We start from the raw sequence: 57671 nt of genomic DNA, 5'->3' as shown, positions 1-57671 counted from the left end.
GTCCGCATACACCTTGGTGCGGTGGGTGGATGAGAACGCCTTCGCCCCCATAGTGCGGGCTCGACCTTGCCCCACCTTTGGCCGACCGGTTCGTCACTGGGGTTGCCCCCCTTCGACTACGGCCCGGTACTTCTCCGCATGCCCTTCGGCTCCCACCTCGCGGTGGGCACCCTGCCCTCCGGAGTGCTGCGAGCGGTGGCTCCAGGTTCACCTTGGCTGTGTCCGGCTTTCGCCTTCATGCCCATTGAGGCTTCTCCATACCTTCCACTCTCTCCGGCCGACGAGGCGTTACCCCCGCCTTAGGATACGGCGCTCCTCATCCGAGCGCCGGAGGGACTTCAACCCTCCTGACCAGTGCGCTGCCCAGCGCACACTACGGCCTCTGCTGACTGCTCGCTCCGCCTCTCGGCGTCGCCCTTTCAGGCACGAGGCGAGCTCTCCCCGGGTAAGAACATCGACATTCACCGCACGAGCGCCGGCTCTACGTCACCTCGCCTTGGTCACCGGGGCTTCGCGAATCTTTGCCCGCTCGCCCCGCTCGGTGCCGCCTCGCAGCCGGTTCCTGTTCGTCACCCCGCGGTTTCGTTCCCCGCTTCCTTCACGTCGGCCTCGCGGTCCGGCGCTCTGCGGTTCCCTTCGTTCGCGGTGACCTGCTTCCGGGAGGACTTCCACCTCCATGTCGATGCCCATGCCGGGCGCACAAAGTGAAGGGCCTTCGCCTGCTCAGCGAAGGCCCTTCAAAGTATCACCGCGAGGCAACCAGACTACTTCGTCGCAACCTGTTGATCGTCGCGGTATTGAGCTTGGCGAACGAGTTTGCCGTCCGCGGAGAACTCCTGCACGAGTCCGTTGCGCTTGCCCTTCGCGTACTCCTCCACCAAGCGAGGCTTGCCGTTCGCGAAGTAGAGAACCCGGTTGCCATGGTAATTCTCGCGCTGGAACTCAGTACGGCCAGACACCTGGCCGGCCTCGTTGTAGAAGGTCCACTGACCCGAACGGAAACCATCGACATACTGCCCCTCGGAGCGCTTCTGGCCGTTAGGGTAGTACGAAACGTAAGGGCCATGAGGAGTGTGCATGCCCTTCGAGGCCTCTACCTTACGGCAGAAGAGTCCGTCATCCGCATTGCCGAACTGCTTGGTGCCAACAGGGCAGTTCAGATTGTACTGCGTCCCTCCCTTGGCCGACTGCCCCTCCGCAAAGGCGGTCGGTGCAGCAAATACCAGCCCAAGAGCGAGGGTCTGCATCATCTTCGAAGGCAACATGAACTCTCCTATTTGAAAACGCCGGCCTCACCGTGCGTGCGCTCTACAAGACGCTCCCAGTGGGAGAAAATTCAGAGCACTTCCTGCCGCAATTCCAGGTCAAATGCTCTTAGCAAACAAGCTGCTTAATGAGGGTGCTCTTAAATTACAGAACCCTACCCAGCCGAGAGCTGGGTAGGGTTCTGATTGCAGGCCAATACGCAGCCTACTCCAAAATCAGACGTTAATAGTTCGCCTGATGACAGAAAAAGTTACCATTCATGAAATAGACGCCCAGCGACAGAGTCCTGCTGCTCTCGGCGACGCAGAAGCTCAATACGATGTCAGCCCGCTCGCGGTTGGTGCCACTCACAACGTAGTTGCTACCGCCAGCGGCAACTACCGCTGCACCCGAGTGCTTGTCACCGTCAACATCAACCCAGAACAGACCATTCAGCTCATCCTTCGTCGCAGGAAAAGGATTGCTGGAGTAAGCTGAAATAGTCACTTTTACGCGCTTAGGCGCAGAGGGACTGCAGTAAGTCTCGACAGCAGCAGTCTCGGTCGCCTTGAAGATGATAGGTCCAGTCGTGCCCAGATCTCCGCGCTGATCGAATCTCTCGTAATTCTGGCACGTGGGGGCAGGCACCACAGTGCACGTGCCGGTGCTGCAGAACTGACCATAGGCGCAGGTGCTCTGGCCTTCACCCGAGCAGGTGGTCGGGGTCGGACCCGGCCCGGTGGTCCCGCTCGGCACGCAGACGCTGTACTGACCCGAGCACGTCAGGTTCGAAGCATCGCTCACACGCTCGTCCTGCTGGCAGAGTTCCGGCGTGGTGCACTTGCAGATCTGCCGGGTGTCCGAGCTGCTCAGAGCCTCGCACTTCTTCGCCGAATCGGGGCAATCTGCAGCCGCAGTACAGGTCTGCACGCACACCTTGGCGTCCGGATGACAGATCTCGGACGCGTCGCAGTCCGCGTCCGTCGTGCACTCCAGGCTCTCACGGCCACCATCGGGGCAACCCGCCAGCACCATGCTCATCGCTCCCAGCGCGGCGAGCATCAACCTCATCTTGCGAATCTGCATTTCTCGGCTTCCTCCTGAATGGATACGTCTCACGAGGTGGACCTCCGGCCTCTCAGGCCCCCTCCGTCCTTCAGCGCGCGGCTTTAGTCCCGCCGCTCCAGACGTGTCAACGAATGTCGACACACCCTTCGACGCATCCTCCAGGAGCAAATTCATCCTCCATGGAAGCGGACAGTCGTACGAGTCATTTGACTCAAAAGTAACTGTCTGCATCCTGGACGATTAGAAGGTGAACGGGAAGTCGATGGGCTCGCCCTGCACCCGGTGCTTCGGGAAATTCCAACCCTTGATGAGCCCGGAAATGCAGCTCGCCATGTAGGTCGAACGGAACTCCGACGTCTGGCAGGACACGTTCTTCGTCTTGCCGTTCGTCTGGATCGTCCAGCGCATCACCAGCTTGCCACTCAGGCCTGGATCCTTCTTCTTCTGCTCGTTCACGCACTTGATGATCGCCGGCTTGTTGGCCAGCACCACCTGCATGATGTCCGACTGCCCGAGCTTGTCGAGCGCCGCCCCACCACCAGGCTCCGGCGGGATGTAGGCCGTACGCCCATTCGCCGACGCGGTGCCGTTCTTGGCACTCGGCTTCTTCGTCCCGAAGAGCTCGTCGAACTCGTCATCCGCGTTCCCGCCGCTCCTCGCCTGCGACCTGGTGTTACGCGCGACCGGTTCTTCCTCGTTGTTGCTGCGGCTCGCCGAAGGACGGCTGACCGACGTGGGGCGCTTGGTACCGTTACGCTCCGGCACCTCGGCACGAGCGACCTGCTGCGGCTCCGTCTTCGCCGGCTCGGCGGGCTTCACCGGCTCGGCAGGCGGAGGCGTCGCCGGGTTCGCCGCTGGCGCGGTTCCCGGAGTCCCCGCGGCCGCAACCGCCGGTGCCGTCGAAGGCGCAGTGGTCGGCTGGCCCGTGGTCCCCGCAGCGGGCGTGCCCTGGGTGTTCTGCGCCACCCCCGCCGGAGGCGGAGGCATGGGCGGCAGCTCCGCTGGCTTCGACGGAGCCGTCGCCTGGGCCACCTGCTGTGTCGCCGCGGGTGGCGTCACAGCCGCCTGCTCGGAAGGCCGGGTCGCGAAGTAGACCCCCACTCCACCGACGAGCAACACCACGCCCGCCGCCACTCCGATGATCATCCCCATCTTGCCGCCCTGCTTCGGCGCGGGGGCCGCAGGCGGGTAGCCAGGGTACGCCTGAGGCGGCGCATACTGCTGGGGAGGCGGATACGGCTGGGCCATCGGCTGCGCGTACGCCTGAGCGGGCGGCTGCGCATACGCAGGCCCTGGAGCGGGCTGCATGTACGGCGCGGGCGCGGGAGGCTCGGCCATCAGCGGGCTCGGAGCCGCCACCGGCGCGGACTCCGGCGGAGGCACGTCGAGCAGCCCCGACGCCGCGGGCTTCGCCCTCTCCTCCACCGGCGAGGCCTTCGGCGCCGGCTTCGATAGCGCCTCGTTCTCCTCTTTCACCAGCGAGGCGAGCACGCTCGCGGCCGAAGGCTTCCAGCCAGAGTCCTGCGCGGACGGAGCCACGGGCGCTGGCGTGTTGGCCTTCGCCGACTTCGACGCGCCACCTCCGGCGCTGAAGGCGGACTCCACCGGCCCGGACGCAACCGGCGAGGACGACGCCACCGGCGCGGGCTCCACGATGACAGGCTTGGTCGGGCGCGGCGCCAGCACCGACGCCAGCTCCGAGGCCTCCGAGAGCGGAATCCAGTCGCTGAAGCCCGCACGCCAGCACAGACTGTCCGGACCGACCTCTCCCCGCTCCCAGTAGTCCTTCACCTTCTCGAGCGACAGGGGACCCACCTGCTTCTCGTCGATGGCGACGAACCACTCGTGTGAGGCCGCGGGCTTCGCGCTCCCCTCCTCGGCCTCCGCGAGCTTGCGCACCGTCTCGCCAGTGTCCGACAGGGCCGACGCATCCAGCTGCGCCGGACCGTCACCCGCCGACTCGCCCGCCGGAATCCTGTGCGACCCCGAGTTGAGCACCTGGTCGAATACGGCGCCGAGCTCGTCATCCTCCACACCACTGAAGATGCCGCCCTCGGGGGGCGTGCCCAGTGACGCGGGCAGCCCGAAGCCGTCGTTGTTGGATTGACTCTGGGACGCGGCCGCACCGCCAGCGGCCTCACTGCCCGTCCCATCCTCCTTCGCCGGCGTGGAGCCGGCGGGGCGGACCACGATGTTGTAGCCGCACTTCTTGCAACGAACCTTGACGCCCTTCGCGCCCACCTTGTCGTCGCTAATCATGTACTGCGCGCGGCAGCTATCGCAGACGAAACGCATCGTTCCCCGCAACTGTCAGAAATGACGGGAGAAAACCCGCCGGAATCGTAGAGGTGGCACCCGGGGGGGTCAAGGATGCCGACCTCGCCCGCCCGGTTGCCGGTTCAACGGGTGAGCCCCTCGTTTGGGTCTCACGCACACTCGAGCTGCTCATCTACTTCCTCACCTGCACCTCCACGTCCGTACCCACCGCGACACGCAGCTCGCGGAGCTCGTCGGACGTGGCGAACAGCAGCAGCTCCTTCAGCTTCACCTTCGTGGAGACCCGGAAGGCCGACCCGGTCTCCTCCAGCACCATGCGCTTGACGGGCTCGCATTCACCCGCCGCGAGGAGGCCGGCACGCGCCGCCGTCAGCTCCACCCCCTCGAGGTACTGGCGGACATCCGCGGGCGTAGCCGTGGGCATGTAGACGCGCGCCACCTTGGCCAGTGCCGCACGAGCCTGGTCGCTGAAGCTCTTCTCCAGCACACGGCGCTCGGCATCCACCAGCCGCGGATCCACCGTGAAGCGCAGGTTGGGAACCACCAGACCGAGCGCGGCCTGAACCACGGCCTCGAGCCGCTCCGGGGCCAGACGCTGGCTGAAGGCCAGCTCCGGGCGCACCAGCGCGAACGTCCGTCCCAGCAGGTAGTACGCCTCCTTCTGTCCCTGCTCCGCGAAGAAACGCCCACCCGCGCGCACGCAGGGCGGGTGCGTTTGCAGCACCTCCACGTTGAGGCGCGGATCCGGCGTCGGCTCGTTGGAGCGCTTCGCCATGTTCTCGCGGCGGACCACCAGGTGCGGCGAATACAGCTCCACCGCGTCCATCCCGAAGAGGCGCGCCACGTACCGGTAGTGCTGCGCGTGGTACTCCTGCGCGCTCGCCAGGTCGATGCGGTGCTTCTTCGGGACGATCTGGTAGTTCTGGAAGGGGACCGCGTACAGGTGCCCCACCTGCTCGAAGAGCAGCCCCATCAGCTCGGTGAACGGCCCGCGCAGCTTCGGGTGCAGCAGGTGCGTCTGCCACATCCGGTCCGGCAGCGGCCGCTGGGCCACCTCCTTGCGCTTCGCGTAGGGCCCCAGCTTGGAGAGGATCTCCTTCTCGTCATCCCCCGCCTCGCCCAGCAGCCCCGACACGGCTTGAGCGGCCATCCACGCGCCGTCGTAGTCCTTGCGCAGCGCGGACAAACGCACCAGCTGAGAGACCACCTTGCGCGGCTCGCCCGTGTTCGGCAGGGCACGGCGGAGCGCGGCGATGGCCTCGTCCTCCTTGCCCGGAGAAGCCGCGGCCAGCTCGGCGTAGATCTCCTGCACCTGGGCGTCATCTGGCAGGCCCTTGGCGACGACGCCGTAGGCCGCCAGCGCCCCCTCCTGGCTCTTCAGCACCTGGCGGTAGAGGTCTCCCAGAGCCCGCCACAGCGTCATGCGCGCCACGTGCGTGTCGGGCGTCTTCGGCATGCGCCCGATCATCTTCGCGTAGTTCTCCTCCAGCGCCTTCCACTGGCCCGCGCCACCCAACATGGCCTCGAGCGCGCTGAATGCTTCGACGAAGCGATGGTCCAGATCCAACGCCGTGTTGAACGCCACGGCCGCGCCCTCCACGTCGCGCAGCTCGTCCCGGCGCAGCTCGCCGAGCGCGAACCACACCCGCTTCGCCTTGTTCGGCTCGGCGGCCAGCGCGGGCAGCCGGAGCATCCGCTCCAACGTGTCCGCGGCCTTCTGGCCCTGGCGCGTCTCACGCAACAGCACGTACAGCGAGTCCATCACCTCGAGCGACTCGGGCAGCAGCTTGAGCGCACCGGTGTACGCGTCGATGGCCTGGTACGGGTCCTTCAGCTTCTCCCGTGCGAGCTGGCCCAGCTCCAGGAAGACGCTCGCCTTCGCCTCCCCTTCCAGCACGTTGGCGAGCTGCTGGCGGAGATCGGCGGCCCGCTCCCAACGGCCCGATTGATCCATGAGCGCCACCAGGGCCCGCAGGGACGCCTCATGGCTGGGGTCGACGGCCAGTGCCTTCTCGAAGTGGTTCTGCGCGCGATCCAGCTGGTTCAGCTTCGCGTGGATGTCGCCGAGCTGCCAGTAGACCTCCACCACCTCCATGTCCGTGAGCTCCTCACGGTGGTGGATGAGGATGGTCTGGAAGATGCGCAGCGCGTCCTCGTACCGCTTCGCGTGCTGCACGAGCAGGTGACCGTAGCCCTCGAGCACCGGCAGGTAGGTCGCATCGAGGTCGTAGGCCTTCTTGTACGAGTCGAGCGCCTTGTCACGATTGCCCAACTTGTCCGCCACGTAGCCCAGCCGGTACAGCTGCCGGCAGAGCTCCGCGGTGAGCGCGGTGTCCTTCTCCGCGATGGCCCGCTCCGCCATCTTGCGCACGACGATGTCGAGCATCCGCTCGGCGGACACCCAGTCCTCACGCGCGCTGTAGACGTCCGAGAGCGGACGCGCCGCCTCCAGGCTGTCCGGAGCGTACTTGAGGGTCTCCTCGTAGTAGGCGGTGGCCGTGTCCGGATCGCCCTTCGTCTCGGCGTTGTAGCGTGCCACCTCCAACAACGCGCGCGCCTTGGCCTCGGGCTCCTCGGTCTGATGCGCCTCCTGGAGCAGCGTCTGCTCGTAACCGCCCCAGTCCTTCTCCTGCTCCTGGATGCCCTTGAGGGCGCGGATGCTGGGCAGGTGGCCCGGATCGATGGAGAGGGCATTCTGATAGGCGACACGGGCGCTGCCCGTGTCCATCAGCATGTCCTCCTGCATCTTGCCCATGCGGTAGTACAGCTCCACCGCCTCGGGCACCGGCCCCGCCAGCTGCGCCTCCTGCTGCAGCATCTCCAGGGCGTAGGGCCAGTTGCCGCTTCGCTCGTACAGCTTGCCGAGCGCGTGCAGCGCCGGCCGGCTCATCGGATCCACCGCCTGCGCCTGGTGGTACGTGTTCACCGCCCGGTCCACCTGCTTGAGCTGCTGGTGGTAGACGTTGCCGATCTCCACGTACAGCTCGGCCTGCTCCTGCGGCGTCGTGGCCAGCTGGAGCTGCCGCTCGTACGCGACGATCAGATCCTCCCACCGGCCCTGCATGCGCCGCAGGCGGATCAGCGTCTTGATGGCCTGCAGGTTCTGCGGATCGATGGCCAGCACGCCCTCGATGAAGGCATCCGCGTTGGCCGGGTTCTGGAACTTGTCCTCCCAGATGCTCGCGCAGCGGAACATCACCCGCACGCGCTCGCGGTAGTCCGAGACCACCTCGAGCATGCGCTCGTAGATGGCGAGCAGATCCGCCGGCTGATCCAGCTTGGTGTACAGCCGCTCCATCGACTCCAGCGCCTGGAGGTTGTACGGCTCGAACTCGAGCGCCTGGCGGAACGCGACCACCGCGGCCTCGTCGTCACCGATGTCGCGCTCATAGACGTTCGCCACCTCCACCTGGATGCGTGCCCGCTCCTCCACGGTGGCCGCCAGGTCTCGAGCCCGGAGCAGCGTGGACGCCACGTCCTTCCAGGCATTCTGACGGCGGTACAGATCGGTGAGCACGCCCAACGTCTCGGCGTCCGGCTCCAGGTCCAACGCACGCAGCAGCGCGCTCGCGGCCTCGTCCGGGTCCCCCTGCTCCTCGAAGACGCGGGAGATCTCCCGGAGGATGCCCTTGCGCGCCTCGATGGAGCCGGCGGCCTCGAGCTTCTGCTCCAGCGCCACCACGTACTCACGCTCGCGGCCACGCCGCTGGAACATCCCCGCCAGCCCATCGAGCGCCGTGGCGTTCGTCGGGTCGAACTCGAGGATCTTCCGCAGCGCCCCTTCCGCGGCCTGCGGATCGTCCAGCTTCAGGTCGTGGACGCGCGCCAGTGTGGCGTACATGCGCTCGGCGAGCGGACCCCGAGGCAGCGAGTCCGCCACCTCCTCGTACACGGCGGCGAGCTCCTCGTGCGAGCCCGTCTCGTCGGCGAGCCGCTCCACCTCCTCGCGCAGGTGATCGTCCGCCGCGTCGATCTGCATCGCGCGGCAGAGCGCCAGGAACGCCACGTCCTTCTGGCCGAGCCGCTCCTCCTGGACCCGTGCCAGCTCCTTGAGGGTGGCCAGCTTCTCCTCTTCGGTGACGAGGTGCGGCAGGTAGCGATCCACCACCTGCGCGTACGCACGCCAGTCGTTGTGCGCGCGGTAGAGCTCGCAGGCGCGCTCGTAGGCCGTACGGTTGGCCGGGTCGAGCTCCAGCACCTTCTCCAGCGCCCCGGCGGCCAGTTCGGGCTTGCCACCCTCACCGGCCCACAGGTCCGCCACCGCGAACCACGTGGCCACCGCCTGCTCACGCTCCTCGGTCTGCAGGTGCACCTGCACCTTCAGCTCGAGCGCACGCACCGCGTCGTTGTAGGCCCGCAGCGAGACGAAGAGCGCGTGGACTCGCTCCAGGTCCGCCACCACGTGCGGCTCCACCTCCAGCGCGCGGCGGGCCGCGTCCAGCGCCTCCTCGCGCCGGCCCATCCCCGTGAGCACCTCGGCCAGCCGCAGGCGCAGCACCTTCACGCCCTCGGCCGACTCCTGCAGCGGGACGAGCCGCCGCAGGATGCCCACCAGTTCCTCCGCCGGCCCCGTCTCCTCATACAGCTCGCGCAGCGTGTCCAGCACGCCCCGGTGCCGCGGGTCGCGATCCAACGCGGCCTTGAGGTGGCTCACCGCCAGCGCCGGCTGCTTCAACAGCCGGTACAGCACCCGGCCCAGCCGCTCGTTGAGCCGCACCACCTCGCGCGGATCCAACGTCTGCGCCAGTCGGTCCGACAGCAACGTGCGCAGCTCCTCGTGGCGACCCGCCCTCTCGTAGAGGGCTTCCAGCGAGGTGAAGGCCTGCTCGTTGCGCGCGTTCTTCGCCAGCAGCTCGCGGTACAGCGCGATGGCCTGGTCCAGATCCCCCAGGCCCTCGGCCGACACCTGCGCCATGCGCGTGAGGACGCGCTCGCGCTCGGGACCGGTGACGCGCTCGGACTGCAGCTTCAGGATGTTGTACAGCTTGTCGTGCGCGCCGGCCGCGTCATAGATGTTCTCCAGCAGCCGCGCCGAGGCGAGGTGCCCGGGCTCCAGCGCCAGCACCTGCTCGAACGCGGAGGCCGCGCGGTCCATGCCGTCCAGCTTCTCCTGGACGAGCTGTCCCAGGCGGAAGAGGAAGCCCACCTTGTCCGCCGTCTCCTCCGCCGAGGACGCGAGCGACTCCAGCACGTTGGCCAGCTCCGGCCACGCCTCCAGGGACACGTACAGCCGATCCAGCGCGGCGAGCGACTTCTGCTGCTCCGACGGGTTCAGCGTGCGCGCGCGCTCGTAGTAGATGACGGCGCGCTCGGGCTCCTGCAGGCGCGACTCGAAGAGCTGGCCCAGCTTGATGCACATCTCCGCCGCGTCGCGGGCCTCGGCCACGCGCGGCAGCGCATCCTCGTAGGCCACCACCAGCTCGTCGTACGAGCCCGCCGCGTCCGTGGCGTTCTCCAGCCGCTTGCGAAGCTCGGCGTCGTTCGGGTCCTCCTTGAAGGACCGGAAGAGCGCCAGGAAGGTGAGCTCCGGCTCGCCCTGGGCCTCGCGCAACGTGGCCAGCTCGCCCAGCAGCGTCTTGCGCTCGTGCGAGTCCGGGGACACGCCCACCCGCGTCTCGATGAGCGAGGCGAGCCGACCCACATCCCCGCTCGCGCGGAAGGCATTCAGCAGCGTCTCCACCGCGAGCAGGTTCTGCGGCTCGCGGGCCACCAGCGCTTCCAGGCGGCCCACCGCGCCCGCGTGGTTGGGCTGCAGCGAGAGCACCTCACCGTAGAGCAACAGCGCACCCGCCTTGTCCAACAGCTTCGTCTCGCGCAGCACCGCGAGGCGGAACTTCAGCTCCAGTCCCTCCTCGGGCGACACGAGCGCGATGCGGCGCGCCAGCACGTCCGCCATCTCCGGCCAGCGCTCCAGCTTCTGGCACAGACCATCCATCCGCGTGAGCGCGGCGGCGTCGTCCGGCTTCACGTCCAGCAAGCGCCGCAGGGTGGCCAGTGCGCCCAGCCCGTCCTGCAGCTTCTCCTCCTGGAGCACGGCGATCTGCAGCAGCACCGATGCCCGGCGGGCCGGCTCCTCGGCGCTCGCGAGCTGGCGGCGCAACACCTCCAGCAACTCCTGCGGCGTGCCGGAGTCGGCCACCAGCCGCGCCACGCTGTCGAGCGCGTCGGTGTCCGTGGGCCGCAGCGTCAGCACCTTGCGCCACGAGGCCAGCGCCTCGTCGTCCTCGCCCAGGCGCGCCTGCAGCCGGGCCAGTGCACGGTACAGCTCGGCCCGGGAGACATCCCCCGCCCTCGGAGCGATCTCGGAGAGGACGGCCGCGAACTCCTCGGCGGCCCCCGCCTTGTCCACCAGCGAGAGGCACAGCTCGAGCGTGCGCTGGTCATCCGGCATGTCGCGCAGCGCGCGCGTGGCGGAGAGGAAGGCCATCTCCGCGTTCTCCAGCGGGCCCGCGTACGTCTCCGCGATGCGCCGTAGCAGCGCCGAGCGCTCCTGGGGCACCGGCTCGGCGGAGACGCGCGACTCCAGCATCTGAACCTGCTTGAGGTGATCGCCCACCGCCGCGAACACCGGCTCCAGCGCCAGCGCGGCCTGGCCACGCAGCGGGCTGTCCGAGCGCGCCATCTCCTCCAGCGCGCCCACCGCACCGGCGTGCCCGGCCCGGCGGCGGAGCACCTCCTGGTAGAGCTCCAGCGCCCCGCGCGGATCATCCAGGCGGCTGAACCGCAAGCGGCCCAGGCGCACGCGCAGCTCACTGCCCTCCTCCTGGGCGTTGCGCGTGTCGGCGAGCTGGATCTCCCGCTCGATGTGCTGCGCCAGCTCCGGCCAGCGCTCCATCTGTGTCAGCACACGGCCCAGCAGCTTGAGGGCGTTGGCGTCCTCCGGCCGGCGCTCGAGGATCTCACGGTACGTCTGCGCCGCGAGCGCCTTGTCGGCGAGCGTCTCCTCGGCGAGGTGGGCCAGCTCGAAGAGCAGGTTCACCTGCGCGGCGACGGACGCCTCGGCCGCTACCTGCCGGCGCATCACCAGCCCCAGCTCGCGGTGCGCACCGGTGCGGCGATGCACGCGCGAGATGGACTCCAGTACCTGCTTGTTCTGCGGATCGCGCCGGCTGACCTCCTCCAACGCGCGCACCGCCAGATCGTAGCGCTTGAGGCGCCCGTCGTAGATGCCCGCGAGCCGTCGCCACAGGTCGCCCGCCAGGGGCTCGGTGGCGCCGCGCTCGAGCTGATCCTCGTACGCCGCCGCCACTTCCTCGAAGGAGCCGGAGTCGGCCGCGAGCCGCTCCAGGTCATCGCGGACGTCGTCGTCCTGCGGGGCCTCGTTGAAGGCGCGCAGGCGCGCGGCGAAGGCGAGCGACGTCTGGCCGAGCGCCTCGCGCAGGGTGGCGATCTCCTGGATCCGCTCCAGCCGCTGCGCGGGCAGGGACCCGGGCAGGAGGATCTCCAGCGCCTCCACCAGCTTCCGGGTGTCGTTGAGGCCGCGGTAGACGGGCTCGAGCAGCCGCGCCGCCTCGCCCCGCTGCGCCTCGAGCTGGAGCATGCGCTCCAGACCGGCCACGGCCTGTGGATCCGCCGGGGCCAGCGCCATCAAATCGCGGTACGCGCTCAGCGCCTCGGCGTGGCTGCCTTCCTTCTCCAGCAGCTGCGCCCGGCGCAGGATGAAGCCGCGGCGGGACTCGTTGTCCGTGGCCAGCTCGGCGAGCTGATCCAATACGTCCGCCTGCTCCACGAAGCGCCGCGTCTTGGCGAACAGCTTGTCCAACGCGAGCAGACCGTCCGCCGCCTTGCGGATGGCCAGTGCCGAACGCCACGTCTCGATGGCCTTGGCATCATCGCCCGCGGCGGCATGGGCCTCGCCGGCCTTCACCAGCAGGGCGCGCCGGGCCTCGGGATCCGTGGCCAGCGCCGACTGGGCGGCATAGACCTCGGAGAGGCTCTTGGCGTTCTGCCCCCGCTCGTACAGGCGCGAGAGGGCCTCGAGCGCCTGACGGTCCTGCGGCGCGTCCTCGAGGATCTTCTTCCAGACGCTGGCGGCCTCCTCCGTCTGGCCGAGCTGCTCACGCAGCTCCGCGGACCGACGCAGCAGCCCGAGGCCCGACGGGTCACCCGAGGGCAGATCCGAGGCGGCCTCCTCGTACAGCTCCGCCAGCATCTCGTGCGAGCCCGTCTCACGCGCGAGCCGCTCCAGTTCCACCTGAAGGCCCTCGCGATCCACTCCTTGCGAGAAGGCCTTCACCGCCGCCATGAAGGCGAGCGAGGGCTGGTGCATGTCCTGCTCGTAGATGCGGCGGATATCCGCGGCGAGCTGCGACTTCTCCACGCTGAGCGCGGAGTCCATGCGCGCCTCACGCAGTGCCACGCGACGCGCGTGGTCTCCCAACCGGGCCAGCACCGGGTCGAGCACTTCCAGGGCGCCCGCGCTCATCGGCACGGCCGCCTTCACCCACTCCTCGAGCGCCGCGCGGGCGCCGGGGTGACCGGGATCCTCGGCGAGGATGCCCTGATAGAGCTGGAGCGCGGCGTTGGGATCGTCCAGCCGGGTGCGCAGCAGCTCGGCGAGGCGGAAGGAAACCTCGCGGCCCTGCGGGCTCTGCCCCTCCTGCGTGCGCCGCAGGCCGAGTGCCCATGCCAGATCCTTCGGGCGGTTCAGCTCCGCGTAGAGCCGGTCCAGGGCGACGGCGGCCTCGCGCTGGAGCGGATCCCGCTCGGCGATGGCACGCCACGCGGCGGCGGCGCTCTCCAGATCGGCCAGCTTGGACTCGTGCAGCAGGGCGGCCTCGCGCAGGTACGCGAGCTGCTCGGCCACCTCGGGCGCGGCGGCGGCGAGCTTCTCCAGCACCTCGGCGAGCGCGGCCCACTCCTCGCCCGCGCGGTGCAGGCGCTGCAGCGCGCGCAGGCAGTCGAGGTTGCCGGGCTCCAGCGCCAGCAGGGACCGGAGCGCCTTCACCGCGGCATCCCGATCGTCGAGCTTCTTCTCCTGGACCTCGGCCAGATCTCGCAGCAGCCCCGCCCGGAAGGGGCCCGTGCTCCCCTCCTCCGTCAACTCGATGAGGATCTCCGCGTAGGCGTCCAGCGAGTCCGCGTCCTCGGCGGCCTGGCGCGCGGCGACGCGAAGGACGGCATCACCCGGAGCCAGGCGCAGGGCCCGGGCGAGCGAAGCGAAGGCCAGCTCCGGCTGACGCAGCTGCGTCAGGTGAACCGTCGCGGCCTGACGCAGCGCCAGTACCCGGGCCGCGTCGTCACGCGCCACTTCGGAAAGCACGTCCAGCGCGGCCACCAGCTTGCGGTGGTCCTTGGTGGCCTCATAGGCCGGAATGAGGGCCCGCGCGGCCTCCTCGCGCGCGGTGCCGGAGCCGAGCATGCCCTCGAGCGCGGCACGGGCGTCCACGTCGGAAGGACGCTGACGGAGGATGTCCGCGAAGCTGCGCACCACGTCGGTGCGGTCCCCCGACGAATCCTGCAGGACCTGCGAGCGCTTGAGCGTCAGGCGCGCCACGCGATCCAGGTCGCCCGCGTCCTCGGCGAGCGCGATCTGCCGGGCGAGCACCTCGCCCAGCTCCCGGTTGCGACCGGCCTTCTCGTACAGCTCGGCCAGACGCGGCAGGTGCCGCACCTCGTCCGCGCCGGAGTGGATGGCGGCCTGCAGCGCCTCGGCGGCCTCCAGCGGCCGGCCCAGCCCGGCGTTGAGCTCCACGAGCTGCATCTGCAGCTCCACCTTCTCCGCCTTCGTGGCCGTCAGGATGCGCTTGCGCAGCAGCGCGTCCGCATCCGCCGCGCGCCCCGACTTGCCATACAGCTGGATGAGCCGGCCGAGCACCTCGGGCGACTCGGGCACCCGCTGCAGCGCCGCCTCCATCGTGCCGATGGCCTCCGGCAGCGCCGCGGACTCCTCGGCCAGCCTCGACGCATCGGAGAGCAGCTGCACCGCGAGCTCCGGGGCCTCCGCCTCGGTGGCCAGCGCCCGCAGCACGCGCACCAGTTCGGCATGGACGGACAGATCGTGAGCCAGACGCGCCAGCTCGGCGCGGTTCGCCTCGTCCGTGGGCGCCTCGCGCAGGGCTCGCACGCGGTAGTCGAAAGCACCACGGCCATCGGCCAGATGCTTCTCGTGGATGTCGGCGATCTGTCCGAACAATCGCTGGCGCCCCGCCGCGTCCTTCGTGGCCTCGAGCTGCTGCACCATCGCCGAGACCTGGCGCTGGTGGTCACCGCCGCGGCCATAGTGGTTGGCGAGCGCCTCGGCGATCTCCGCCGTGCGCACGCCGGCCGCCGCGAGCCGCTCGAGCCCGCCCAGCACCACGCCGGTGGCGACGTTCTCCGCGAGCAGCTGGAGGAAGAGTCCCGCCGCCTCCTGCGGGCGATTCAGGCGCTCGGCGAACAGACGGGCCTGACGCCCTGCCCAGTCGCTGCGCTCCACCTGCGTCTCGGCCAGCTTCGCCAGCTTCCCCGCCAGCGCCGCGGCCTCCTCGAACTTCGACAGCGCCACGCACAGCGCCTGCAGGCGACGCACGGGAGCCGGATCGTCGGGAGCCAGCTTCACCAGCTCGCGCACCATCGGCTCCAGCTCGGCCGGAGCCGCGCCCGTGGCCTCGCGCCGGGCGATCTCCCCCTCCAGGCGCACCTTCGGGTCATCCGTGAGCGCGGCGGCGGCTCGGAGCGACTTCACCGCCTCCTGCGCGGCGCCATCACCCGGCGCGCGCGCGAGCACTTCCTTCCAGGCCGCCTCGGCACCCGCGGGGTCCGCCAGCGTCCCCTGGAGCAGCTGCGCGAGGTGCCGCCAGAGCGGAAGGGCCGCCTCGGGAGGCGCGACCGTGGCCGCACGACGAAGCGCCATCGCGAGCGCGGGCTCCGCGTGGGCCCTGCTCGCATGCTCCATCACCGAGTCCAACAGCATGGGCCGGGTGGGCTCCAGCGCCAGGGCGCGCGCGAGCACCTCGAAGGCCCCCCGCGCGTTGTCCGCCTCCTCGTAGAGGAGCGCGAGTCCCTCGCAGAAGGCCACGCGCTCGGCGCGCGGGCGCGGGGCGAGCAGCGCCAGGTCCAGCAGCGGCTCCAGCGCCTCGAAGTTCTCCTCCTCCGCCAGGAGACGGGCGAGCTGGAAGGCCGCGAGCGCGTTGGCCGGATCCAGCTTGAGCGCGGCATCGAGGTGCACGCGCGCCGCGTCTCCGTCGTTCTGGTGCAGGCACAGGTCCGCCAACCGCAGCCGCAGGGCCACCTGCGTCACGCGATCCTTCACCGTGCCCAGGTAGCGCTCCAGCATCGCGAGGGCCTCGGCCGCGCGGCCCTGCTCCAGCAGCAGCTCGGCGCCGAGTGTCGCCACATCCGCGCGCGCCGGGTCCACGGTCGTGGCCTTCTCGAAGGCGGCGAGCGCCCCGGCCGCGTCATTGAGCCGGGTGAGTCGCAGGGTGCCCAGCCGCAGCCACAGGTCCACCTGGGCGTTGCGCTCGCGAGCCTCGCCCGCCAGCGTCTCGAGCCAGGCCTGCGCCGGCGTGAAATCACCGTTGCGCTCGGCGACGCGCTCGATGAGGTTGAGCGCCTCGGGCATGCCGGGCCACAGCAGGAAGCAGCGGTCCAGCGCTTCCTTCACCTTGTCCGTGGCGGCGGGCTCGTACCAGGCGTGCAGCTTGGCCACCAGGAGGGACAGCCGCGCCGCGCTCTTGCGATCGCGCTCCTCCAGGGACATGCCACGCAGCATGCGCGCGCGCTCACGCCACGACTGCTCGAAGCGCTCCAGCGTCTGCGTGGCCTTCTCCACCCGGACGTTCTTCGGATCCAGCTCCCGCGCCACGGCTAACGCCTGCTGGGCGAGCACGTGCTCGGTGGGATCCTCCACCAGCCGCTCGGCGAAGCTGGCGTACTCCTCCGCCATGCCCTCGCCGCCGAGCGCGGCGCGCTCGCGCTCCAGCGACTCGAAGATGGGCTGGAAGCGCTCCTCGGCCAGGAGGAGCTGGCGCACGCGCTTGAAGGTCGCGCGCTCCGGCTTGATGCGAGCGGCCCGCTGCAGGCACAGCACCGCGCGATCGCGCCGGAACAGCTTCTGCTCATGGAAGTTCGCGGCCTTCATGAAGCAGGACACGGCCTCGTCACCCTTGCTCAGGGCTCCGAGTCGCTCCAGCACATCCACGAGCGCGGCCATGTCCTGGCGCGCCTCGTAGACGATCTTCAATCCACGCAGAACGGGCCGCGGGTCCTCGGCGATCAGCAGCGCGCGCCGCAGGAGCTCTTCCGAACGAGCCGGGTTGCGCAGTCGCTCGTAGGCGAGCTGCCCCGCGCGCACCAGCACCCGCACCGCCTCGGTGGTGGGCGTCTCGCGCGCGCGTCCCTCGTAGAGACGGATGAGTTCCTCGACGCGGCCTGCCTTCTCGAGCGCGGCCTCGACCTCGGCGAAAGGCCGGTCGGAAACGACTCGCTCGGCGGGTCGACGGAGGTTCGGCTGGTCCATGTAAGGCGGGCCTCGCGAAAAAAAGAAAGGGGAGGGAGCGGCACTCTATCGCCCGCTCACCTTCCCCAGCAATCCCGCAAATCCCGCCAACTGTCGAGATTTATTGGCTTTCTCGCTCGTTTGCAGCGGGAGCGGACGAGCTCCCCTCGGGGGCCTTCTCGCCCTCACCCCCAGTCTCTTCGGCCTCTTCCGCGGCCGCGGCGGCATCCGCGGGCCTCTTGGGAGGGGGGATAGCGGGCAGGGCTTCGGCGCGCTGTACGCCCGCGCTGTCGCCGAGCTTCGTGTACAGGGCGAGGGCCCGGTCACGCAGCTGAAGCTCCTCCGCCAGGGCCGCGGCCTTCGGCAGGTGGCCGATCTGCTCGTACAGCCCCATGGCCTTCTCCTTGCGGCCGATCTCCTCGTAGAGCGCCGCCGCGGTGGCTGCCTCTCCGAGCAGCTCCAGCCACCGGGCGCGGCCGGCCGGCTTGTTCTCCGCCTCGGCGCGAGCGAGCTCCTTCTGCGCAAGTGCCTTGGCCTCCTCCTCCAGCTTCAGCCGCTGGAGGAAGTGGAAGGCCTTGGGCGGCGGGAGGGTTCCCAGCACGTCCACCGCCTCCTGGCGGCGGCCGGCGTTCACCAGCAGGGTGGCCGCACCGAGCCGATCCCCGCGCTCCACCAGGACCTTCACCTCCAGGTCCCGGATGCGGTTGGCCGCCGCGAAGTCGCGGGTGCGCTCGTACGCCTTGCGCGCGAGGGCCAGCTTCCCGGCGCGCTCGTAGGCGAGCGCCGCCTGATCGAACTGACGGGCACGCTCGTACAGCCGGGCGACATTCTCGAAGTCACCCTTGCCGATGTAGAGCTCCATCAGCAGTTCGTACGCCCCGGCCTTCTCGAGCACCTGGGTGAGCTGCTCGGCGGGCACCGTCGCCATGAGACGGCGGGCGGTGTCGTTCTCCTTGCCCGCCAGGGCGGCGCGCAGCGCGCTCCGCACATCCCCACCGGCCTCGAAGAGCCGGGCGGCCTCGGCGAAGGAGTTGTTGCGCTCGTGCATGCGCGCCGCATCACGCGTACGGCCCATGCTCTCGAGCTGCTTCACCTGCTCCGTCCAGTCACCCGTCAACTCGGGCAGGGGCTGCCGACGCTCGCGCTCACCCCGCTCACCCCGGCGCTCGCCCTCGGGACCACGCTCCCGGCGCTCGCCGCGCTCACGCCGCTCGCCTTCACGGCCCTCGCGACGCTCACGGCCCTCGCGACGATCACCGCGCTCACGGCCCTCGCGGCGCTCACCCTCTCGACGCTCTCCCGTGGGACGGGCAGCGGGGGCGGGCTCCTCACGCTCGGGCTGCGGCTCGCGCCCGCTCAGCGCGAAGGCCGCCGCGGCACGCTCCTGATCCCCAGCGGCGCGCCAGGCGCGGCCCACCAGGTACATGACATCCACGTAGGCGTTGAACTTCTCCTTCACCGGATCCGCCGCCGGGGCCTGCGCGGCACCCTCGGCCGGAGCGGCGGTGGAAGCCTCCGCGCCCTCCGCGGGGGTCGCCTGCTGTGCTTCCTCGGTGGCCGGAGTCTCCGGAGGCGTCGGCGCGGCCTCGGCGCCCGCCTCACCCGTGGAGGCGGGCGCCGCCTCGGGCGCGGGAGGCCGCGTCTGGCGCTGCACGCGCAGCAACGTGGTGATGAGCCGACCACGCACGTTGAGCTCCAACTCGTCGAGCGACTTCACCCGCATGGACCGCAGCGAGCGCACGATCGTCTCGAGCGGCGACTTCTGGGCGGCGAAATCAGCCTTGCCCAGCGCCTTCTCCAGAGTGCTCAGCTCGGCGATGACACGCTGGCCCGGACCGACGGGCCCTTCCGCACGATCACGACCCCGGCCCCGCCCGGGTCCATCACCCCGGCCGCGACCTCCGTCGCGACCACCAAAACCACCCGGACCGTCACGACGCGGACCCTGGCCGGGCGCACCGCCCTCCCGGCCCCGCCCACCGCGCGGCCCACCGCTTCCATTCTCCTGAGGCACGTGTTTCTCCCGCTAGAACGCGTAGCGAAGGTTCGGCGTCACCGCGAACCCGAATGACTGAGACTGGACGAAGAAGCTCCCCGTCACCTCGATACCCACCGAGAAGTGGCGAAGGCGTGTGTAGTACTCCAGTCCCGGTCCGGCGAAAACCAGAATGTCGGGGTCTGGCAGGAGCTGCTTCGGCCTGAACAAGGCGTAACCGGCGCCACCGCGGACGTAGATCCACGTGCGCTTGACCTCCTGGGCATCGGCGAATCCCACGAGGTGGAAGCGCGCCACGGCGCCGGGCACCAGCATGGAGAAGTCACCGGAGGCCGCGCCGCCCGAGTTGCCCACGTACTCCGAGCCTGCTCGGTTGGAGGCACCCATCACGAAGACACCCAGCGACAGGCGATCTCCGATGTCCACGCCCACTTCCACCTGGGCCATCTGCCCGGGCGAGAAGGGCCGAGGACCCTCGGACGCGGGAGGATTCACGATGAACAAGGGGCCACCAAGCACCGAGAAGTAGAGACCGCGCTCGATCTCCTCGATGGTCTCGGCCGGCCTGTCACCAGCGGCCTGCGCGTTCGCGAGCGAAGGGAGCGCCAGTGCGGCACAAACGACAAAGGGGCGAAGGGCTTTCATGCGAGCTCGGACGTTAGCCCAGCAGCACGGAGACGCCAGCGCCAAAAAGCAAGATGGGCGGCTCCGTCGTGACGGAACCGCCCACCTGAACGTTTTCACTCAGCGGAAGCGACTACTCGCCGGCCGCCTTGAAGATGAACGGGTAGGTGACGACCACCGAGCCGCCGCCCTTGGGCTTGGGGAACGACCAGGTGCGGACGCGGCCGGCCACGCACTGCTCCAGCTCGGAGTTGCCCGCGGTGGACTGGGCCACCGATGAGGTCACCACGTTGCCCTCGGAGGCGATGGTGAAGCGGATGGACACCTTGCCGCCCAGCTTCGGGTAGCGGTTGAGCAGGCTCTCGTAGCAGAAGCGGATCTGCCCCTTGTTGCGCTGGATGACCTGGCGGATGAGCTCCTTGTCGAGCGAGCCGGTCACCGTGGCGTCCTCGGCCGCGATGCCCACCTCCACGCTCTGCTTGCCGCCCAGGCCACCCACGCCGGAGCCGTAGCCGCCCATGCCGCCGCCGCGGCCCTTGGTACCGACGGCACCGATGCCGATGGTCTGACCACCGCCACCGCCACCGCCGCCACCGCCGCGCAGACCGAGGCCACCGAAGCCACCGGCCGCGTTGCCCTTGGCGCCGAACATGTTGCCCATGGCGCTCTTCAGGTCACCACCCAGGCCGCCACCGCCGAAGAGGCTCGCGGCGCCACCCTTCCCGCCGAAGATCTTCGCGGCCATGTTCTTGGCCGCCGCCCGCTTGTCCGGCTTGGCCTGGGACGAGGCCTGCTGCTTGGGGACGTCCTTCTTGACCGTCTGCGCCTCGTCCTTCTTCGCCTTGGCGGCCTTCTCTGCCTGCTTCTCCGCCTTCTGCTGATTGAGCTTCTCGAGGAACTTGTTCTTCTGCGTCTCGGGCGGCTTGACGATCAGCTTGGCGATACGCGAGTTGCTGCCCGCCAGCTCGTCCGCGTACTCGTCACCCGCCGCGGCGAGGTTCGACGCGCTGATGACGAACATCGACGCGAGGAAGAACATCACCAGGAAGATGTTGACGACGGCGTAGTCCACCGACTCCGAGAGGGGCGCGAAGGCCCGCTTGGGCACGGACTCGAAGAGGGCCTCCAGCGTCACACCGCCCAGGTCCACCGAGAGGAAGTCCTCCTCCTTGAGGGTGAGCGCGTAGGCCTCGCCCTCGTGGCTGGCCTTGCCGGACTCGATGACGGCCTTGAGGTCCATGGTCTCGCCCTTGCGGGTGAGCTCGCCCTTCATCTTGCCGGTGAAGAGCACGGTGAAGGACTGACCGTCCGTGCGCACCACCTCGAAGCGCTCGCCGCCCAGCTTCGCGTCACCCATGATGAAGTTGACGCCCTTGGCGCTGCCCACGGTGAAGCTCTGCTTCTTGCCCGGCGCGAGGAAGAACTCGCCCACGCGCTGGTCGCCCCACATGAAGTGCAGGCCCAGTCCGAGCGGACCGCGGCCCTTGCGAGCCACCCGGCGCACGCGCGGAGCGGGCTCGGCGGCCGGAGCCTCCGCCACCGGCTGAGCCACCGCCTTCGGCGCGGGAGCGGCGGCCGCCACCGGCTGCTGCACCACCGCCACCGGGGCCGGGGTCGCGGCTGGAGCCGGAGACCCGGCCGTCTGAGCCAGGCCCGCGGCCAACGAGGTCTCCACCGGAGCCGTCGGCACCGGCGTCGGAGCCGCGCTCGCGGCGGCGGAGGCCAGGTTCACCGCGGCCACGGCGGCGGGATTGTCCAGGCGGATGGTGGTGCCACCGACCTTGATCTCGTCACCGAAGGCGAGCTGGCCCTTGTTGACCCGCTTGCCGTTGACGTAGGTGCCCTCGACGCTGCCCATGTCGATGATGGACAGGCTGCCGTCGGCGGCGACCTCGATGACGGAGTGGATGCGGCTGACCTTCTCGTCATCCAGGCACAGGTGGGCCGAGGCGAGACGGCCGATCTTGATGATGTCGCGCTCGAAGTCCTTCGAGGTGACGAGCGTCTCCCCCTTGAAGACCTTGAGTGTCAGTGGGACGGGCATGGAAGTTCCCTGGTTGGGTGTCGGCGATCTCTAGGACAACGCGGGCTTCGGTGGGTTCCCAAGGATTTTCACAGCTCTCCCACCGACTGCATCACCTTGTCCTCGAAGTCCTCGCGGATGCGGATCAGGTTGGAGTGCTGGACCTTCTTGCGCGCCTCGACGTACTCGCCGTCCGGCTTCGTGAGGTCGCCCTCGATCGTATCTTCCTCGAAGTCGATGGTCTGCGGGCCCTTCGAGGCCTTCCCACCACCGCTGGACTCCCTGGGCGCGCTGTCCCCCTCATCCTGGGCAACAGCCGGGGTCACAGTGAGTACCGCGCACAGCATCAGGAGCTTCCGCATGACTGCCTCCGGGCGGTTCCCCTCCCCGGGGTTCCGCATCACGTCCACCGGTGCCGGATTCCGGCACCAGCGGACGAAGATTCGCATCAATCCCCCCACCCTCGCTACCCCTACCCGCTAGAAGAGATCGTCGGACGGCTCGTTCGGATCCGTCTGCGCTGGATTCTTCTGCTCAGGAGTGCTGGCGGGCGCGGCCGGCTGAGCCCCGGCGGGCTGGGTGGCCCCCGCGGGCTGGGTCGGAGCCGGGGCGTCGGTGCCCGCGGCATTCACGGTGCCCTGCCTGGCCTCCTCCGCCTTCATCAGTTCCTGCTGCTGCTTCTGGAGCGCCTCGAGCTGCTTCTGCTGCTCCTCCTGGGCCTTGGCCTCGTTCTGGGCCTGGACGATGGACTCCGCCTCGCGCAGCAGCCCGAAGATGGGGTGCTCGGCGTTGAGGGCGACCTCGCCACCGGACAGGGCGATGTACTTGCGGTACAGCTCGATGGCCCGCTCCGGAGCGCCCTTGTTGCGGTGCAGGAGCGCGCCACGGTTGAAGTAGATGGCGGCCATGTTCGGATCGAGCTTCTCCGCCTCATCGTACTCCTGCATGGCCTTGTCGAACTGGCCCTGGCCCTTGTAGGCGATACCGAGGTTGAGGTGGGCGGCGGCGTTCTTGCTATCGGCCTGGAGGATGCGGCGCAGATGCTCCTCGGCGGCGGGGTAGTCCTCCGCCTCGAGCGTCAGCTGCGCCATCATCACGTGCGCCGGCACGTAGTCGGCGCGCACCTCGATGGCGCGCTTGAACTCGGCGCGCGCCTCGTCCTTCTTCTCCTCCTGGAGGAGGATGAGGCCGATGGTGTGGTGCAGCTCGGGATCGTTCTGGTCGATCTTGAGCGCGCGCAGGGCCACCAGCTTGGCCATGGCGAGCTGCTTGCGCTCCAGGTAGCTGCGCATCATCACCTTGTAGGCGGTGACGGACTGGGGGTCGCGCATGAGGGCGGCGCGCGAGAACTCCATCGCCTTGTCGTGGTCGCTGGTCTGCCGGTAGATCTCCGCCAGGCGGGCGCGGCTGCTGGCGTCATCCGGGTAGATCTTCAGGATGCCCTGGTAGAGCGCCACCGCGCCGGCGATGTCGCCCGAGTTCTGGGCGATCACCGCCAGGTTCTCCGAGGCCTGGCGCAGGGTGGGCTTCTTCTTGAGGGCCGCCTGGTAGCGGGCGATGGCCTCCTGCTGGTTGCCCTGGCGCTCGGCGATGACACCCAGGTTGTACTCGGCCTCGGCGACGTTCTCGTCCGCGGACAGCGCGGCCTTGAACTTGCGCTCGAGCGACGGGTAGTCGAAGGCGTTGGCCTTCTTCTGGGCCTCGAAGGCGCTGATGGCGTCCTCGAAGAGGAGCTTGGCGCGGTTGGAGATGGATACCGGCTCGTTGGCCTTGCCCGCCCCCGCCTTGCTACCGGTGGTGTCGGAGCCGTTGGTCGCGGCCTTGGAGCCCGCGCAGCCCGCGGCGAACAGCGCCGCGAGCGCGGCCAGGAGGAATGAGCGCATCATGGGGTGGTGATTCATTAGAGGAAGTCCTCCGGTTCCTGCTCATCCGTCCCGGCCCGCTTGGGCGTGCCCTCCTTGGTGGGAGCGGAGGGGCCATCGACCTGGGTGGCCGTCTGCTGCTGGAGCCGCCTGGCGAGATCCGAAACGTCCTCGACCACTTCCTGGGTCTTGCCCTGCTCGGACGAGGCCGTCTCGACGACGGGCGGCGGCACGTCCTGGATGGCGGCGAGCACATCGCCGCCGATGGCCAGGTCGCGGCCCTTGGAGAGAGCCACCGTCTCCTCGAACATCGTCGGGAAGAGCTCCGGGCGGTAGGTGTCGCGCAGCATCTTCAAGCTCTCGGCCGCGCAGTTGTTGAACACGTCCAGCTCCCGGCTCTTGGCCACCGCGTTGCTGAAGGCCTCGGCGGCGCTGTCCTTGAGGGGCTGGGCCTGGTTGGCGAACTCATCGCGCAGGGCGTTCTCGGTCTCCTCGTCGATGCCGGGGGGCATGGGCGCGTTGGAGATCTTGTCCGCGAAGTTGTCGTAGATGAGACCGATGCGGTTCAGGGCGCAGATGGCGGGCTCGGCCGCGCCGATCTGCACCGTCTGCACGTACTTCTTCTCCACGAAGGCGCGCGAGTCGTTCTTCTCGCGGATGGAGGCCTTGAGCTTGTCGGGGCTCGGCGGCCTGCCCCAGGAGAGCTTCAACCGCGAGTAGAACTGGAAGTCCGGCTCCACGCTGCGGTACTGGGCGCGGCCCACCGCCTCCAGCGCCGGCTTCTCCAGGGACTGCTGCAGACGGCGCGGCAGCTTCTCGTAGTAGTCGAGGATGCGGTTGTAGAGGCGCTCGGTGTCCCTCGCGCGGCGCAGCTTGTTCTCGTAGATGTCGACGATGCGGCCCTCGGCCATCAGGAACTTGCTCGGGCTGCGCATGTAGAGGCGCTCGTACTCCTCGAGCTGGCCAATGGCCTTGAAGTAGTTCCCCGTCTTCTCGTGCAGGGTGATGATGGAGAGCAGGATGTCCTCGGCGTCCTTCGCCTTGGGCCACAGCTCCAGGTAGTGCTCGCGCAGGGCCAGCGCCTGCTTGAACTGGCCGAGACCCTCGCGGTAGGTGGCCGCGTTGAAGAGGGCGACCTGGGCCTTGGACTCGTCCCACTTCTGCGGCTGGCCGGGCTTGCTGGAGACCGGGGCGGCAGCGGCCCTGCCCCTGCCCCTGCCCTTCTTGGCGCGCGCGGGAGCGGCCCGGGCCACGGAGCCACCGTTCTTGCTGGCCTCGTAGCCGCGCACGTACTGCTCGTACACGTCCGCGGACTCCTGGAAGTCACCGATGGCCTCCAGCGCCTCCGCGTTGTTGTAGATGCACTCGGGCACGAAGCGAGAGGACGGGTACTGCTCGATGATGCGCTGGCGGACCTGGATGGCCTTATCCAGCATCTTCGCCTTGTAGTAGTCCACCGAGGCGTTGAAGAGCGCCACGTCGGCGATCTCCGTCTGCGGGAAGTCCGCCACGAAGGACAGGTAGGCCTCGGCCGCCTTGGCGAACTGGTTCTTCGCCTCGAGCTGGCTCACCAGTTTGAAGGCCGACTGCTCGATGACCTTGGACAGGTCCTCGCGGAACTTGCCGGAGGCGAGCTTGTCGTTGTTGTAGAAGCGCCGCGCCCACTCGTTCACCTTCGACCAGTCCTCGAGCAGGTTGTACGAGTCGAGCACCAGGTTGGCGGCGATCTCGCCCGCGCGCTCGCCGGTCTCGAACTTGTACTCCGGGTGACCGAGCGCGATCTCGCTGAAGCGCAGCACCGCCTCGTCGAAGTGGTTGTGGCGGTAGTAGATGTTGGCCGCCTTGAAGGCGATCTCCACCCGCTTGTCGCCCTTGGTCACGTACTTGAGGTAGCGCTCGCAGGCCTCCAGCAGATCCTTCTTGGCCTGCGGGATGGTGGCCTTCTTGCGGATGTCCTTGGTGTCCTCGGCCTTGAACATCCCCTTGGCCTCGGCGTCCTTCACCATCTCGTCATAGGCGAGCACGGCGTTGTACGCGGCGTTGTTCAGCCACTTGCCCGGCTTGCCCGGCTTGGGTTTGCCCTGCTCGTCCTTGGCCTCCAGCTGCTTCACGTCCTGCAAAACGACGAGCGTGTAGTTGGCCGCGGCCTTGTCGTACTTCTGGAGGTTGTCGTTGAGGAGCTCGGCCCAGAAGAAGCGCAGGTCGTACGCCTTGGGGCTCTCGGGGAAGAGCGTGAGGTAGTCCGAGTAGATCATGTCGGCGTAGCCGAACGTGGCCTCCTCGCGCGTCTTCTTGGCCTCGTTGTGCCAGGTGACGGCCAGGTTGGACAGGGTGCGCTCGGCCAGATCCTTGGCCTCCGCGAGCGCCTTCTTGTCCTTCTCCTCCTTGATGACGCCGGAGCCCTCGACCTCCTTCATGATCTTCACGAGCCGGCGCACCTGCGTGACGGTGCGCTCCTTGTTGCCCATGCGCAGGACGATGTCGACGATGCGGCCCTGGAAGCCCGGAGCCTCGGGCGACAGGGGCTTCTCCTTGATGAGGGAGTTGTAGGTGATGGCCGCCTCGCGGTCCTTGCCATCGCCGTAGTACATGTTCGCCAGCGTCCGCATCATCGCGAAGCGGTCGTCCGGGTTGGTGGCGACCTTGGAGAAGTCCTCGCGGGCGAGCATCACGTCGCCCTCGCGCGCGTAGGCGCGGACGTAGTCGGTGCGGGCCTCACGCACCAGCGAGTTGCTCTTCTTGGCGTTGCCGTCCTTCTCCACGGCCTGCGCGCCCGCCAGCTCGCCGTAGAGGACCACCGTCTTCCACTTGTCCTTGGCGTTCGCGTAGTCGGCGAGGTTGAAGTAGCACCAGCCCTGCTTGTAGAGGGCGAAGGCGTACACCTGGCTCTCGGGGTACTCGGCGGCCTTCTTGTAGGCGGCGAGCGCCTTCTCCAGGTCCGCGCGCTTGCCCTTCGAGCTGTTGAAGTAGTACTCGCCGAAGGCCAGGTAGGCGTCGGGGATGTACTTGGACTTGGGGTACTTCTCCACCAGGCGCTTGAAGGCCACCAGCGCCTTGCGGGCCTGGCCATCCTCCATGAGATAGGTGCCCAGGAAGAAGAGCACCTCGTCCGAGCGCTCGAAGTCCGGGTACTCCTGGACGATCTTCGTGTACTGCTCGAGCGCGAGCTTGCCGTACTGCTTCTGCCGGGTGAGCAGCTCGGCCTTGCCCGCCTTCGCGCGGCTCTGGCCGGCGGAGTCACCGCGGTTCATCGCCTCGAGGAGCTCGTCGTCCTTCCGGTTCGCCTCGAAGAAGTAGAACTTCGACTCCTCCCAGTACAGCTCGCCCAGGCGGAAGAGGAGCGCGGGCTGCTCCTTCGGGTCCGCCGAGAGGGAGATGATCTTCTTGAGCGACTCGATCTGCTCGCGGCGCTTGGAGGCGACCTGCGTCTCCACGCCGAGGCGGAACTGGTCGTATTGGAGGGCGGGCGCGTTGTCCTGCTTCTCCTTCTTGCGGCTGATGTCGCCCGCGAGCGACTTGTCCACCACGGCAGTGGAGCTCTTCTTGCCGAGGTTGGCGTCGCGCGGCGCTTTCTTGTCCTGCGCGTTGGCGACCGAAGCCAGGAGCAGGAGGCTGAGGAGGAGCGTACGGCGCATGGGTTTCCTCTGCTGGGTTCTACCGGCCGGCTCTCTCGCCTGCTCGGCAAGTGTCCGGGACTCTTCGGGAATTTCCATCTGGGAGGCTGCGCACTATGCGCGGTGCGTTGGGACGGGTCAACAGGCCCTTCAGGGTACGCCCGCTCGGTACGGCACGATCGGAAAGATTCCAGGAATGCTGTGCGAAAAGCGTCTCCTGGGTTGCGCTGTCAGCCCCGACTGGTAAGGGGAGCCTTGCGCCCGGCCCTCCGGCGACCCACTACGGAGATGTAGCACTTCATGAGCCTCCTGCCTGAGAGCGCCAGCTTCGCGGAGCTGGTGCAGGACTACTTCCTCGCCATGCGCGGCAGCGGATTGATGCTGTCCGGGCTGGACGCGGAGCTCTTGACGTCCTGGGCCGATCAGGGAGTTCCGTTCGAGGTGGTGGCGCGAGGCATCGCGCGCTCGGCGGAGAAGGCGATGTGGGATGCGCGCCCCGGGGAGCCCGTGCTGCGCAGCCTCCGGGCCTGCCGCAGACAGGTGGAGGCGGAGATCAAGAAGTACCGGGAGCGCACGGCGGGAGCGGGCAGCGAGGGAGGCCGACGCACGACCCGGACGCGCTCCTGGGAGGAGCTGCGACACGCGCAGCTGCAGGCCTCGCTGGAGCGGCTCGCCGAGAGGGAGCCGGGGCTCGCGCCGAGGATCCACCGGCTGATGGAGAAGGTGCTGCACGAGGTCCCCACCGAGTTCGCGCGGATGGAGGCCCAGGAGTCCCTGGTGGGGCTGGTGCTGCTGCGCGCCCTGCCCTTCCCCGAACGGCTGGAACTGTGGCGGACGGCGCGGGGGGAGGAGACGGAGCAGCAGTACATGTCCCCGCGCGCGCGGCGTCTGGCCCGGCGCTTCCGGCTGCTCGTCGTGGTGCGCAGGCGGCTGGGACTGATGGATTCCTAGAGAGGGTCCCCGTGTGCGCTGGTGTAGCCTGCTGACGAGCGTCAGCAGGCTCTGCTATGGCCTTGGGACATGGTCACGAAGGCGAGCGGCGAGGTGTGCGGCGAGTGTGGGGGAAGGACGTACGTCATCGAGCGGCGGGGAGATCGCGCGCACGCGCGGGTGTGCAGGTGCTCGGCACGGTGCACCCTGTGTGACGGGCGTGGGTTCGCCTACGAGGTGCGCGAGGAGACATTCAGCGCCAGGGTGGGGCCCAAGCGCTACGAGGTGCTGGTGCCCTGCGTCTGCCAGCACCGGGCGAAGCGCGTGAGCCACTTCACCGAGGTGGGGCTGCCCGGGGTGATGGCTCACGCGACCTTCGAGAACTACCGGGCCTTCAACGAGGCGCAGGATCGGGCCCGCAACCTGGCGATGCACTTCGCCCACCACTACGACAAGACGGGGGTGAACAAGGGGTTCGTCCTCAGTGGCCCGGTGGGCACGGGGAAGACGCACCTGCTGACGGCCACGCTCAAGCACCTGGTGCTCGAGGTGGGGCTGGAGGCCCGGTACGTGGAGATCTCCCTGCTCTACGCCACCATCCGTCGAGGCTTCCAGGAGGGGAAGAGCGGCGGGGAGATCATCGGCCCGCTGTCGGACGTGGAGGTTCTGGCCATAGACGAGCTGGGCAAGGGGCGCGGCAGCCCGTTCGAGATGGAGACGCTCGATGAGCTGATCGCCCGGCGCTACAACGCGGGGCGTACCACGCTCTTCGCGACGAACTACTCGCTGGAGCCGGAGCGCAGGACCCCCCGGACCGCCGCACCGAGCGGCTACCGCACCACGGAGGACGCGAAGACCGCGGTGCGCGACATGGAGCTGATACGCGAGCGCGTGGGCGAGCGCATCTACAGCCGGTTGTGCGAGATGTGCGGCTTCGTGGAGCTGCCGAAGGAGACGCCGGATCAGCGTCGCATGCGGCAGGAGCTGGACGTCCGGCCAGGCCCATCACCGAGCGGGATGCGCTCGAAGCACTGACGGTGACTCAAGAGTTCTCGTCGGGAATCAACCCCATGTGCGCGGCGAAACTTCGTGCACGTGCCACATCGGCATGAATGCCCGCGGAATCAGGGAAGAGCTTTTCCGCTCGCGCCCCCAGTTCCAACGCCTTCTCCAGGGTCTCCCTACGATTCCGCACGGTCCACAGGTTGATCAACGCCGACCATGCGCCTTCGAGCGACCCCAACGCCGTCGCCGCGCTTTCCTCGAAGAGCCTTTCTGCTTCATCCGGATCATTCCGGATGCTGTCCGTGAAATGAGCCAGTTCCAGCAGCGATGGGGCACTCCGGCTCGAGGCTCGAACGGCCTGCTCCAACAAGCGCTGAATCTCCGAGAACGCCTGACTGGCGTCTACGCCGGGCTCATCGGTCAGCAACAACAGCCGGGCCAACTCCAGGAGATTCGGAGTGAACGCAGGGCAGGCAGCCACCAGCTCTCGATTCTGCCGCAATTGCTCCGCGCTGGCCTGATTGGCCCCACCTGCCTCTCGAGCCGAGCGCATTTTGGCCAGCAACTCTTCAACGCTGGGGTGTGCCATGGCGCTCCTCAATACTTCTGCATCAGGCGAGCCTCTCGCCTGCTCAGCCTGAGGCAGCGGACAGTATCAGCACCCCCAGAAGCCACATCCAGCCAGGCATGACTCCCTCCGCGAAACACCGGGGCCACGCCCGTGATGATACCCCAGGCGTGGGGAAGCCCCGATGATTCCGTGGTGAGGGTGCTGGCTCAAGTCACGGTGTGATGGCGCGCAGCAACGCGTTGCCCGAGTCCGCCACGTACAGCGTTCCATCCGGGCCCACCGCGAGGCCCGCGGGCAACACCAGATCCGCGTCGTCTCCCTCTCCATCGCGCGCCCCGAAGAGGCCCGAGCCCGCCAGCGTCGTCACCACTCCGCTCGGGGAGATGCGCCTCACCCGGTAGTTGCCCGGATCCGACACCGCCACGTTCCCATCCGGCAGCACCGCGATGCCCAGGTACGGCAGCATCCTCGCGCTCTCCCCCTCCCCTTCCGCGAAGCCTCCCGGCGGTGAGCCCGCGAACACGCTCACCGTGCCGTTGCGCAGCGCCATCACGCGCGACATCCCCGTCTCCACCACGTACACCGTCCCGTCCGCCCCCACCGCCACCGCCGAGGGCCGGTACAGCCACAGGTTCGACGGCAGCGTCGTCACGGGATTGCCCGGAGTCAGCAGATCGATCCGCCGGATGACGCCATTGCCCATGTCCGCCACCAGCAACTCCCCCTGCGGCGTCAGCGCCAACCCCGCCGGCTGGTTGAAGCGCGCCTGCGCCGCGGGTCCATCCATCATCCCCGGCTCCATCACCGCTCCGGCGAACACCGTCGTCGTCCCATCCGGCGCGATGCGGCGGATGCAGTAGTTGTCCGAATCGGACACGTAGACGTTCCCCTGCGCGTCCGCGGCGATCCCCATCGGGCCATTGAGCCGCACCTGCGAGAGCGTCGAGATGCTCCCGTCCGGCGCCACCCGCTTCACCTTGTTGGCCAGCGCGTCCGCCACCGCCCAGCCACCACCGGGCAGCACCGTCACCGCCACCGGCGCGGCCAGCAGCCCCCGACCCGGGCCTCCATCCTGGTCACCCCGCTTCCCCGGCTGTCCCGCCACCGTCCGCACCGCGGAGGCGAAGGGGCCTCGCGCCTTCGGCAGCGGCGTCGCCGGCAACACCACCAGGTTCTTCGGCACCGGCCTCCCCAGCGCCCGGTAGAGGACGTTGGCCACCAGGCGCGCCGCTCGGGGATCCGCCGCCTCGCTCGTCCCCAGCGTGTGCACGAAGTCGATGCCCCCCGCCGAGAACACCCACGCGTCCCCCTTGCGGAACACCACCATCTGCCCGAAGCCGAACGCCCCCTGCAGCGACAGCGCGGGAGACTCGGCCAGCACCTCCAGCCCCTCCGGCGACTGGCCGTTGGCCACCACCTGATCCTGCTCGTAGCCGTTGGCCCTCCACAGCGTGTCCCCGTTCTTCAGCCCCGTCCCCTCGAAGGCCCAGTGGTCCGCATTCGTGATGATCGTCGGGAAGGCGAACTGGTGCCAGCGGCTGGAGAACATCACCCCCAACAGCGCGTTCTCCGGCCTCGGCGTCGCCAGGTCCCGGAACTTCGTCGTCCGATCCAGGCTCTTCACGCCCATCGGATCCCTCGCGTCGCCCTTGTAGCAGGTGACGATGCGCCTCGGCCGGCCGTCCGCCGCCGGCTCGAGCCGCACCTGCCAGTAGGCCTGGTTCGCTCCGAGGTTGATGATCGATCGGCCCTCGGCCAGCGCCTTGTCCGCCCGGTCCCGCTGCGTGCGCGTCCAGTACTCGTCATGTCCCGAGAGGAAGAAGACCCGGGCGTGGTTCAGCGCGTCCCCGCTCCGGTCCATCTCCTCGTCCGTCACGTACGACACGTCCAGCCCCTGCGCCTCCAGCCACATGACGAGCCCCTGATCGTCATCCAGCAGGTGCCCCGAGCCGTAGCCCCGGTAGTAGGGCCGATCGAACGACGCCTGGAAGGCACGCCCCACTCCCGTGATGCGGAACTTGTCGTCGTAGAGGCTCGTGCCTCCCCACGTGTTGTACGCCTGCCAGGTGTGCGTCGGGATGATCACCATCACCTCCGAGCGCGGCAGCGGATCCCTCACGAAGAACGGCACGTAGCGCTGGTAGCCGTCTTCCCGCACCAGCTTCACCACGTACACCCCGCGCACCCAGCGCGCGTCCGTTTCGATCTCCAGCGTCGGCGTCCAGTTGCAGGCCACGAGGCCCGTGGGCTTCTGCGCCGGGCACGACGCCTGGGGCACCGCCTGCAGCGGACCCCCTCGCGCCACCTCGCGCCCGCCCGTGCCACCGTAGTAGCCGAGCCGGTACACCTCCCACGAGAACTTGCGCGGCCCGCCCGTCACCGACACCGCGATGGGCACCCGCTCGCCCTGCGTCACCGTGGAGACGAGCGAGTAGCCTTCGATCTCGTTGTTGTTGGCCGCACGATTCGTGATCCGCCACGCCTTCGTCCCCGGGCGCGCGTTCTCCTTGCGGATGGCCTCGGCGTCGTGCGGAGGCACCACCGGTCCCGCCGTCCCCCCATCCCCTGGGGGCCGCGTCGAGCCACCATCCAAGCGGTCTGGCTGCCCGCCGTCCGGGCTCTGGAGCGGCGGGTTATCCCGCCCTCCTCCTCCCCCTGAACCACCGTTGCCCGAGGTCGACTCCTCACACCCTCCGGCCAGGCTCAGGAGGCACAGTCCGGCAGCCAACAATCCGATGATCCGACCACCCTTTCCCATGCCCGCCTCCACCCCCCATGGGGCTGCGAGGGTAAGCACGAGACCCGGCATGGGAAGTGTTCCACCCATTCCTGGGTGGTACTCCCGGACAGATTGTCACCCGCCGGGGTCAGGCTCCGAGGAACTCGCGATGCAGCCTCGCCGTGAGCGGCTCGAGGTGTTGCTTGTCCACCAGCAACGTGAGCTGCAGGGGCGAGGTGTGGACCGCGTGCACCTTCGCGCCCAGCTCCTCCGCAACCCCCAGCGCCCGGCGCAGGTAGCTCCAATCCGCGTTCAGCCCCGCGCCCACCGCCGTCACCGTCCCCACCTCCTCCCGCAGCGTCACCACCTCGCCGAAGCGCGCCCTCACGTCCCGCTTCAGCGCCTCCAGCCCGTGCACGTCCTGCAACGGCACCGCGATGAACGTCCGCCCCTCGCGCCCCAACAGCCCGTCGAACGCCAACGCCCTGCCGCGCACGCCTCGCGCGTCCAGGAACTCCAGCAGCTCCGGCACCCGCCCCGCCTCCACCGCCGCCGATAGCACCGCCATCTCCACCTCGGCCGTCACTCCCTTCACCCACGTGTCCGCTGGCGCCACCAGCTCCTGCACCGCCGTCCCCCGTCCCTGCCCGTGCGCCGTGCGCGCCAGGATGACGATGCCCTTGGCCTTCGCGAACTCCACCGCCTGCGCGTTGAGCACCTTCGCCCCCGCGCTCGCCAGCTCCTGCATCTCGTCGTACGAGAGCGTCTCCAGCTTGCGCGCGTCCGGCACCACCCTCGGGTCCGCGCTGAACACCCCGTCCACGTCCGAATAGATTTCACACGACTCCGCGCTCAGCGCCGCCGCCAGCGCCACCGCCGTCGTGTCCGAGCCCCCTCGCCCCAGCGTCGTCACCTCCTTCTTGTACGAGACGCCCTGGTAGCCCGCGACGATGACCACCTTGCCCTGCTCCAGCTCGTCCTGGATGCGGTAGGGCCTCACCTCCACGATGCGCGCCTGCGAGTGCGCGTCATTCGTGATGATGCCGCTCTGGCTCCCCGTGAAGCTGATGGCGGGCACCCCCTGCTCCTGCAGCGCCATGGACAGGAGCGCCATGGAGATGCGCTCCCCACACGTCAGCAGCATGTCCAGCTCGCGCCGCGGCGGGTCCGGCGACACCTGCTTGGCCAGCGTCAGCAGCTCGTCCGTCGTGTCCCCCATGGCGGAGACAACCACCACCACCTGGTAGCCCCGTTCCCTCGTGTCCTTCACTCTGCGTGCGACCTTGCGGATCTTCTCCACGTCGGCGACCGAGGAGCCGCCGTACTTCTGCACCACGATTGGCATAAAGCACCCGCTGCTTTGTTCCTAGGGGCCGGCGAAGGTCACAGGTAACCTGCCGGGCGTGTCCGCCAAGACACACTGGAAGCACCTCATGCACAAGGCTCGCCAGCGTCTCCCCGCGTTTCTCCGATGCCCGCCCGCCTGCCTTGACAGGTCGGAATCGGCTTTTATATCGGCCGCCGCCCGAACGCTTCTGAACGGAGCCGTCCCATGCCGATGATCGAGGTCCAGAACCTCACCAAGCGATACCGGGAGCGGGTCGCGGTGGATCGCCTGAACTTCTCGGTCGCCGAGGGGCAGATCCTCGGGTTCCTCGGGCCCAATGGGGCGGGCAAGTCCACCACGATGAAGATCCTCACCGGGTTCCTGCCTCCCTCCGAGGGGACGGCCCGCGTGGCGGGGTTCGATGTCTTCGAGCAGCCCCTGGAGGTCAAGCGGCGCATCGGCTACCTGCCCGAGACCCCGCCGCTGTACCCGGAGATGACGGTGGCCGGGTACCTGAAGTTCGTGGCCCAGCTCAAGGGACTGCCCGGCCGCGGCGTGCGCGCCGAGGTGGAGCGGGTGGGCGGCGCCATGGGCCTCTCCGACGTGATGGGCCGCGTCATCCAGAACCTCTCCAAGGGCTTCAAGCAGCGCGTGGGCATCGCCCAGGCCCTGCTCGGCTCGCCGCCGGTGCTCATCCTCGACGAGCCCACCGAGGGGTTGGATCCCGCCCAGCGAGCCGAGGTGCGCGGCCTCATCAAGGGGCTGGCGGGCAAGCACACCGTCATCCTCTCCACCCACATCCTCCCCGAGGTGACGATGACCTGCGAGAAGGTCCTCATCCTCAACCAGGGCCGGGTGGTGGCGTACGATGAGATCCGCAAGCTGGCGCGCGTGCACGGCGGCCAGGCGGAGAACGTCTCGCTGGAGGAGATCTTCATCAAGCTGACCGCGGCCTGAGGCCCGCACGTCCCCTCGCACACGGTTCCCGGAGGACCCATGCGCACCGCGCTGGCGATCGCCCGCAAAGAGCTGTCCATCTACTTCACCACACCGTGGGCCTACGCGGTCTTCACGGCGATGCTGGCCATCGCATCGTTCTTCTTCGTCAACTCCCTCTACGAGTTCCAGCGCGCCCAGGAGATGGCGCGCACGCTGGGCTGGGAGCGCGTGCCCCAGGAGTTCCGCAACCTCACCGACGGGGTGATGGTGCCCTTCTGGACCTCGGTGATGACCATCACGCTCTTCGTGGTGCCCTTCCTCTCCATGCGGCTGTTCGCCGAGGAGAAGCGCAACAAGACGTTCGAGCTGCTGATGACGGCGCCGGTCCGGCCGGTGGAGATCGTCCTGGGCAAGTACCTGGGCGGCCTGGGCATCATCACCACCACCCTGGGGCTCACCATCGTCTTCCCGGTGCTGCTGTCGCTGCTGGGCTCGAGCGAGTCGGGCCCCGTGCTGGAGTGGGGCACGGTGCTGCTGGCCTATGTCGGGCTGCTCCTGTGGGGCGCCACCTGCATGGCCATCGGCATGTTCATCTCCACGCTGACGGAGAGCCAGATGGTGGCCGCCCTGGTGACCTTCGCGGTGCTGCTGCCGTGGATGCTGCTGCGCGGGCTGGCCCGGGCCACCGAGGAGCCCCTGCGCTCCTTCATCAGCCACCTGTCCTTCGACTCGCAGCTGACGGGGATGCTGCGCGGCGTGCTGGACCTGGAGACGCCCATCTTCTTCGTCTCCGTCATCTTCTTCTCCCTGCTGCTCAGCCACCGCTCGGTGGAGGCACAGCGTTGGGCGTGACATGCCCCCCGCGAGGACGCCAATGAAAGCGGCCAACATCGGCAAGATTCTGGGCGGGTTCGGGCTGCTGCTGCTCTTCTCCAGCCCCCTCACCCTCTTCTTCACCTCGGGCTCCATCCCCATCGTCGCCACGAAGGTGGTGGCCGGCCTGGTGCTGGTGGGCCTGTACTTCGCCACCAACTTCAAGCAGTTCGGCCAGTTCGCCTCGCGGCGCTCCAGCTTCTTCTTCGCCAGCACCTCGCTCATCGTGCTGATGACGCTGGGCGCGCTGGTGACCCTCAACTACATCGCCCACAAGAAGAACAAGCGCTGGGATCTGACGGAGCACAAGGTCTTCACGCTCTCGCCCCAGACGGTGAGCACGCTCCACGGACTCACCGAGCCGGTGCGCGCCATCGGCTTCATCCCGACGGACCACCCCGCTCACGAGGCGCTCCAGAGCACCTTCGATCGCTACCACCTCGAGGCGCCGGACAAGTTCGACTACTCCTTCAAGGATCCACGCCGCCACCCGGACCTGGCCAAGAAGTACGAGCTGCGCGAGGGCCAGACGACGGTGGTGCTCACGCGGGGCGAGGGCGCCAGCGAGTCGTACACCAAGCTCCACGTCATCAGTGAGCAGGAGCTCACCAACGCCCTCCTCAAGCTCAACAAGGTGAGCGAGCAGAAGGTGTACTTCGTGATCGGCCATGGTGAGTGGCCGCTGGAGGGGCAGATGCCCATGCCCGGCCAGCGCGGGCGGGTGACGAGCCTCTCGGAGATGAAGCAGCAGCTCCTCCAGGAGGGCTACACCACCCGGGAGCTCAACCTCGCGGGCGGCACCACGGTGCCCCGGGACGCAGCGCTGGTGGTCATCGCCGGCTCCAAGGCCCCCTTCAGCCCGCCGGAGGTGGAGTCGCTGCGCAGGTACCTGGCCGCCGGTGGCCGGCTGCTCTACTTCGCCGAGGCCTACGGTGAGCCGGGTGACGAGTTGGCGAAGCTGCTCGCCGAGTACGGCCTGGCGCTCGACAAGGGCGTGGTCGCCGACGCGCAGTTCAACAGCGGCAGCCCCTACGTCGTCCTCTCGCTCTTCTTCGGCAACCACCTGATCACCATGCCGCTGCGCCAGCGGCAGCTCAACGTCGAGTTCCCCACCTCGCGCAGCATCACCGTGCGCAGCGAGGGGCTCGCCGAGGGCGTGAAGGCGGAGCCCGTGGTCCTCACCTCGCCCTTCGGCTGGGTGGAGACGACACCCGACGACAAGCCGGCGCCCACCGAGGGCGAGAAGAAGGGTCAGCTCACCCTGGTGGCGGCCAGCACGCGCGACACCTCGAGCGAGCAGACGCGGCGCTTCGACGAGGCGCGGCTCGTGATGGTGGGTGACTCGGAGCTCCTGCTCGACTCCAACTGGGGCCACGAGGGCAACCGCAACCTGGTGATGAACACCCTGGCCTGGGCCACCAGCCAGCAGGACAAGGTCACCATCCGTCCGCCGGATCGCGCCGCCTCCACCCTCCAGTTGGACGCGGACATGCTCAACCGCATCCGTTTCGTATCCACCGACGTCCTGCCCCTGTCGTTGCTCGGTGTGGGGTTGGCCATCTGGCTCTCGAGGCGCAACAAGTGAACGCCAGTCAGAAGAACCTCGTGACGTTGCTGGCCGCCACCGTGGTGGCCGGTGGGCTCGGACTCTACGCGTACTTCGGCGTGATGAAGCCGGAGGAGGAGGAGGTCCAGCGCAAGCAGGCGGAGGCAACGCTCTTCCCCGTCAACGCCCCCGAAGCGGGTGGCACGGATGGGGGAGCGCCTCCCGCTCTTCGCTTCACCTGGGTCTCCGTGGAGTTGCCCCACTCGAAGACGGAGATGGAGCTCCAGGAGGGCGTCTGGCGCGTCACATCGCCTGTGTCCGCGCTCGCGGAAAAGACCCAGGTGGACAACCTCATCGGTGAGCTCGCCGCCGCGAAGTTCAAGGCGACGATCGAGGAGAACCCCACCGACGCGGACCTGGAGCGCTATGGGCTCAAGCCGCCCCGCGCCACCGTGACGGCCCGTGCCTATGTGCCGGACGCGCAGGGCGGTGGGAAGGACGATCCATCGCGCCAGCACTCGGTGACCTTCTATCTCGGCATCGAGAATCGCTTCGACGGCACGGCCTACCTGCGCCGGGAAGGAGATCCTCGTGTGTACTCCGCTGGCGGCGCGCTCCGCTTCGCGCTGCAGAAGACCACCGCTGAATGGCGTGACCGCCAGGTCTTTCCCCTGGAGGAGTCCTCGCTGCTGCGCATCGAGGTGAAGGCGAGCAGGAACGCCTTCACCCTGGAGCGTGCCACGACCGACAAGCCGTGGCAGCTGACGCAGCCGCTGGCGCTGCGCGCGGCTCCCCAACGGGTGGCCCGGATGGTGTCGGATCTCCGCTTCCGCAGGATCCTCTCCTTCCCCAGGCCCGAGGAGGGGGAGGAGAAGGCGCGCAAGGCGATGGAGCAGCCCCTGGTGGACGCGACCTTCGTCCCCAAGATCGGCACGCCCCTGCGCTTGCGCCTGGCCGAGGTGCCGCTGGCGGGCGCGAAGCAGACCTTCGCGATGACCGAGTGGGGCTCGGAGGTCATGCTCGGCGTGGTGGACAGGGGGACGATCAATGACCTGGACGTCCCCCCGCTGGATTTCAAGGACAAGAAGGTGCTCGCGGTCCAGGCCAGGGACGTTCGCGGGCTCATCGTCCACCCGGCCGCTGGCGGCGAGACGCTCACGCTGGTGAAGGTCCCGGACACCCAGCGCTGGGAGGTGGAAGCGCCCTTGCACGGCCTGGCCAGGGAATTCAAGGTGGCCTCGTTGCTGAACTCGCTGGAGAAGCTCGAGGCGGCGGCCATCACCGAGGCCAACCCGAAGAACTGGGCCCGCTATGGCATCAGCGACACGTCCCGGGGCGTGTCGCTGATGGACGGCGGCGGCCAGCTCATCGCCCGGCTGAGGATCGGCAACCCGGTGAAGGGCAACCCGCAGCGCGTGTGGGCCCGCGGCTCGTCCGAGGACGTGCTCGAGTTGGACAAGTCGGCCCTCGACGCGCTGCCGCTGACCCTGACGGATCTCCTGGACGCCGGGCCGGCCGCGAACAGCGCGCCCTGAGCCCCCGCCTCACACCTCGAGCAGCAGGAAGCGCTGCTCGGGGTGCATCTTCGTCAGGAGCGGCATCGCCACGTTGTAGACGGGGATGCCGCTCTTCGTCTTTCCGGCGGGCGCGCCATGGTGTGCGTGGCCGTGGAAGACGGCCTCCGCCCCATAGTGGTCCACCGGCATCGCCAGGCGGCTCGTCCCGAGGAAGGGGCGGATCTCGATGTTCTCGCCCTCCAGCGTCTCCGGCACCGGGGAGTAGTGCATGATGACCACCTTCTTCGGGGTGTCCAGGTGGCTGAGCGCCGCTTCCAGCTTGAGCGACTCGTGCACCGCCTCCTGCACGAAGGACTTCGTCTGCCCCTCGCCGAAGGCCTGCAGCGTGGCGTTGCCGAAGCCGCCGCCGAAGCCCTTCACCCCGGCCACGCCCAGCACCTTCTCGAAGATGAAGTGGTCCCCATCGAGGACGTGCACCCCCGCCCGTGATAGCTCGCCGCAGATCTCCTTCGCCTGGTTGTGCTCGTAGTCATGGTTGCCGAGCACCGCCGCCGCCGGCACCCGCAGGGCCGACAGCTCCTCGGCGAGCACCTTGCCCTCCTCCACCATGCCTCGATCCGTCAGATCCCCGCACAGCAACAGCACGTCCGCTTCCGCGTTGATCTGTTTGACGAGCTGACGAAACCGGCCGTGTTGATCCTCCCGGCAGTGCAGATCACCGACCGCCGCCAGCCGTATTTTCGAGTTCGCGTCCCGCGCCACGTGCCTCCCCCTTCTCTCGCTCTCGCTCGTCCCAGGACCGGCCGTCGCCGTATCCCCAATGATGGATGTCCACCGCGTAATTCACCCTCGAGATGAGGTTGCCGCGACACAACCGCTCGTCCCAGTTGCCTTCCTTGAGGGTGTCGAGCGTGCGCGACATGAGCTCCGTCATCAGCCACACGGGAATCAGGTCGCGCTCGCACGGGTAGGCGAAGCGGAACATCATCAGGTGGCTGAGCAACACCTCCCAGTACCGGTCGAAGCGCCGGAGCAGCCGCGCCCAATCCAGGCCCCTGCCCATCTTGAGGATGAGGTGGTTGATGTCCGCGCCGTCGTACCGCTCACGCTCGTTCACGAAGGCCTTGGACCAGATCATCTCCTCGGCCGGCGCGACGAGACACGGGTGGCCGAAGACGGAGGCGGACCTCGCGTGGACGAACCACTCGTCGTCCACCGAGGCCACGCCATTGCCGGAGGAGAAGATGAAGTCCACGAAGTACTCGCCCCGGTAGGCCTTGTAGATCCACGCCTCGTCGGCTCGTTCGGTGCGCCAGCCGTCCTTCTCCAGCTCCAAGAGCGCCCGCTCCGCGTCTCGTTTGCGAGGGAACAGGTCCAGATCCTTCGTGTCCCGGTAGATGCCCGTATAGGTGGCATAGGCATAGGCGCCTCCCACCAGGAACGGCACACCGGCATCCAGCAACACCTCGATGGCCCGGCCACGGGCGTTGATCTCGTCCGCTGTCCGGTTCCGCTCCGCGAGCGAGGCGTCGATTCCCATGTCCCCGGGGTGGTTGGGGTGTCGCGTGTCCATGCGGCAAACCTAGGAACGGGCCCTTTTTCTCGTCGGAGCCCCCGTCCGGTACGCCCGGGGGGCAGCCAGGGAGCCACGCCTGCCCGGACGAGCCCTCGCTCGAGAACTGAACACCCGGCGGGCGGCTACATCTCCTCCAGCTCCTTGCCCTTGGTCTCCCGGATGAAGACGAGCACGAAGATGAGCGAAACCACCGCGGCGCCCGTGTAGAGGCCGTACGCCAGCCCCAGGCCGGCCGTCCGCAAGCCGGGGAACGTGGAGGAGACGATGAAGTTGGCGACCCACTGCGCCGAGCCAGCGAGCGCCAGCGCGTGGCCTCGAATGCGGTTGTTGAACATCTCCCCGAGCAGCACCCACACCACGGGCCCCCAGGACAGGCCGAAGCAGAAGACGTAGAGGTTGGCGGCGACCAGGGCAACGGGCCCCGCCGCTCCCTGCAGGGCGGGATTGCCCGCGGGGTCCACTCCGGCCGTACCGAACACGTACGCCATCGTCCCGAGCGTCAACGACATGCCCACCGAGCCCACGATGAGCAGCGGCTTGCGCCCGAAGCGGTCCACCGTGGCGATGGCGATGAACGTGGTGACGATGTTGGTGACACTGGTGATGACGGTGATGGCCAGCGAGTCCCTCTCCGAGAACCCGACCGCCTGCCAGAGCACGCTCGAGTAGTAGAAGATGACGTTGATGCCCACGAACTGCTGGAAGACGGACAGACCAATGCCCACCCAGACGATGGGGAGCAGACCGAGCCGCCCCCGGAGGTCCGCGAACCGGCCGGAGTGCTCCGCCGAGAGCGTCTGGCGGATTTCGTTCACCTTCGCCTCCGCGGCACGCCCCACGATGGTGCGGAGCACGTCCCGCGCCTTCTCGTCGCGATGCTTCGCGACCAGGTAGCGGGGGGACTCGGGAATCATGAGGGCGCCCACGCCATAGATGAGGGCAACGGGGAGCTCGGACAGGAGCATCCACCGCCACGCCGGGAGCTCCAGCCAGAAGGGATTCTCGGCGGAACCGCCGGCCCCGGCGGCGATGCCGTAGTCCACGAGCAGCGCCGAGAAGATGCCGATAACGATGGCTAGTTGCTGAAGCGAACCGAGCCGTCCCCGCAGATGGGCCGGGGAGATCTCCGCGATGTACGCGGGGGCGATGACGCTGGCGATCCCCACCGCGACGCCTCCCACCAGGCGCCACACACTGAGATCCCAGAGCCCGAAGGCCAGCCCCGAGCCCAGTGCGCTCACGGAGAAGAGCACCGAGGCCACCACCATCGTCCGGACCCGGCCCAGCAGATCCGCCATCTGCCCGCCCACGAACGCCCCGATGGCCGAGCCGAAGAGCGCCGAGGACACCGAGAGACCGATGGCCGCGTCCCCCACCTGGAAGGTCGACTGCAGGGCGCCGACGGCGCCATTGATGACGGCGGTGTCGAAACCGAACAGGAAGCCCCCCACGGCGGCCACCGAGGCAATCAACACGACCTTCGACACGGAGCCTTCCGACGCCATCGCGTCGTCGCGGACATCCACCATTCAAACCTCCCGGAGTGCGATCCCAACATCCGCACTCCGGACCACCCGTCATCCCCTTCCGGAGTGCGGATGTTCGCCGTTGGAAACGAGCACCTGCCTTCGGCGCACTTGCCGCGATGCGTCGGAGCTCAGGGCGTCACGGCGGCGGCGAAGCGACGCTGGCCTTCTCGAATCGTGAGGATGACCGCGGGCTTCACCGGGTTGCGGTCCGCGTCCAGGGTGAGCGTGCCCGTGGCGCCCGGGTGCGCCTTCGTGCTGGCGAGCGCGTCCCGGATGTCCGGGCCCGAGAGGGACTTCGCCCGTTCGATGGCCGCGAGCGCCACCTTCGCCGCGTCATAACCCAGCGCGGAGGCGGCCTCGGGAGAGCGGCCATGGCGCTCCCGGAACGAGGTGATGAAGCGCTGGAGCTCGGGCGCGGGGTTGTCCTCGGCGTAGTGCGACGAGTAGTAGGAGCCCTCGAGCGCGCCGCCCGCGAGCTCGAAGAGGCGGTCCGACTCCCAACCATCGCCGCCCAGCAGAGGCTGCGTCAGTCCCATCTCACGTGCCTGGCGGGCGATGACACCCACCTCGCTGTAGAAGCCCGGCAGGTACAGCGCCTGGGGCTTCGCCTTCTTCACCGCCAGCAGCGGCGCGCGGTAGTCCGTATCGCCCTTGGAGTAGCTCTCCACGGCCACCACCGTCCCGCCCAGCTTCTTGAAGGCCTCGGTGAAGGCCTCGCTCAGCCCGAGCGAGGAGGCGTTCCTGCTGTCGTGCAGCACCGCCACGCGCTCGAGCTTCAGGTTCTCCCGGGCGAAGCGCGCCATGGCGCCACCCTGGAAGGGGTCGATGAAGCAGGTGCGGAAGATGAAGTCGCCCTTCTTCGTCACGTCCGGGTGGGTGGCCGAGGGCGTCACCATGGGCACTCGCGCCGCCTGCACCGCGTCCGCGATGGCGAGCGAGCCGGACGACGTCACATCTCCCAGGAGGAGCACCACCCGGTCCTGCGTGAGGAGGCGCTTCGCCGCGGCCACCGACTCCTCGAGCTTGCCCTGCGTATCGTAGGAGCGGACCTCGACCTGCCGGCCCTTCACTCCGCCCGCGGCGTTCACCTGCTCCACGGCGAACAGGATGCCGTCACGGACCACCGTGCCGAACGAGGCCTCCGAGCCCGTGAGGCTCCCCAGCGTGCCGACGACGATGGGCCCCTCGTCGGTGGGGGCCTTCCGCTCCGAGGTGGCGGCGGCAGGAGCCGGAGCCGAAGGCGGCGGGGACTTCCGCTCACAGGCGAGGGAACACAGGACGAAGGTGGCGAACAGAGGAAGGAGACGATGCATGTTGGCTCAGAGCCGCCCGTGAGGCACCCGCCCCTGCCGGAACGACTCCACCTGGAGGTATGTGAAGGGCTGATCGTAGAGGAGCCGATCCTGCTGCCGCGTGCGGAAGAGATCGACGATGTAGTTCATCCGATCGTTCAGGTTGCCCCAGTCCCGCGCGGCGCTCCCCTGGGTGTCATTGGGGGTCCGGTCCAGCCGGGCGAGCAGCGCCATGAGCCCTGGGTGGGTGAGCGTGTTGAGCTCGGGGGGGAAGTCCCGCTCGGCGGTGAGCGCCGGGATGTCCTCGCCCAGCTTGAGTGCCACGTCGGGCAGCTCGATGCGCATGAAGGCCCGGGTGGACAGCTCGCGCCACAGCCGCTCGAACCATCGAGAGAGCGGCTCGAAGAGTGCGCGCACCCCCACCTCCAACCCCGGGCCCTGCCCCGACGCACCTCGCAGGGAGACCCGCAGTCCCAAGGAGACGGACAGCTCTTGCAGGAACACGTCCCGGAAGGGGGCGTTCAGTGCGGCGACGATGGCCTCCTGCAGGCGGGCCTGCTCGTGGAACCCGACCAGCGCATTGGCCAGGAAGATCAGCTCCGCGCGGGCCTTCGGCTCCTGCGCGTGCAGCGCCTGGTGGTAGTGGGTGAAGGCCTGGATGAGCAGCTCCTGACCGCCCTGGTCCACCGGCCCGGGGCGCAGGCGCGCCAGGAGCCCGTTCAACGCGTCCTGCTCAGGGGGCGCACCGCCACCGAATCGCGCGAGCATCTCCACATAGAGGGGGCCGAGCTCCGCGAAGACGAGCACATTGCCCCGGGCGATGTGGTGGGCGATGTCGTCCGCGATGCGCTCGATGGTCCGGGTGAGCACCGTCTGGAGGCCGACCGTCGGAAGGCTGAATCCCAGGTTCAGCGTCTGCGTCTGGAAACGCGGCTGGTTGCTGAAGCCCCGCGTCGTCGCATCCGCCCGTTCCAGGAAGTGCCCGAGGAGCTCCGGGACCTCCTCCTTCCGGATGAAGCCGCCGGCCGTCTTGGAGGCCCACGTGGCGTGGGCGCACCAGCTGACATTCTTCACCCCGAACAGGCCGGAGAGCGCGACCGACAGGTCATGGTACGCCTGGGTGATGCGCAGGTTGCGGACGACCGGGTCCGACGTGCGCACGATGGCGTCGACCTCCTCGTGGGTCGGCGAGGGCCAGAGCCGGGGCAGAGTGTCTTCGGATGAGACTCCAAGCATCGACCAGCACCCCCGTTGAGAGCCGTCCAGCCTACCATACGGGCTGACGGGCGCCGGGACTCCTCCCCTGGACCGGGGGGCGACGCCATCCTTCCTTGACTCGATGGGAGTCACTCTTTAGGTTCAGTCCCTTACCGCAGAATCCAGCGAAGGACCTTTTCCACCATGGCTCGCGTCACAGTCGAAGACTGCCTCCCCCTGGTCGACAACCGCTTCGCGCTCGTGCTGCTGGCGGCCAAGCGCGCCCGTCAGCTCATGGCCGGCGCCCGCCCCATCATCGACATCTCCAAGAACAAGCCCCCCGTGCTCTCGCTGCGCGAGGTCGCCACCGGCCGGGTGAAGTTCGACCGCGACGTGCGCGAGGCCCTCACCGGCAAGTACTCCTCCGCCGAGCAGAAGGCCAACGGCGCCTAGTCCCCGGAGCCCTCCGGGCGTACCCCGGACAGGGCGAGGGTGGCCCCCGCGCGCAGCAGCATCCTGGCCGCGCGCGCGGCGATGGCCTTCTCGCCCTTGTAGCCCAGCATGGCCGCGACCCGGACCAGCGGAACCCAGCGCGTCTCGTCCACCTCCACCCGGTGCCCCTCGTGCTGGATGTCTCCCAGCACCCCGGACTGGTAGCGGAACAGGAAGAAGTGGACGCGCTTGAAGATGCGCTGGCCGCGGAACTGGTAGACGTAGCGGATCTCCCCCAGCGGCGCGATGAGCGTGGCCCTCAGGCCCGTCTCCTCCCACACCTCACGGACGGCCGTCTGCTCGGGTGACTCTCCGGGGTCCACGTGTCCCTTGGGAAGCGCCCACAGGGAGCGACCGTGGGGCCGGATGACGGCCACCTCCAGTTCGCTCCCCTGCTCTCGGACAACGACTCCTCCGGCGGACGCCTCACGGGGCATGACGCCCACAAGGTAACCGATGCCCGCGCCCGGCGTTCAGGAGACTTGAGCGAAGTGCCGCAGCTTGGCTTCTGCGCCCAACCGGTACGCGTAACGCAGGTCGGACAACAGCCGCTCCAGCCTCCGGCCCGCCACGTGCCTCATCAGCCGGGAACAGAAGTTGCGCGACAGCCGATTGGCCTCCTCGTACCGCCAGCGCTCCGTCGGCGTCAGCCTCTCCCGGTAGGATACCCGGTCGAACAGCCGCCGCCGCAGCTCCTCCGCCCACACCCCGACCCCGTCCCCCCACCGGTGCAGCAGGCACAGGGCGAACTTGTCCACCTCCGCCTGAGCCTCCAGCTCCAATAGGGACACGGTACGCTCATGTACGGCCGTGTGCACCACATAGACGAAGTGGGAGACGCCCTCGGCCAGCTGGCAGAAGCCATCCAGCTCTCGCTCCAGCAGCGAGGCCACCGGGCCGCTCTCGTAGGGCTCGAGGCGGCGCAGGAGGGAGGGGGAGAGGTAGAGGGCGAGCTCCAGCTCCCCCTCCCCCGCGAGCACCAGCAGCTCCTCATCGGCGCGCCCGCTGGCGCCGAGCTGGACGGCGGCCTCCGTGTCCACCACGAAGCCCTCCGCCCGGGCGGCGCAGGTAATCCCGTAGATGGCCTCCAGGTGCGCCTGAACGCGGCTGATCATGCGGTGGCTCCCCGGCTCAGTTCGGCAGCCCCTTGGGCCACACCATCCCGGCGTCCACGAGCACCTGCTCCAGCCGGTCGTTGCCCGTGCGCACCCAGCTCTCGTACACCTTGAGGGTACCCGTGGGGCCGTTCTGCACCAGCCCCCGCGCGGCGATCTCCTCGAGCACATCCACCAACGCGCGGAACTTCGAGCACAGCTCGCGGTAGACGCCGGCGAAGCCCGCGGCGGGGGACAGATCCGCCACCTGCGCGTACGCCGCACCGCCCATCTGGATGTAGTAGTCCTGCCCCACCGGCCCCTCGCGCAGCGCGCCCGAGAAGAAGCCGGCCTGGTAGAGCGACACATCCCCCAGCCGCCGCAGCGTCCGGATGCGCTCGTCGCGCTGCTGCTGGAGCGCGCGGTGGTAGAGCATCGCCAGCGGCTCCTGCTCCTGGCGCCCGTCCTGTCCCTTGCTGAACAGGTTGTCCGAGCAGGCGAACTCGGCCAGCAGGTTCACCAGATAGAACTCGGTCGTCTCCGCGACCGCGATCTTCTGGCGCCGGATGACTTCCTCCAACAACGCCTTGAAGAACTCCTTCAACGACGGGGCCGTCACCAGTTGACTCATGGACTCTCGACCTCCCTCGTCCCCGGGGAAGAAACGGGCCGGGGACGCCATGAAAAAGTTACCAACGGCCCCCCCACTCCGCAAAAAGACCTCCAGTCATTCCGGGCACTTACGCTGGCACTCGACCCGGGTGACTGCCAGAAACGGCTCCCCCGGACGCACTCCCGGCATGGGACGTCCACGGGAAGACAGAGTCGAAAAACCAAGTTGTGACGGGGGGTTGGCGGTACCCGGCCCTTGGGGATGGGCTCGCTTGACGGGTCGACTTCGCTGGTTATTATCCCGCGCGCTTGGTGGTTAGCACTCATGAGGTACGAGTGCCAATCGCCTGGGCCCCGAAGCCCTATTCCAACCCCAACGGGTGTTCCGGACCCCGGAGCGCCTCATCGGAAGGAGACAAACCGTGAAGATTCGTCCCCTGCAGGATCGTCTGATCGTCAAGCGCGTGGCCGAGGAGAACAAGACCAAGGGTGGTCTGTACATCCCGGAGACCGCCAAGGAGAAGCCGCTCGAGGGCCACGTGGTCGCGGTCGGCAATGGCAAGGTGCTCGAGGACGGCAAGGTGCGCCCGCTGGACATCAAGGCTGGCGACACCATCCTCTTCAGCAAGTACGCGGGCACGGAGATCAAGCTCGACGGCGAGGAGCACCTCATCCTGCGTGAGGAGGATGTGCTCGGCGTGGTCGAGAAGTAATCCCCCTGCTCTCCTCCTCTTTCTACCCAAAAGGAATCAACCAATATGGCGAAGGACATTCTTTTCGACGTTCGCGCGCGCGAGTCCATCCTGCGCGGCGTGAACATCCTGGCCGACGCGGTGAAGGTCACCCTGGGGCCCAAGGGCCGCAACGTGGTGATCGAGAAGTCGTTCGGCTCGCCCACGATCACCAAGGACGGCGTGACCGTCGCCAAGGAGATCGAGCTCGAGAACAAGTTCGAGAACATGGGCGCGCAGATGGTGAAGGAGGTTGCCTCGAAGACCTCCGACGTGGCCGGTGACGGCACCACCACCGCGACCGTGCTGGCCCAGGCCATCTTCCGCGAGGGCGCGAAGCTGGTGGCCGCCGGTCACAACCCGATGGACATCAAGCGCGGCATCGACAAGGCCGTGGCCGCCATCGTGGCCGAGCTGAAGAACCTGGCCAAGCCGACCAAGGACAAGAAGGAGATCGCCCAGGTCGGTACCATCTCCGCCAACGGCGACACCACCATCGGTCAGATCATCGCCGATGCGATGGAGAAGGTCGGCAAGGAGGGCGTCATCACGGTGGAGGAGGCCAAGGGTCTCGACACCACCCTGGACGTGGTCGAGGGTATGCAGTTCGACCGCGGCTACCTCTCTCCGTACTTCGTGACGGATCCGGACCGCATGGAGGTCGTGCTGAACGACGCCCTCATCCTCATCAACGAGAAGAAGATCTCGTCGATGAAGGACATGCTGCCCATCCTCGAGCAGGTGGCCCGCTCCGGCAAGCCGCTGCTGATCATCGCCGAGGACATCGAGGGCGAGGCCCTGGCCACCCTGGTGGTGAACAAGATCCGCGGCGTGCTGAACGTGGCGGCGGTGAAGGCGCCGGGCTTCGGTGACCGTCGCAAGGCCATGCTCGAGGACATCGCCACCCTGACGGGCGGCCGGATGATCGCCGAGGAGCTGGGCATCAAGATGGAGACGCTGACCCTCCAGGATCTGGGCCGGGCCAAGCGCATCACCATCGACAAGGACAACACCACGATCGTCGACGGTGCGGGCGCGCAGAAGGACATCGAGGCGCGCGTGAAGCAGATCCGCGCCCAGATCGAGGAGACCACCAGCGACTACGATCGCGAGAAGCTCCAGGAGCGTCTGGCGAAGCTGGTGGGCGGCGTGGCCGTCATCAACGTGGGCGCCGCGACCGAGACCGAGATGAAGGAGAAGAAGGCTCGCGTGGAGGACGCCCTCAACGCGACCCGCGCCGCCGTGGAGGAGGGCGTGGTCCCTGGTGGTGGCGTGGCCCTGCTGCGCTGCTCCAAGGTGCTGGAGACCCTCAAGGTCGAGGCCGGTGAGAAGTTCGGCGTGGACATCATCCGCCGCTCGGTCGAGGAGCCGCTGCGTCAGATCGTCGCCAACGGCGGTCTCGAGGGCAGCGTGATCGTGAACAAGGTCAAGGAGGGCACCGGCTCGTTCGGCTTCAACGCCGCCACCGGCGTCTACGAGGACCTGCTGGCCGCGGGCGTGATCGACCCGGCCAAGGTGAGCCGCTACGCGCTGCAGAACGCGGCCTCCGTTGCCTCCCTCATGCTCACCACCGAGGCCATGGTGGCCGAGCGCCCGAAGGAGGAGAAGGAGGGCGCTGGCGCCGCCGGTGGTATGGGCGGCATGGGCGGCATGGGTGGTATGGGCGGCATGGGCATGTAGTCCCGCCCGAGCATCGGAGCGTGGCACCCGCCGCGCTCCGGTTCTCCCGACGGCCTCCGGTTCCCTCGTGGAATCGGGGGCCGTTCGCGTTTCCGGGCAGCCAGCGGGCATCCATCGGGTGGCACGGCGTCCCCTTCCCTCTTAGTTTGGGGGAAGACACGAGGGAGGACACGCGTGAAGCCCGTCAAAATCTACACCACCACCTACTGCGGTTACTGCGTCCGGGCGAAGGATCTGCTGACGCGCAAGGGCGTGAAGTACGAGGAGCTGGACGTCACCGGCGACGACGAGATGCGTTCGAAGCTGGTGGAGATGAGCGGCGGCCAGCGGACCGTCCCGCAGATCTGGATCGGCGACACCCACGTGGGTGGCTACAGCGACCTGGCCCGCCTGGAGAGCGAGGGCCGGCTCGATCCGCTGCTGGCCTGAGCCCCCCTGGCGTTCCCTGGGGCAGGCGGCCCGCCGAGCCCCATGGGCACCCCTCCTTCGCCGTGAGCAGGTTGCCTGGAGCAAACCCTCACGCACGGAGGTGGACGATGGCAGAGGCAGGGGAACAGGTCACGGGCACGAAGGACGAGAACTACGACGTCATCAGCGTGCTCTATCACTGTCTCCAGGGGGCCTCGGAGGTGGGCCAGTACATCCAGGACGCCGAGCAGAGCGGTGACCAGGAGCTGGTGGACTTCTTCCGTGACTACCAGGAGGCCCAGCGCGATCTGGCCGAGCGCGCGAAGAACCTGCTCGGCGCGCGGCTGATCCGGACCGAGGGCGTCCAGGCCGGAAGTGAGCAGAAGGCCGTGGGCAAGAAGGGCGGTGCCTCGGGCCGGATCTCCGGCGGGCAGACCAATGCCCAGGTGAGCTCCGGGGGCCGGGGTGAGGATGACATCGTGGACGAGGAGTCCAAGGAGTCCTTCCCGGCCAGCGACTCGCCGGCCAGGTACTAGCGACCACCGGACGGCTGGCGCACGCCCGGAGCTGGATTCCGGGGGGACGATTGTCTTCACTCGCGGTCCGTGAAACGTGCCGGACCGGCCCGCGCGTGCGCCGCCGGCCTTTTGTACCCAACGTGCTGACGCGGCTCGCCAGGATGTCGGCCAGACTGCATGTGCGAGCGGCCCCACACAGGGAGAAACCCTCCACCGATGAACTCGTCGTGAGACTGGAGGGTGGCCCCGCTCTGCGTCAGGCGCTCGCCCGCGTGCGCTTCTCCCCCACCCCGAATCGGCTCCGCGTCCTCTGGCATGAGGGGGACTTCACCGAGCGTCTGCTCTCTTGAATACCCTCACCCGGGGAGCACTAAAGCTTGCCCAAGCCCCACCAAGACCCATAAACAGGAAACTCCCGCGTCGCAGGCGGAGCTACCCCTCCGCCGCCCGGGTGGAGGGTCTACGCCAATGATCGAGGACAGGCCGGAGGTCACGCTCACCGCGAAGACGGGCGACGCCCGCTCGACACGGATTCAAGTGCGTGAGTGGACGGTGGATGTGGTGGCTGGCCCGGACAAGGGCAAGAAGGTCACCACGCAGGATGCGCTGCTGCGCGTGGGCTCGGACCCGGCCAGCGATCTGGTGCTCAGCGACCAGACGGTGAGCCGGCGGCACCTGGAGCTGGAGCGCACGGCACAGGGCATCATCCTGCGCGACCTGGGCAGCCGCAACGGCACCTTCCTGGATGGCCACCAGGTCATGCAGGTGCTGCTGCAACCGGGCGACAAGGTGCAGCTGGGCAAGACGAAGCTGGCCATCAAGCAGGAGTCGCGCGCCACGGAGGTGGAGGTCACGGGCGGAGCGGACGCCTTCGGGGGGCTGGTGGGCACCTCGGAGAAGATGCGCGTCGTCTTCGCGCAGCTGCGCAGCATCGCCCGCGAGGACATGAACCTGCTCGTCGAGGGCGAGACGGGCACCGGCAAGGAGCTGGCGGCGCGCGCCGTGCACCAGCACTCAATGCGGCGGCACGGCCCCTTCAAGGTGGTGGACTGCAACCTCATCACCGAGGAGAAGGCCGAGCGAGAGCTGTTCGGCGGCCTGCGCTCCAACAGCGAGGAGGAGGAGAAGGGCGCCAAGGGCGTCTTCGAGGCGGCCCAGGGCGGAACCCTCTTCCTGGACGAGGTGGGCGAGCTGCCCCTGTCGCTGCAGCCCAAGCTGCTGCGCGTGCTGGAGTCGCGCGAGGTGCCTTCTCTGGACGGAGCGCCGGTGCCGGTGGACGTGCGCGTCATCGCCTCCACGCACCGCAACCTCGAGGAGGACGTGCGCCAGGGCCGCTTCCGGGCGGACCTCTACTACCGGCTGGCGGTGGCGCGCGTGCGCCTGCCCCCGCTGCGCACCCGGCGCGAGGACATCCCCGTGCTGGCGCAGTCCCTGCTGCGCGGCATCAAGTCCTCCTTCGAGCTCACCCCCCAGACGCTCGCCCTCTTCGAGGGCTACGACTGGCCCGGCAACGTGCGCGAGCTGCGCAACGTGCTGGAGCGCGGCGCCCTCATGCAGGAGACGGGCAACGTCAGCTGGCTGGACTTCATGGCCCAGCCCCAGCGCAAGATGGAGGGCCAGCAGCCCACCACCAGCGTGGCCGCGTTGGTGACGGGCATGCCCTACCACGAGGCCAAGGATCGGGTGGTGGCCGACTTCGAGCGCCTCTACTTCGCCGAGGTCATGCGCGTGTCCAACTTCGACATGAAGACGGCCGAGCAGCACACCGGCCTGTCCATGCAAAGCCTCTACCGTCTGCTCAAGAAGAACGGTCTGCGGTTGAAGGATCTCAAGAACGCCGAGGGTCTTGATAAATGAGGCCCCCGCTGTCCCAACCCCAAGGGAGCTCCCAAGCATGATGCGCCGTCTCGCCATTGCCTCCGTCCTCCTCGCCGCGGGTGGCTGCGCCACCCAGGATCAGGCCCAGAAGAAGCCGCAGGGCCCGACCACCAAGGAGGAGCGGATGCGCATCACCAACCAGCCGCCGTTCGATCTGGCGGTGTGCCAGTCCAAGCCGCTCGCCCTGCCCCAACCCGTCAACCAGGGCGTCCTCGTGGGCGCGATGCTCTCCATCCGTCCCGAGGTGATGGAGTGCCTGGTGGACCCGAAGTCCCGCGGTGAAGCCGACACCACCCGCGTGATCGTGAAGACCACCGTGAACGACCAGGGCGGCACCCACGCCGTCTCCGGAGAGAACCTCACCCCCGAGGGCACCACGTGCGTGCAGAACGTGGTGAACGCGCGCGTGCCCATCACCGCCCTGCCCAAGGGCGCGCAGCCGGTGGAGTCCGAGAGCTCCTTCATCCACGAGGCGACCAACAGCCCCAGCGTCAAGTTCGGCATCAACCCGGGCTCTGACTTCTCGGGCAACGTGCGGCTCGCCCAGTCCTCCTGGTGCGAGTGCTACGCGGGCTTCGGCGAGAAGACCGCGCCCATCCTCAAGGCCAACGTGGAGCTGGCGAAGGGCTCGGCGACCGCCACCAACATCACGTTCGACCCGACGGGAACCCCCGAGGGTGACCAGCTCGCCGCCTGCCTCCAGGCCAAGATGATGGCCGTGCCGGCGCAGCTGGATGTGGACCAGCTGAAGTTCCCCTACCGCTTCGTCCATTTCAACTCGCGGGCCACCACGCCCGCCGCGGACCTGCCGCCCGAGCTGCGCTTCTTCCAGCTCGAGTTGGAGCGCAACCAGCGCTCCGCCGATGCCGCCGTCGCCTTCGGCGCCCGCGCCAACGCCGCCGAGGCCTATGACGCCATCGTCACCAGGTACCAGAAGACCAAGGACTGGAAGCTGGTCGACGAGCTGAAGGCCAAATGCAAGGCGCTCGTCGACTCCGCGCAAGGCTGGGTCAACGCCATCGACTCCCAGCTCAAGGTCGACCAGGCCACCCTGGCCCTCGCCCAGGAGCTCAAGGCCAAGGATCCGGCCTGGGCCGAGGTCGAGACGAAGACCCAGGTGGTCATCGGCAACACCGAGCAGGACCTGAACAACGCCCAGAAGCGCCTCGCCGCCGACCAGGGTGCCTGCCCCAAGGAGCGCAAGTAGTCCGCGCTCCGGCCTGAGCACCCGGGCCTGAAACGAAGAAGGCGCGGGACCTGGAATCAGGTTCCGCGCCTTCTTCTTTGCGGGCTCCGCGGGGAGAGTGATTACGCTGCGGTGATGTTGTCGTTGGCGGCCTTGGCCTCGCGCAGCTTCACGCTCACCAGCTTGGAGATACCCGGCTCCTCCATCGTCACGCCGTACAGCGTGTCCGCCACCTCCATGGTGCGCTTGTTGTGGGTGATGAGGATGAACTGCGACTGCTTGCTCATCTCCTTCACCATGTCGTTGTAGCGGCCCACGTTGCCCTCATCCAGCGGCGCGTCGACCTCGTCCAGGAGGCAGAAGGGCGTCGGCTTGATGAGGAAGATGGCGAAGATGAGCGCCACGGCCGTGAGCGCCTTCTCACCACCCGACAGCAGGTTCATGCTCTGCAGCTTCTTGCCGGGCGGCTGCGCGACGATCTCCACGCCGGGCTCTCCACCCTGCCCCTCGTTCGTCAGCACCAGGCTCGCCCGGCCGCCGCCGAACAGCCGCGGGAAGATGGCCTGGAACTTCTCGTTGACGATCTCGAACGTCTGCTTGAAGCGCTCCCGGCTCGACGCGTCGATGCGGCGGATGGCCTCCTGCAGCTTCTCCATCGACTCGGCCAGGTCCTTCTTCTGCGTCAGCAGGAACTCCGAGCGCTGCGACAGCTCCGTGTGCTCGTCGATGGCGGTGAGGTTGATCTCCCCCATCTTCTCCACCTGCGCGCGCAGCTCCTTCAGCTCCTGCTCCGCCTCCTCGCTCAGCGACGGCAGCATGTGGTAGCGGTGCACCTCCTCCTGCAGCTCCATCCCGTGCCGCTCGCGGATGCCCGCCACCAGGTGCTCCAGCTCCAGGGCGATCTCCCGCTCGCGCAAGGTGATCTGCGACAGGCCCTGGGTGAGGCCATCCAGCTTCGTGCGCAGCTCGCGCAGCACGTTGTCCTGCTCGCGAACCTCACCCGAGGCCGCGGCATGGGCCGTGCGCCGCGCCTCGAGTCCCTCGGAGGCCACACGCAGCTCCTCGGCCTTCCTGGCGCGCTCCGCCTCCGTCTCGGTGATGCGGCGCTGGAACTCCACCACCCGCGCCGAGCCCTCGCGCACCGTGGACTCCAGCTTGCGCACCCGGCCGGCCATCTCCTCCTTCTGGGCCAGCAGGCTCTCCAGCTCCTTGCGCGCCGACTCGCCGCGCTCGCCACCGGCGGCCACCTTCACCTTCAGGCTGGTGAGGTTGCTCGTGGCCGTCTCGGCCCGCTGCCGGAGCGACTCCAGCTCGCCCACCAGCTGCTTCACGCGCTCCTCGCGGCCCTCGCGGTCCGCCTGTCCGTGCGTCACCTCGCCCCGGCTGTTCTCCTCCTCGTGCGCCAGCCCGTCGTACATCTGCGTGAGCTGCTCCTCCTCGGCATCCAGCGCCCGGAGACGGTCGCGCACCCGCGCCAGATCCTCGCTCGCCTTGTGCAGGTCCTTCTCCTGGCTGGCGAGGCTCAGCTCCTCGGCGTGCTGGTTCTTCGCCAGCCCCTTGAGGACGTCCTCCGAGTCCCCCATCTGCTTCTGCAGGGTGTAGTGCCGGGTGAGGATCTCGTTGTAGCGCTCCTCGACCCGGGTCACCTCGGCGGCCAGCTCGGCGATCTCCCGTTTCTTCTGCAGGGCGCCCACCGCGGCGCCCTCGCGCTCGCCGCCGATGATGGTGCCATCCGGGCGGAACACCTCACCGTCCAGGGTGACGAGCGTGCAGCAGTTGCCGCCCTCGGCCTCCGCGTACGCCTTGGCGGAGGCGATGTCCTCCACGATGACCACGTCCCCGAGCAGCAGCTTCACCACCGGCTGGAGCGACTCCTCGCACGTCATCTCGTCGAGGGCGAGCGCCAGCACCCCGGCGCGGGACATGTCCGGCTGCACCACGGAGGGCACGCGCTCGGGCGGGGGCACGGGCAGGAAGCTGCCCCGGCCTTCCGCGGCCTCCTTGAGGTACTCCACCAGCTCCACGCCCTTGTCGCGGCTCTCGACGACGACGTGCTGCAACCGCTCGCCCAGCACGGCCTCCACCGCGCGCTCGAAGCGCGGCGTGGTGGAGATGACGTCGGCCACCAGGCCGAAGATGCCCTGCGCGCGGGCCTCCTCGCCGGCGCGCACCATCACCGCGCGCACGCCCTTGTCGAAGCCCTCGTAGTCCTTCTGCAGCGCCTCCAGCGAGGCGAGCCGGCTGCGCTTGTCGCTCAACTCCTCGCGCAGGCCGATGACCTGGACCTCGTTCTCCATGAAGGCCTGACGCGTGCGCATCAGGGCCTCCTCCTCGTGGCCCTTGCGCTCGGCGAGCTCCAACGACAGGTGGCGGCTGTCCTCCACCCGGCGGGCCACCTGCTGGCGCACATCCTCAAGCTGCTTCTCCTGCTCGCGCAGGGCGTCCGCCTCGGCGCGGTTGCGGGCACGCCGGGCCTCCAGGTCCGTCTTCTGGCGGGCCAGGTTGACGAGGTTGCTCTCGTGGTTGGCCAGCCGGCTGGCCACGGTGACGAGCGCCGCGCGCTCCTGCTCCAGCCGCAGGGAGATCTCCGTCTGCAGCTGGCTCACCCGGCGCAGCTCCTCCTGCGCCACCTTCATCGCGACCTCGTCCTCCTTCCACGAGCCGGCGATGGAGCTGAGCTCCGCCTCGCGCGAGGCCATGGTCTCGGCCACCTCGGCCTGACGGGCCTTGAGCGCGTTGAGCTCGGTCTCGGACTGGGCGACGCGGGCGGTCGTCTCCTCCAGGTCCTTGCGCCAGTAGGCCAGGTCCTGGTCCGCGCGCTGCAGGGCGCTCTCCAGCGTGTGCACGTCGGCGGAGAGCTTCTGCAGGGCCTCGGTCTCGGCCTCCAGCGAGGTGCGGCGGTTGGTGATGACGAGCTCCAGCTCGCGCATCTTCTCCAGGCCCTCGCGCTCCTCGGCGCCCACGCTGCCCAGCTTCTCCTGGAGCACCTTGGCCTCGGCGTGCAGGGCCAGGAAGCGGTGCGAGGCCGAGTGCAGCTCGATCTCCCGCATCCGCGTCTTGAGCTTCTTGTACTTCTCCGCCTTCTTCGCCTGGCGCGAGAGGCTCTCGAGCCGGCGCTCCAGCTCGGAGGTGATGTCCGTGACGCGCAGGAGGTTGGCCTGGGTGGCCTCCAGCTTGCGCTCGGCGGCCTTGCGGCGCGACTTGTACTTGGTGACGCCCGCGGCCTCCTCGATCAGGTGGCGCCGGTCCTCGGGCTTGCTGGAGACGATGAGACCCACGCGGCCCTGCTCGATGATGGAGTAGGCCTTGGTGCCCACGCCGGTGCCGAGGAAGAGCTCGGTGATGTCCAGCAGGCGGCACGTCGTCTTGTTGATGAGGTACTCGGAGTCGCCGCTGCGGAAGAGGCGGCGCGTCACCGTCACCTCGGTGAGACCGGAGAGGTGGGCCGGGAGCGTGTCCGTCTCGTCCACGTGGAAGGTGAGCGACACCTCGGCCATGGACAGGGGCGGCTTGGACTCCGAGCCGTTGAAGATGACGTCCTCCATGCCGCGGCCGCGCAGGTTCTTGGCGCTCTGCTCGCCCATCACCCAGCGGATGGAGTCCACCACGTTCGACTTGCCGCAGCCGTTGGGGCCGACGATGCCCGTCACTCCGTCATCGAACGTGAAGACGCTGCGCTCCATGAACGACTTGAAGCCGGTGATGTCCAGCCGCTTGATTCGCATGTGAAACGGGCTCCCGAAAGGTGTCCAGGCAAGGGAGGAATCGCGCCAGAGGCCGAAAAATCGGCCTCGGAGCGTTCAGACGAGTAGCACGCAGGATCTCAGCCGATCAAGCATGACCCTGCCATGCGTGACGATATGCGAGCAGGCAAGCATGGCGCCCACCGGCCTGACGACCGGGGGGTCGTCCGGGAGGACATGGACCCTACCTCTCCTCGATTTTTTCCGGAGGCGACCTCCGCTCAGGCCCCTGCCCGCCCTCTCGCCCCACGTTGGAGCAACCCGGGCATAGCAGAAGGGTCTGACACGGCCGCCGGGCAGGCGGGCGGCCTGGGGTCACACGTCTGACGGGACGAGGGGCTCCGGCTCACCTCCGGGGAGGGAGACTCGGAGCCGTCGATGGGGAACGCGCGGTGGGGATCAGCGCTTGAGGCGCTTCGTCCACTCGAGACAGGGCGCCTCCACCCAGGTGTACAGCACGTGGGCGGCGACGATGCTCGTGGCGTAGACGGCCCCGAGGAACGCCAGGGCGGCCAGGTCCGAGGGCGGAGCGACGCGCACCTTCACGGACAGCAGGAGCAGGCACAGGGGCACGTGCACGAGGTAGAGGCTGTACGAGGTGCGGCCCAGGTACTGGAAGGGCCGTGCCGCGAGCCAGGAGTAGAGCCGATGGCTCCGTCCGGCCACGTAGAGGAGCGAGCTCGTGGCGGCCGTCACGAACACGCGGCTGTCGAGCTTCCACGCGAACAGGGCCCACAGGCCGATCACGAAGGTGAACCAGACGGCGCGAGGCAGTCGGCCCTCGAGCGTCCACCACGTCAGTGCGCCCGCCAGGAAGACGAACACGTGGGGAGGCAGGTAGATGACGTGCGTCACGTGGGACCGCATCTGCAGCAGGCCCGTGGGCCAGGCGAGCGACAGCACGAAGAGGACCGAGAAGACCAGGGGCAGCGCGCCCTCGCGGCCCGACCAGCGGGAGAGCGCCTGGGCGAGCCCCAGCAGCACCGCGAACGCCAGGTAGAACTGGAACTCGATGCAGAGGGTCCAGAAGGCGACGTTGACCTGCCCATAGCCCACGAGATCCTGCAGGTAGAGCAGGTGCGAGAGCAGGTGGGGCACCGAGGGCAACCCCGCGGGCTTGCCGGTCATCACGCCGCGAAGGAGCAGGAAGCCACAGAACAGGCCGATGGCCACCCAATAGG

At 68.5% G+C, this 57671-nt stretch carries 37 protein-coding genes (1 of these 37 cut by a window edge); 14 read left to right on the top strand and 23 right to left on the bottom strand.

The window, feature by feature from the left end:
* Nucleotides 1-764: 764 nt before the first annotated feature.
* The 10 genes from JQX13_RS33900 to JQX13_RS33855 all read right to left on the bottom strand — a co-directional run bounded on the left by JQX13_RS33900 (nt 765) and on the right by JQX13_RS33855 (nt 27148).
* On the bottom strand, nt 765-1265 hold the full coding sequence (locus tag JQX13_RS33900; protein ID WP_203403608.1) for a toxin-antitoxin system YwqK family antitoxin: 501 nt from the start codon (nt 1263-1265) through the stop codon (nt 765-767).
* Between the two features lie 223 nt (nt 1266-1488).
* Nucleotides 1489-2331: a hypothetical protein gene (locus tag JQX13_RS33895; protein WP_239014015.1), complete on the bottom strand. Its 843-nt coding sequence runs from the start codon at nt 2329-2331 to the stop codon at nt 1489-1491.
* Nucleotides 2332-2553: 222 nt separating this feature from the next.
* A complete protein-coding gene (gene gltJ, locus JQX13_RS33890) occupies nt 2554-4608 on the bottom strand; it encodes an adventurous gliding motility protein GltJ (protein ID WP_203403606.1) in 2055 nt (684 codons plus the stop codon).
* 154 nt (nt 4609-4762) lie between these two features.
* Nucleotides 4763-17029 (bottom strand): tetratricopeptide repeat protein, encoded by a 12267-nt coding sequence (locus tag JQX13_RS33885; RefSeq protein ID WP_203403605.1) that lies wholly within the window; start codon nt 17027-17029, stop codon nt 4763-4765.
* Between the two features lie 100 nt (nt 17030-17129).
* Nucleotides 17130-19022 carry a tetratricopeptide repeat protein gene (locus JQX13_RS33880; RefSeq protein WP_203403604.1) on the bottom strand — a complete coding sequence of 631 codons (1893 nt, stop codon included), beginning with the start codon at nt 19020-19022 and terminating at the stop codon, nt 17130-17132.
* A 12-nt stretch (nt 19023-19034) separates the two neighbouring features.
* Nucleotides 19035-19649 carry an adventurous gliding motility protein CglE gene (gene cglE / locus JQX13_RS33875; protein ID WP_203403603.1) on the bottom strand — a complete coding sequence of 205 codons (615 nt, stop codon included), beginning with the start codon at nt 19647-19649 and terminating at the stop codon, nt 19035-19037.
* Between the two features lie 112 nt (nt 19650-19761).
* Complete coding sequence (gene gltG, locus JQX13_RS33870; protein ID WP_203403602.1) at nt 19762-21672, bottom strand: adventurous gliding motility protein GltG; 1911 nt, start codon at nt 21670-21672, stop codon at nt 19762-19764.
* 68 nt (nt 21673-21740) lie between these two features.
* Nucleotides 21741-22013 (bottom strand): adventurous gliding motility protein CglF, encoded by a 273-nt coding sequence (gene cglF / locus JQX13_RS33865; protein WP_203403601.1) that lies wholly within the window; start codon nt 22011-22013, stop codon nt 21741-21743.
* 117 nt (nt 22014-22130) lie between these two features.
* Nucleotides 22131-23537: an adventurous gliding motility TPR repeat lipoprotein GltE gene (gene gltE, locus JQX13_RS33860; RefSeq protein WP_239014014.1), complete on the bottom strand. Its 1407-nt coding sequence runs from the start codon at nt 23535-23537 to the stop codon at nt 22131-22133.
* Between the two features lie 14 nt (nt 23538-23551).
* On the bottom strand, nt 23552-27148 hold the full coding sequence (locus tag JQX13_RS33855) for a tetratricopeptide repeat protein (protein ID WP_239014013.1): 3597 nt from the start codon (nt 27146-27148) through the stop codon (nt 23552-23554).
* A 279-nt stretch (nt 27149-27427) separates the two neighbouring features.
* Between JQX13_RS33855 and JQX13_RS33850 the strand changes: the two genes are divergently transcribed.
* On the top strand, nt 27428-28078 hold the full coding sequence (locus JQX13_RS33850) for a hypothetical protein (RefSeq protein WP_203403598.1): 651 nt from the start codon (nt 27428-27430) through the stop codon (nt 28076-28078).
* Between the two features lie 69 nt (nt 28079-28147).
* A complete protein-coding gene (locus JQX13_RS33845; RefSeq protein ID WP_203403597.1) occupies nt 28148-29092 on the top strand; it encodes an ATP-binding protein in 945 nt (314 codons plus the stop codon).
* Nucleotides 29093-29099: 7 nt separating this feature from the next.
* On the opposite strand, the gene JQX13_RS33840 is transcribed toward JQX13_RS33845, so the two are convergent.
* The 3 genes from JQX13_RS33840 to JQX13_RS33830 form a co-directional block, all read right to left on the bottom strand.
* Complete coding sequence (locus JQX13_RS33840; RefSeq protein ID WP_203403596.1) at nt 29100-29651, bottom strand: hypothetical protein; 552 nt, start codon at nt 29649-29651, stop codon at nt 29100-29102.
* Nucleotides 29652-29844: 193 nt separating this feature from the next.
* A complete protein-coding gene (locus JQX13_RS33835) occupies nt 29845-32391 on the bottom strand; it encodes a N,N-dimethylformamidase beta subunit family domain-containing protein (protein WP_203403595.1) in 2547 nt (848 codons plus the stop codon).
* A 109-nt stretch (nt 32392-32500) separates the two neighbouring features.
* Complete coding sequence (locus tag JQX13_RS33830) at nt 32501-33697, bottom strand: aspartate kinase (protein WP_203403594.1); 1197 nt, start codon at nt 33695-33697, stop codon at nt 32501-32503.
* A gap of 207 nt (nt 33698-33904) precedes the next feature.
* On the opposite strand from JQX13_RS33830, the gene JQX13_RS33825 reads away from it, so the two are divergent.
* The 4 genes from JQX13_RS33825 to JQX13_RS33810 are packed head-to-tail and all read left to right on the top strand — an operon-like array spanning nt 33905 to nt 38572.
* On the top strand, nt 33905-34636 hold the full coding sequence (locus JQX13_RS33825) for an ABC transporter ATP-binding protein (RefSeq protein WP_239014012.1): 732 nt from the start codon (nt 33905-33907) through the stop codon (nt 34634-34636).
* Between the two features lie 39 nt (nt 34637-34675).
* Entirely contained in the window at nt 34676-35470 is a 795-nt protein-coding gene (locus tag JQX13_RS33820) for an ABC transporter permease (RefSeq protein WP_203403593.1), read from the top strand.
* 22 nt (nt 35471-35492) lie between these two features.
* Nucleotides 35493-37076, top strand: a complete 1584-nt coding sequence (locus tag JQX13_RS33815; RefSeq protein WP_203403592.1) for a GldG family protein — start codon at nt 35493-35495, stop codon at nt 37074-37076.
* Nucleotides 37073-38572: a DUF4340 domain-containing protein gene (locus JQX13_RS33810; RefSeq protein ID WP_203403591.1), complete on the top strand. Its 1500-nt coding sequence runs from the start codon at nt 37073-37075 to the stop codon at nt 38570-38572. The genes JQX13_RS33815 and JQX13_RS33810 overlap by 4 nt, the downstream gene beginning before the upstream one ends.
* Before the next feature lie 9 nt (nt 38573-38581).
* Here the strand turns inward: JQX13_RS33810 and JQX13_RS33805 are convergent, their stop codons facing one another.
* The 5 genes from JQX13_RS33805 to JQX13_RS33785 form a co-directional block, all read right to left on the bottom strand.
* Nucleotides 38582-39286, bottom strand: coding sequence for a metallophosphoesterase family protein (locus JQX13_RS33805; protein ID WP_203412332.1), 705 nt, complete (start codon nt 39284-39286; stop codon nt 38582-38584).
* A complete protein-coding gene (locus tag JQX13_RS33800) occupies nt 39270-40127 on the bottom strand; it encodes a hypothetical protein (protein WP_430384110.1) in 858 nt (285 codons plus the stop codon). The genes JQX13_RS33805 and JQX13_RS33800 overlap by 17 nt, the downstream gene beginning before the upstream one ends.
* Nucleotides 40128-40252: 125 nt before the next feature.
* Nucleotides 40253-41659, bottom strand: a complete 1407-nt coding sequence (locus JQX13_RS33795; protein WP_203403590.1) for a sugar porter family MFS transporter — start codon at nt 41657-41659, stop codon at nt 40253-40255.
* A gap of 128 nt (nt 41660-41787) precedes the next feature.
* Nucleotides 41788-42972 carry an ABC transporter substrate-binding protein gene (locus JQX13_RS33790; protein ID WP_203403589.1) on the bottom strand — a complete coding sequence of 395 codons (1185 nt, stop codon included), beginning with the start codon at nt 42970-42972 and terminating at the stop codon, nt 41788-41790.
* 6 nt (nt 42973-42978) lie between these two features.
* Complete coding sequence (locus JQX13_RS33785; protein WP_203403588.1) at nt 42979-44112, bottom strand: hypothetical protein; 1134 nt, start codon at nt 44110-44112, stop codon at nt 42979-42981.
* 240 nt (nt 44113-44352) lie between these two features.
* Between JQX13_RS33785 and rpoZ the strand changes: the two genes are divergently transcribed.
* Nucleotides 44353-44601, top strand: a complete 249-nt coding sequence (rpoZ, locus tag JQX13_RS33780) for a DNA-directed RNA polymerase subunit omega (protein ID WP_203403587.1) — start codon at nt 44353-44355, stop codon at nt 44599-44601.
* On the opposite strand, the gene JQX13_RS33775 is transcribed toward rpoZ, so the two are convergent.
* From JQX13_RS33775 to JQX13_RS33765, 3 genes are read right to left on the bottom strand one after another with little or no spacing between them, the layout of a single operon-like run.
* On the bottom strand, nt 44598-45077 hold the full coding sequence (locus tag JQX13_RS33775) for an NUDIX hydrolase (RefSeq protein WP_203403586.1): 480 nt from the start codon (nt 45075-45077) through the stop codon (nt 44598-44600). The genes rpoZ and JQX13_RS33775 overlap by 4 nt on opposite strands.
* A gap of 36 nt (nt 45078-45113) precedes the next feature.
* Nucleotides 45114-45755, bottom strand: coding sequence for a hypothetical protein (locus JQX13_RS33770; RefSeq protein WP_203403585.1), 642 nt, complete (start codon nt 45753-45755; stop codon nt 45114-45116).
* Between the two features lie 16 nt (nt 45756-45771).
* A complete protein-coding gene (locus JQX13_RS33765) occupies nt 45772-46365 on the bottom strand; it encodes a hypothetical protein (protein ID WP_203403584.1) in 594 nt (197 codons plus the stop codon).
* Between the two features lie 403 nt (nt 46366-46768).
* Between JQX13_RS33765 and groES the strand changes: the two genes are divergently transcribed.
* The 7 genes from groES (at nt 46769) to JQX13_RS33735 (ending at nt 52768) form a co-directional block, all read left to right on the top strand.
* Nucleotides 46769-47059: a co-chaperone GroES gene (gene groES / locus JQX13_RS33760; protein WP_203403583.1), complete on the top strand. Its 291-nt coding sequence runs from the start codon at nt 46769-46771 to the stop codon at nt 47057-47059.
* Nucleotides 47060-47104: 45 nt separating this feature from the next.
* A complete protein-coding gene (groL, locus tag JQX13_RS33755; protein ID WP_203403582.1) occupies nt 47105-48757 on the top strand; it encodes a chaperonin GroEL in 1653 nt (550 codons plus the stop codon).
* 174 nt (nt 48758-48931) lie between these two features.
* Complete coding sequence (grxC, locus tag JQX13_RS33750; protein ID WP_203403581.1) at nt 48932-49186, top strand: glutaredoxin 3; 255 nt, start codon at nt 48932-48934, stop codon at nt 49184-49186.
* Nucleotides 49187-49293: 107 nt separating this feature from the next.
* Nucleotides 49294-49701 carry a hypothetical protein gene (locus tag JQX13_RS33745; RefSeq protein WP_203403580.1) on the top strand — a complete coding sequence of 136 codons (408 nt, stop codon included), beginning with the start codon at nt 49294-49296 and terminating at the stop codon, nt 49699-49701.
* Between the two features lie 209 nt (nt 49702-49910).
* Entirely contained in the window at nt 49911-50033 is a 123-nt protein-coding gene (locus JQX13_RS55615) for a hypothetical protein (RefSeq protein WP_275424890.1), read from the top strand.
* A gap of 118 nt (nt 50034-50151) precedes the next feature.
* Nucleotides 50152-51540 carry a sigma 54-interacting transcriptional regulator gene (locus tag JQX13_RS33740; RefSeq protein WP_203403579.1) on the top strand — a complete coding sequence of 463 codons (1389 nt, stop codon included), beginning with the start codon at nt 50152-50154 and terminating at the stop codon, nt 51538-51540.
* Nucleotides 51541-51577: 37 nt separating this feature from the next.
* Nucleotides 51578-52768 carry a hypothetical protein gene (locus JQX13_RS33735; protein ID WP_203403578.1) on the top strand — a complete coding sequence of 397 codons (1191 nt, stop codon included), beginning with the start codon at nt 51578-51580 and terminating at the stop codon, nt 52766-52768.
* A 101-nt stretch (nt 52769-52869) separates the two neighbouring features.
* On the opposite strand, the gene smc is transcribed toward JQX13_RS33735, so the two are convergent.
* Together smc and JQX13_RS33725 are read right to left on the bottom strand one after the other, a co-directional pair.
* Nucleotides 52870-56472, bottom strand: coding sequence for a chromosome segregation protein SMC (smc, locus tag JQX13_RS33730; protein WP_203403577.1), 3603 nt, complete (start codon nt 56470-56472; stop codon nt 52870-52872).
* A gap of 417 nt (nt 56473-56889) precedes the next feature.
* A protein-coding gene (locus JQX13_RS33725) for an acyltransferase family protein (protein ID WP_203403576.1) crosses the window boundary here: on the bottom strand, nt 56890-57671 show its 3' portion. The gene runs 373 nt beyond the window's last position; only the last 782 of its 1155 coding nucleotides appear in the window; its start codon lies off the right edge, out of view; the stop codon is at nt 56890-56892.

Origin of the sequence: Archangium violaceum (genome assembly GCF_016859125.1) — a bacterium.
In the GTDB taxonomy this organism is placed as follows: domain Bacteria; phylum Myxococcota; class Myxococcia; order Myxococcales; family Myxococcaceae; genus Archangium; species Archangium violaceum_A.
This window is presented reverse-complemented; position numbering and strand designations above follow the sequence as displayed.

Excerpts from the sequence above, each read along its gene's own strand:
- JQX13_RS33885 (WP_203403605.1), bottom strand. The coding sequence starts at position 17,029 with ATGGACCAGCCGAACCTCCGTCGACCCGCCGAGCGAGTCGTTTCCGAC.
- gltJ (WP_203403606.1), bottom strand. The coding sequence starts at position 4,608 with ATGCGTTTCGTCTGCGATAGCTGCCGCGCGCAGTACATGATTAGCGAC.
- JQX13_RS33735 (WP_203403578.1), top strand. The coding sequence starts at position 51,578 with ATGATGCGCCGTCTCGCCATTGCCTCCGTCCTCCTCGCCGCGGGTGGC.
- smc (WP_203403577.1), bottom strand. The coding sequence starts at position 56,472 with ATGCGAATCAAGCGGCTGGACATCACCGGCTTCAAGTCGTTCATGGAG.
- groL (WP_203403582.1), top strand. The coding sequence starts at position 47,105 with ATGGCGAAGGACATTCTTTTCGACGTTCGCGCGCGCGAGTCCATCCTG.
- JQX13_RS33740 (WP_203403579.1), top strand. The coding sequence starts at position 50,152 with ATGATCGAGGACAGGCCGGAGGTCACGCTCACCGCGAAGACGGGCGAC.
- JQX13_RS33775 (WP_203403586.1), bottom strand. The coding sequence starts at position 45,077 with ATGCCCCGTGAGGCGTCCGCCGGAGGAGTCGTTGTCCGAGAGCAGGGG.
- JQX13_RS33855 (WP_239014013.1), bottom strand. The coding sequence starts at position 27,148 with ATGCGCCGTACGCTCCTCCTCAGCCTCCTGCTCCTGGCTTCGGTCGCC.
- JQX13_RS33840 (WP_203403596.1), bottom strand. The coding sequence starts at position 29,651 with ATGGCACACCCCAGCGTTGAAGAGTTGCTGGCCAAAATGCGCTCGGCT.
- JQX13_RS33815 (WP_203403592.1), top strand. The coding sequence starts at position 35,493 with ATGAAAGCGGCCAACATCGGCAAGATTCTGGGCGGGTTCGGGCTGCTG.
- rpoZ (WP_203403587.1), top strand. The coding sequence starts at position 44,353 with ATGGCTCGCGTCACAGTCGAAGACTGCCTCCCCCTGGTCGACAACCGC.
- JQX13_RS33820 (WP_203403593.1), top strand. The coding sequence starts at position 34,676 with ATGCGCACCGCGCTGGCGATCGCCCGCAAAGAGCTGTCCATCTACTTC.
- JQX13_RS33845 (WP_203403597.1), top strand. The coding sequence starts at position 28,148 with ATGGTCACGAAGGCGAGCGGCGAGGTGTGCGGCGAGTGTGGGGGAAGG.
- gltG (WP_203403602.1), bottom strand. The coding sequence starts at position 21,672 with ATGCCCGTCCCACTGACACTCAAGGTCTTCAAGGGGGAGACGCTCGTC.
- JQX13_RS33900 (WP_203403608.1), bottom strand. The coding sequence starts at position 1,265 with ATGTTGCCTTCGAAGATGATGCAGACCCTCGCTCTTGGGCTGGTATTT.
- JQX13_RS33795 (WP_203403590.1), bottom strand. The coding sequence starts at position 41,659 with ATGGTGGATGTCCGCGACGACGCGATGGCGTCGGAAGGCTCCGTGTCG.
- JQX13_RS33825 (WP_239014012.1), top strand. The coding sequence starts at position 33,905 with ATGCCGATGATCGAGGTCCAGAACCTCACCAAGCGATACCGGGAGCGG.
- JQX13_RS33745 (WP_203403580.1), top strand. The coding sequence starts at position 49,294 with ATGGCAGAGGCAGGGGAACAGGTCACGGGCACGAAGGACGAGAACTAC.
- JQX13_RS33835 (WP_203403595.1), bottom strand. The coding sequence starts at position 32,391 with ATGGGAAAGGGTGGTCGGATCATCGGATTGTTGGCTGCCGGACTGTGC.
- JQX13_RS33895 (WP_239014015.1), bottom strand. The coding sequence starts at position 2,331 with ATGCAGATTCGCAAGATGAGGTTGATGCTCGCCGCGCTGGGAGCGATG.
- JQX13_RS33800 (WP_430384110.1), bottom strand. The coding sequence starts at position 40,127 with ATGGACACGCGACACCCCAACCACCCCGGGGACATGGGAATCGACGCC.
- gltE (WP_239014014.1), bottom strand. The coding sequence starts at position 23,537 with ATGATGCGCTCATTCCTCCTGGCCGCGCTCGCGGCGCTGTTCGCCGCG.
- cglF (WP_203403601.1), bottom strand. The coding sequence starts at position 22,013 with ATGCGGAAGCTCCTGATGCTGTGCGCGGTACTCACTGTGACCCCGGCT.
- JQX13_RS33765 (WP_203403584.1), bottom strand. The coding sequence starts at position 46,365 with ATGAGTCAACTGGTGACGGCCCCGTCGTTGAAGGAGTTCTTCAAGGCG.
- JQX13_RS33790 (WP_203403589.1), bottom strand. The coding sequence starts at position 42,972 with ATGCATCGTCTCCTTCCTCTGTTCGCCACCTTCGTCCTGTGTTCCCTC.
- cglE (WP_203403603.1), bottom strand. The coding sequence starts at position 19,649 with ATGAAAGCCCTTCGCCCCTTTGTCGTTTGTGCCGCACTGGCGCTCCCT.
- JQX13_RS33830 (WP_203403594.1), bottom strand. The coding sequence starts at position 33,697 with ATGCCAATCGTGGTGCAGAAGTACGGCGGCTCCTCGGTCGCCGACGTG.
- JQX13_RS33770 (WP_203403585.1), bottom strand. The coding sequence starts at position 45,755 with ATGATCAGCCGCGTTCAGGCGCACCTGGAGGCCATCTACGGGATTACC.
- JQX13_RS33850 (WP_203403598.1), top strand. The coding sequence starts at position 27,428 with ATGAGCCTCCTGCCTGAGAGCGCCAGCTTCGCGGAGCTGGTGCAGGAC.